Annotated in this window: 49 protein-coding genes and 2 pseudogenes (1 of these 51 running past the window's edge); 20 read left to right on the top strand and 31 right to left on the bottom strand. The window is 43.2% G+C overall.

From position 1 onward, the window contains the following. The 6 genes from EYS00_RS17095 to EYS00_RS17075 form a co-directional block, all read right to left on the bottom strand. Positions 1 to 363: the 5' portion of an AAA family ATPase gene (locus EYS00_RS17095; protein WP_258313038.1), read on the bottom strand. The gene continues 276 nt to the left of window position 1, outside the view; 363 of the gene's 639 nt are visible here — the first part of the coding sequence; it begins with the start codon at positions 361 to 363; the stop codon falls past the left edge of the window. Positions 364 to 860: 497 nt separating this feature from the next. Then, entirely contained in the window at positions 861 to 1,685 is an 825-nt protein-coding gene (locus tag EYS00_RS20715) for an AAA family ATPase (RefSeq protein ID WP_207301728.1), read from the bottom strand. A 153-nt stretch (positions 1,686 to 1,838) separates the two neighbouring features. Beyond that, entirely contained in the window at positions 1,839 to 2,324 is a 486-nt protein-coding gene (locus tag EYS00_RS20710) for a reverse transcriptase domain-containing protein (RefSeq protein ID WP_207301727.1), read from the bottom strand. Between the two features lie 513 nt (positions 2,325 to 2,837). After that, entirely contained in the window at positions 2,838 to 3,431 is a 594-nt protein-coding gene (locus EYS00_RS17085; protein ID WP_130638786.1) for a histidine phosphatase family protein, read from the bottom strand. A 95-nt stretch (positions 3,432 to 3,526) separates the two neighbouring features. Then, positions 3,527 to 4,339, bottom strand: coding sequence for a DUF547 domain-containing protein (locus tag EYS00_RS17080; protein WP_130638784.1), 813 nt, complete (start codon positions 4,337 to 4,339; stop codon positions 3,527 to 3,529). A 2-nt stretch (positions 4,340 to 4,341) separates the two neighbouring features. Then, positions 4,342 to 5,670, bottom strand: coding sequence for a radical SAM protein (locus EYS00_RS17075; protein ID WP_130638782.1), 1,329 nt, complete (start codon positions 5,668 to 5,670; stop codon positions 4,342 to 4,344). Positions 5,671 to 5,719: 49 nt separating this feature from the next. Here EYS00_RS17075 and EYS00_RS17070 point away from each other — a divergent pair, with 49 nt between their 5' ends. Continuing rightward, positions 5,720 to 6,694 (top strand): hypothetical protein, encoded by a 975-nt coding sequence (locus EYS00_RS17070; protein WP_130638780.1) that lies wholly within the window; start codon positions 5,720 to 5,722, stop codon positions 6,692 to 6,694. A gap of 108 nt (positions 6,695 to 6,802) precedes the next feature. Then, positions 6,803 to 7,720, top strand: a complete 918-nt coding sequence (locus EYS00_RS17065; RefSeq protein ID WP_130638778.1) for an AEC family transporter — start codon at positions 6,803 to 6,805, stop codon at positions 7,718 to 7,720. On the opposite strand, the pseudogene EYS00_RS17060 reads toward EYS00_RS17065, so the two are convergent. The 5 genes and pseudogenes from EYS00_RS17060 to ahpC all read right to left on the bottom strand — a co-directional run. After that, positions 7,686 to 9,095 (bottom strand): annotated as a pseudogene (locus EYS00_RS17060) (PepSY-associated TM helix domain-containing protein); the annotation flags it as partial. The gene EYS00_RS17065 and the pseudogene EYS00_RS17060 sit on opposite strands and share 35 nt — an antisense overlap. A 24-nt stretch (positions 9,096 to 9,119) precedes the next feature. Further along, on the bottom strand, positions 9,120 to 9,659 hold the full coding sequence (locus tag EYS00_RS17055) for a hypothetical protein (protein WP_130638774.1): 540 nt from the start codon (positions 9,657 to 9,659) through the stop codon (positions 9,120 to 9,122). Between the two features lie 11 nt (positions 9,660 to 9,670). Next, the gene (locus tag EYS00_RS17050; RefSeq protein WP_130638772.1) at positions 9,671 to 11,794 is read right to left on the bottom strand and encodes a TonB-dependent siderophore receptor; all 2,124 of its coding nucleotides are present in this window, start codon (positions 11,792 to 11,794) and stop codon (positions 9,671 to 9,673) included. 168 nt (positions 11,795 to 11,962) lie between these two features. Continuing rightward, on the bottom strand, positions 11,963 to 13,531 hold the full coding sequence (ahpF, locus tag EYS00_RS17045) for an alkyl hydroperoxide reductase subunit F (RefSeq protein WP_130638770.1): 1,569 nt from the start codon (positions 13,529 to 13,531) through the stop codon (positions 11,963 to 11,965). Positions 13,532 to 13,660: 129 nt separating this feature from the next. Beyond that, entirely contained in the window at positions 13,661 to 14,224 is a 564-nt protein-coding gene (ahpC, locus tag EYS00_RS17040) for an alkyl hydroperoxide reductase subunit C (RefSeq protein ID WP_130638768.1), read from the bottom strand. A 303-nt stretch (positions 14,225 to 14,527) separates the two neighbouring features. Here ahpC and EYS00_RS21085 point away from each other — a divergent pair, with 303 nt between their 5' ends. The 3 genes from EYS00_RS21085 (at position 14,528) to EYS00_RS17030 (ending at position 18,669) form a co-directional block, all read left to right on the top strand. Next, on the top strand, positions 14,528 to 15,073 hold the full coding sequence (locus EYS00_RS21085; RefSeq protein ID WP_242618810.1) for a DUF2252 family protein: 546 nt from the start codon (positions 14,528 to 14,530) through the stop codon (positions 15,071 to 15,073). A 29-nt stretch (positions 15,074 to 15,102) separates the two neighbouring features. Continuing rightward, positions 15,103 to 15,864, top strand: a complete 762-nt coding sequence (locus tag EYS00_RS21080) for a DUF2252 family protein (RefSeq protein WP_242618809.1) — start codon at positions 15,103 to 15,105, stop codon at positions 15,862 to 15,864. Positions 15,865 to 16,107: 243 nt separating this feature from the next. Beyond that, positions 16,108 to 18,669, top strand: coding sequence for an ExeM/NucH family extracellular endonuclease (locus EYS00_RS17030; protein ID WP_130638766.1), 2,562 nt, complete (start codon positions 16,108 to 16,110; stop codon positions 18,667 to 18,669). 48 nt (positions 18,670 to 18,717) lie between these two features. Here EYS00_RS17030 and EYS00_RS21075 read toward each other — a convergent pair whose 3' ends face one another. Together EYS00_RS21075 and EYS00_RS17025 are read right to left on the bottom strand one after the other, a co-directional pair. Further along, on the bottom strand, positions 18,718 to 19,233 hold the full coding sequence (locus tag EYS00_RS21075) for a hypothetical protein (RefSeq protein WP_242618808.1): 516 nt from the start codon (positions 19,231 to 19,233) through the stop codon (positions 18,718 to 18,720). 22 nt (positions 19,234 to 19,255) lie between these two features. Continuing rightward, positions 19,256 to 20,380 carry a response regulator gene (locus EYS00_RS17025; protein ID WP_242618807.1) on the bottom strand — a complete coding sequence of 375 codons (1,125 nt, stop codon included), beginning with the start codon at positions 20,378 to 20,380 and terminating at the stop codon, positions 19,256 to 19,258. Positions 20,381 to 20,611: 231 nt separating this feature from the next. Between EYS00_RS17025 and EYS00_RS17020 the strand changes: the two genes are divergently transcribed. The 7 genes from EYS00_RS17020 to EYS00_RS16990 all read left to right on the top strand — a co-directional run bounded on the left by EYS00_RS17020 (position 20,612) and on the right by EYS00_RS16990 (position 29,503). Continuing rightward, entirely contained in the window at positions 20,612 to 21,406 is a 795-nt protein-coding gene (locus tag EYS00_RS17020; protein ID WP_130638764.1) for a hypothetical protein, read from the top strand. 213 nt (positions 21,407 to 21,619) lie between these two features. Further along, a complete protein-coding gene (locus EYS00_RS17015) occupies positions 21,620 to 22,858 on the top strand; it encodes a methyl-accepting chemotaxis protein (protein WP_130638762.1) in 1,239 nt (412 codons plus the stop codon). 349 nt (positions 22,859 to 23,207) lie between these two features. After that, positions 23,208 to 25,331, top strand: a complete 2,124-nt coding sequence (locus EYS00_RS17010) for a TonB-dependent siderophore receptor (RefSeq protein ID WP_130638760.1) — start codon at positions 23,208 to 23,210, stop codon at positions 25,329 to 25,331. 2 nt (positions 25,332 to 25,333) lie between these two features. Further along, positions 25,334 to 25,807, top strand: a complete 474-nt coding sequence (locus tag EYS00_RS17005) for a redoxin domain-containing protein (protein WP_130638758.1) — start codon at positions 25,334 to 25,336, stop codon at positions 25,805 to 25,807. A gap of 129 nt (positions 25,808 to 25,936) precedes the next feature. Further along, complete coding sequence (locus EYS00_RS17000) at positions 25,937 to 27,466, top strand: DUF3369 domain-containing protein (RefSeq protein ID WP_130638756.1); 1,530 nt, start codon at positions 25,937 to 25,939, stop codon at positions 27,464 to 27,466. Further along, positions 27,463 to 28,812, top strand: coding sequence for a GAF domain-containing sensor histidine kinase (locus EYS00_RS16995; protein WP_130638754.1), 1,350 nt, complete (start codon positions 27,463 to 27,465; stop codon positions 28,810 to 28,812). Before EYS00_RS17000 ends, EYS00_RS16995 begins: the two co-directional genes overlap by 4 nt. A gap of 172 nt (positions 28,813 to 28,984) precedes the next feature. Then, the gene (locus EYS00_RS16990; protein ID WP_130638752.1) at positions 28,985 to 29,503 is read left to right on the top strand and encodes a 2TM domain-containing protein; all 519 of its coding nucleotides are present in this window, start codon (positions 28,985 to 28,987) and stop codon (positions 29,501 to 29,503) included. A gap of 75 nt (positions 29,504 to 29,578) precedes the next feature. Here EYS00_RS16990 and rpsO read toward each other — a convergent pair whose 3' ends face one another. Further along, the gene (rpsO, locus tag EYS00_RS16985) at positions 29,579 to 29,848 is read right to left on the bottom strand and encodes a 30S ribosomal protein S15 (protein WP_130638750.1); all 270 of its coding nucleotides are present in this window, start codon (positions 29,846 to 29,848) and stop codon (positions 29,579 to 29,581) included. A 100-nt stretch (positions 29,849 to 29,948) separates the two neighbouring features. Next, complete coding sequence (locus tag EYS00_RS16980) at positions 29,949 to 30,536, bottom strand: LysE family translocator (RefSeq protein WP_242618806.1); 588 nt, start codon at positions 30,534 to 30,536, stop codon at positions 29,949 to 29,951. A gap of 101 nt (positions 30,537 to 30,637) precedes the next feature. Here EYS00_RS16980 and EYS00_RS16975 point away from each other — a divergent pair, with 101 nt between their 5' ends. The 3 genes from EYS00_RS16975 (at position 30,638) to EYS00_RS16965 (ending at position 32,389) form a co-directional block, all read left to right on the top strand. Further along, on the top strand, positions 30,638 to 31,087 hold the full coding sequence (locus EYS00_RS16975; protein WP_130638748.1) for an Lrp/AsnC family transcriptional regulator: 450 nt from the start codon (positions 30,638 to 30,640) through the stop codon (positions 31,085 to 31,087). 97 nt (positions 31,088 to 31,184) lie between these two features. Further along, the gene (locus EYS00_RS16970) at positions 31,185 to 31,466 is read left to right on the top strand and encodes a hypothetical protein (RefSeq protein WP_130638746.1); all 282 of its coding nucleotides are present in this window, start codon (positions 31,185 to 31,187) and stop codon (positions 31,464 to 31,466) included. A 155-nt stretch (positions 31,467 to 31,621) separates the two neighbouring features. Further along, positions 31,622 to 32,389: an ABC transporter substrate-binding protein gene (locus EYS00_RS16965; protein ID WP_130638744.1), complete on the top strand. Its 768-nt coding sequence runs from the start codon at positions 31,622 to 31,624 to the stop codon at positions 32,387 to 32,389. Here EYS00_RS16965 and EYS00_RS16960 read toward each other — a convergent pair. The 16 genes and pseudogenes from EYS00_RS16960 to EYS00_RS16885 form a co-directional block, all read right to left on the bottom strand. Next, positions 32,386 to 33,570, bottom strand: coding sequence for a substrate-binding domain-containing protein (locus EYS00_RS16960; RefSeq protein WP_130638742.1), 1,185 nt, complete (start codon positions 33,568 to 33,570; stop codon positions 32,386 to 32,388). The two genes, EYS00_RS16965 and EYS00_RS16960, sit on opposite strands and share 4 nt — an antisense overlap. Positions 33,571 to 33,658: 88 nt before the next feature. Then, positions 33,659 to 34,108 (bottom strand): GNAT family N-acetyltransferase, encoded by a 450-nt coding sequence (locus EYS00_RS16955; RefSeq protein WP_130638740.1) that lies wholly within the window; start codon positions 34,106 to 34,108, stop codon positions 33,659 to 33,661. A 100-nt stretch (positions 34,109 to 34,208) separates the two neighbouring features. Next, complete coding sequence (gene truB, locus EYS00_RS16950; RefSeq protein ID WP_130638738.1) at positions 34,209 to 35,183, bottom strand: tRNA pseudouridine(55) synthase TruB; 975 nt, start codon at positions 35,181 to 35,183, stop codon at positions 34,209 to 34,211. Then, positions 35,184 to 35,588, bottom strand: coding sequence for a 30S ribosome-binding factor RbfA (rbfA, locus tag EYS00_RS16945; RefSeq protein ID WP_130638736.1), 405 nt, complete (start codon positions 35,586 to 35,588; stop codon positions 35,184 to 35,186). It abuts the gene before it with no gap. 295 nt (positions 35,589 to 35,883) lie between these two features. After that, a complete protein-coding gene (gene infB / locus EYS00_RS16940) occupies positions 35,884 to 38,487 on the bottom strand; it encodes a translation initiation factor IF-2 (RefSeq protein WP_130638734.1) in 2,604 nt (867 codons plus the stop codon). Between the two features lie 24 nt (positions 38,488 to 38,511). Next, on the bottom strand, positions 38,512 to 40,005 hold the full coding sequence (nusA, locus tag EYS00_RS16935; RefSeq protein ID WP_130638732.1) for a transcription termination factor NusA: 1,494 nt from the start codon (positions 40,003 to 40,005) through the stop codon (positions 38,512 to 38,514). 45 nt (positions 40,006 to 40,050) lie between these two features. Further along, positions 40,051 to 40,509 carry a ribosome maturation factor RimP gene (gene rimP / locus EYS00_RS16930; protein WP_130638730.1) on the bottom strand — a complete coding sequence of 153 codons (459 nt, stop codon included), beginning with the start codon at positions 40,507 to 40,509 and terminating at the stop codon, positions 40,051 to 40,053. A gap of 366 nt (positions 40,510 to 40,875) precedes the next feature. Beyond that, on the bottom strand, positions 40,876 to 41,622 hold the full coding sequence (locus tag EYS00_RS16925; protein ID WP_130638728.1) for a FadR/GntR family transcriptional regulator: 747 nt from the start codon (positions 41,620 to 41,622) through the stop codon (positions 40,876 to 40,878). 599 nt (positions 41,623 to 42,221) lie between these two features. Next, positions 42,222 to 42,960 (bottom strand): annotated as a pseudogene (locus EYS00_RS16920) (FadR/GntR family transcriptional regulator). A 374-nt stretch (positions 42,961 to 43,334) separates the two neighbouring features. Next, a complete protein-coding gene (gene eda / locus EYS00_RS16915; RefSeq protein ID WP_130638726.1) occupies positions 43,335 to 43,955 on the bottom strand; it encodes a bifunctional 4-hydroxy-2-oxoglutarate aldolase/2-dehydro-3-deoxy-phosphogluconate aldolase in 621 nt (206 codons plus the stop codon). Positions 43,956 to 44,049: 94 nt separating this feature from the next. Further along, positions 44,050 to 44,982 (bottom strand): sugar kinase, encoded by a 933-nt coding sequence (locus EYS00_RS16910; protein WP_130638724.1) that lies wholly within the window; start codon positions 44,980 to 44,982, stop codon positions 44,050 to 44,052. A gap of 62 nt (positions 44,983 to 45,044) precedes the next feature. Further along, the gene (locus tag EYS00_RS16905; protein ID WP_130638722.1) at positions 45,045 to 46,346 is read right to left on the bottom strand and encodes an MFS transporter; all 1,302 of its coding nucleotides are present in this window, start codon (positions 46,344 to 46,346) and stop codon (positions 45,045 to 45,047) included. A 2-nt stretch (positions 46,347 to 46,348) separates the two neighbouring features. After that, positions 46,349 to 46,693, bottom strand: a complete 345-nt coding sequence (locus EYS00_RS16900) for a cupin domain-containing protein (RefSeq protein WP_130638720.1) — start codon at positions 46,691 to 46,693, stop codon at positions 46,349 to 46,351. 11 nt (positions 46,694 to 46,704) lie between these two features. After that, positions 46,705 to 48,879 carry a heparinase II/III family protein gene (locus EYS00_RS16895; protein ID WP_242618816.1) on the bottom strand — a complete coding sequence of 725 codons (2,175 nt, stop codon included), beginning with the start codon at positions 48,877 to 48,879 and terminating at the stop codon, positions 46,705 to 46,707. Between the two features lie 51 nt (positions 48,880 to 48,930). Next, entirely contained in the window at positions 48,931 to 51,180 is a 2,250-nt protein-coding gene (locus tag EYS00_RS16890) for a polysaccharide lyase 6 family protein (RefSeq protein ID WP_130638718.1), read from the bottom strand. Between the two features lie 161 nt (positions 51,181 to 51,341). Further along, positions 51,342 to 52,220, bottom strand: a complete 879-nt coding sequence (locus EYS00_RS16885) for an NAD(P)-dependent oxidoreductase (RefSeq protein WP_130638716.1) — start codon at positions 52,218 to 52,220, stop codon at positions 51,342 to 51,344. A gap of 760 nt (positions 52,221 to 52,980) precedes the next feature. Between EYS00_RS16885 and EYS00_RS21230 the strand changes: the two genes are divergently transcribed. The 5 genes from EYS00_RS21230 to EYS00_RS16865 all read left to right on the top strand — a co-directional run. Further along, on the top strand, positions 52,981 to 53,778 hold the full coding sequence (locus EYS00_RS21230) for a sigma-54 dependent transcriptional regulator (protein ID WP_307723757.1): 798 nt from the start codon (positions 52,981 to 52,983) through the stop codon (positions 53,776 to 53,778). Further along, positions 53,705 to 54,355 carry a sigma 54-interacting transcriptional regulator gene (locus EYS00_RS21225; RefSeq protein ID WP_307723755.1) on the top strand — a complete coding sequence of 217 codons (651 nt, stop codon included), beginning with the start codon at positions 53,705 to 53,707 and terminating at the stop codon, positions 54,353 to 54,355. The genes EYS00_RS21230 and EYS00_RS21225 overlap by 74 nt, the downstream gene beginning before the upstream one ends. Further along, positions 54,342 to 55,616, top strand: coding sequence for a PAS domain-containing sensor histidine kinase (locus tag EYS00_RS16875; protein WP_130638714.1), 1,275 nt, complete (start codon positions 54,342 to 54,344; stop codon positions 55,614 to 55,616). Before EYS00_RS21225 ends, EYS00_RS16875 begins: the two co-directional genes overlap by 14 nt. A gap of 224 nt (positions 55,617 to 55,840) precedes the next feature. Continuing rightward, on the top strand, positions 55,841 to 57,064 hold the full coding sequence (locus EYS00_RS16870) for an efflux RND transporter periplasmic adaptor subunit (RefSeq protein WP_242618805.1): 1,224 nt from the start codon (positions 55,841 to 55,843) through the stop codon (positions 57,062 to 57,064). Between the two features lie 24 nt (positions 57,065 to 57,088). Next, on the top strand, positions 57,089 to 57,671 hold a 583-nt coding region (locus tag EYS00_RS16865), incomplete at its 3' end, for an ABC transporter ATP-binding protein (protein WP_130638712.1).

Raw genomic sequence — 57,671 nt, 5'->3', positions numbered from 1 at the left:
ATGAATATTCCCATTTTCATCGGATACAAAATAGCGTACGCATGATTTATCAACTGTAGATAATACTTGAGGGCTATGTGTTGTAACTATAAATTGAATGTTCGGGAATGTGTTTACGAGTGCTCCAACAATATCTTGTTGCCATTTAGGATGTAAATGAAGCTCAATTTCATCAATTAATACTATACCTTGGCCATGTAAAGGATTTTCCAAGTTTGGGTTAAGCACCACTAGCTTTCTGGCAATATCGGCTATCATAGAAATGAAAACATGCTGACCTTGTGACGACTGAAATATATTAATAGTACGTCCATCTACAGTTACCTTTAACTCAGCTCTACCTGTCTGACGATTTTTTTCAATAAAAACATCTGTAAACCCTGGAACTGTAGATATGATTGCTTCTTTTACAAAATGAAGATTTTTTATGTGAATTCTACGGCTATCGTAATCAACTTTTTAGCTCTTCATATTCTTCCTTGGAATTTATATACAACTCATGAATTTCACTAATTTCATTATCTGCTCCTGCTGAAATTAATTTCTCTAGTCGTTTTTTAGATTTTTGCAAGTTAATATATAAATCTTCACCAGAGCGATTATGCAGAGCTAAAAACCATTCAGAAAAGTCATCAAAGTTCCCAGTACCATCAATTGATTTATGTCATAAGCGTCGTACTTAGAGCTTTTGTTAACAGGAGTTATTTTTTCCAAATCAAATGTTTTATTAGATTTTATATTTGTTCTGTTTACCGAATAACTAACAATCAGAGGTAGGTCAATTTCACTTTTTTCATTTATTCGACTAAAATTATCCAGTATTCTGTAGAGACTTCCCAGCTCTTCAAAACGCATCTAATTCACTTTTTTTTAGCTTCTTTTGCTCCTTTCGCGGTTTTGAATAAAGATATTGAATAATGACTACTTTCGTTAACACTAGCTCGTAGCGTAACTTCAGCAAAACTGACTGAATCGATATTTACGTCGTAATCAGTAACACGAAGTCCAATGCCACCCTTCTTTAGGATATTGGCACTAAGCCAACTTAAAGATTTGGTTATACCGTCAACAATTGTTGTTTTACCAGCTCCGTTGTCACCAATAATGACAGTTAAATGTTTATCTAGCTTTACCTTTAATGTTTTGAACCTTCTAAAATCTGATAACGTTAATCTAGAAATATGAATTCTAGTATTTTTCTTATTTAGCAAGTTCCTACATCCTATTAGATATTCGGAAGCTATTTTGTGGTTTTTATCTATGGTACAAACCATTTCACCATCTGAGTTTTTATCGAAAACGCCATTTTCATAAATATCGTAAAGCTTGAAGCCAGATGAAATAGAACCTGCCTTGAACTTCCCATCAAGAAAAGCTATTTCACTCTTAAGCTGAATTTCTCTATTCATTTGTAGCCTCAAAATTTTTAACATTACTTCTTGTGAATATTTCTTTATGAGTGATTCATAAAATCTTGATTCGATATGACGCGCGTGAGCCAAAAGACCTTGCAGGTGCATTGTTTCATGACTATTTAATTGCCCTAGAGAAAACTGATGTATTTTATGCTTTAAATACCTTTTATTTTTTCGACCTAGTGATATTTTTCCATCATTTGTAATAGTAACCCCGGTTACATGACGATTATGAGCCTTAGATGAGAAAACGGTTTTGCTCTTATTCAATCTTAAATCACCGTTAAAGCAAATGGCTAATTTTTTTCTACATGTTCTGGTAATTGAAATAGAATGTCTTTTGAATTTGTAGAAAATGTGAGATCATCAGCATAACGTGTATACGTTATTCCTAAATTTTGACATTGTTCGTTTAACATCTGGTCAAAAACCAACATGCAAAAATTGGAAAATATTAGGAGAGCTAGGAGCCCCAACACTTAATACTAATCTATCCTCTAGACTCCAAAAAAGGAGCTTTTCTATCCATATTTTATTCTGTTCAGATAACAGTTCTCTACCAGATAATTTCCATGCTCGCCAAAAAATATCAGGTGTAATGCTATTGAAGAAGTTTTCAAGATCCAATTTTAATAAGAAAGCCTGATTTTTATGTGCAATAGCATTATCTTTGATACTTAAGCCTTTTCGGTAGGCCATAGCACACTTATGAACTGGAAGTTCAGTGGTTGTTATAAAAGCTCTCTGACATTCTTTCAACTCTTTTGATGGTTGAGCTATTTTTCTAAAGCCATGATTTCGCTTGGGAATATAGTAGATCTTATACCTATAAGGAGCGATGAATAGAATATCTTCTATTACATATTTTGGCTTCCCCAAGGCTGTTGCAATTTGACTAATTATACTCATAGTTTCCTGTTGAAAAAGCTCAAGGTGTTGTTAACCACCTTGAGCTTAACTCTTTACTATAGAGTGCGAGGAGTACGCATCCTAAAGGAGGAACGAGTTTAGGATGCGTACTCCTCGCATTTAAACCCGTTCAATAAATTTGAGTCTGGCTAATCACCCGACTAGACGAATAACGTCTTACACTAAAGAGCACGCAAATACTACTCCAGTAGCCAACAAACAACAACATCACTTTTCGTTGAGTGTTCCAACGTGCTCAGCAACGAACGAAGTCGGATTTTTATTTTCAAAATTAGACCAATACTTAGAAACGAAGCCTCAAGTAACTATTAAAAAGTCTCTCAAACAAACTTTGAAGCAATTAAGAATTAAGATATATTTACAATGCTGACGTATAATGGCTATGTGATTTCTAGCGAAATACTCTACCTAAGCAACAGACGTGATCACTAACTGCAATCACATTTTGCCTGCTATCCTAAACTTAATATACCATCATGCTAATAAAGCATATCAATCATCTAGTTCAGCCTCTGCCGTCTGAATAAAACGCTGCTCCATATGAGAGTACTTTACTCGACACCAACTACCATTTTGTAGGGTTGGAATTTGCAGTTCACTGCTATTTTTATTTATCCAATACAAAAAGTGCTTGATCACATCCCCATGGGCAATCACTAACACCCTATCATAACTATCAGATACGGCTTTCTGTGCTAAACATCGGGAAAATCGTTTTGCACTGTCGAGGGCTGTTTCACCGTTGGGTGGGGCGACGGTGGATAAAGGTAACTTGGAAACTTCAAAGCCCTTGAGGTCAGCCAATTCACTTTTGACTCTCCCCTGCCAATCCCCGAAGCTCCGTTCTGCGAGGTCGTTTTCAATCGATAACGTGCTTTTTAACTGAGCATTGCAAATATCTGCAGTCTGCCTAGCTCTGCCAAGGGGAGAAACGTAAATGTGTTTAATGTTTTCAGGCAGTAATGTTTGGCCCAATTGTAATGCTTGGCGTTCACCTTCAGGCGTCAGCGGACTGTCTAATCGCCCTTGATAAATACCTTGTGTGTTCCATTGAGTTTGCCCGTGCCGAGCAATATAAAAATCCATGAAATTCAGTGCTTATTCGAAAAAAACGTAGACTACCATCAGGTTCACACAAGGTCTAAACCTGATGGTGATGAATTACGTTTTTGATACATGAATTAATCGCCAGGCTGCGCGTTTATACGCCAATCATAGTCAATAAAACGCACTTTGTAGTTATCTGGAATAGGCACAGATAAGTACCGATTAATGTACTGAGGTAAGTCCTTCGCTCTGCCAGAAGACACAAAATCTTCTGTGTAAAAGTCTAATATTTCCGATACGTAAACCCGCTGCTTGCTGTCATCAACATAGAAGTGCTTCTCTTTTGCAAAGAACTCATGGGTCACACTGTCTAACGCCATTTCCAAACTATCTTCATAAAAGGGAACTTGAGGTAAGCGAGGACAATCCTTCACCATGCAATTCAATGCGAAATGGGAACGGGGCTCGTCGAGCGGCCGAATAACGTCGTTCTCATAATCATACAAGTTGGTCTCTTCTCCACCGATGATCACATCGCGAAATTTGAAAAATTTCGCCCGAGAGAAAAAGCTGGTGAACCCATCGGGAATGCCTTCGTCAATTACCCCGTACATAGCCAACGCATTGTATGTGTTGATATGGTAAGCCAACACTGCCTGAGGAGTCTCAAATAACGCTGGTGTGTTACTCGGGCTTGTTGTTTCGATAAAACTCACTACATTTTTAAGCGGCTGCAGGTCGTTAGATAGTGCTTTGAAATTAGTTCTACCTTCGCTATCCACATAATTTTCGAGCACATATGCCCAGTCTTTCAGCGCACTTTCATACGCTTTACTAGCATTCATTGTTTCATTCTCTTGGGCCAGTACTCCGCTACTTGATCCAATCAATGAAACGAATATCAAAAACAGTGAAATTGTGTGAGTTTTCATAATACGCAGTGACATTGTTACTCCTCATGCTCTGCTACTTTTCGTGTAATTGGCGATTGTGGATGGTTTTCTACTTGTCTTATGGGAATGACGTTGTCCCGTTTGTATCGCGCCCCTAAAGGTTCATATTGTTTCACCTTTCCACAACCATCGGTGTAAGTGATGGGCTTTAAGATGTAGTCATCGCGATGAGCATTGTGTTGACACATAGACACTGGCCCGTCTGAGGTCATCACCATGAAGGAGCACGCATCCACCCGCTCATGGTCCAATGCCTCTGCATCCATAAAATTTTGAATAAAGAAAGAGAGTTTGTGTGCCTTGCCTCGACTGGCGAATAAGCTTTTCCTCATCTCGTAAAGCTTAACGACAGCCGCTTTTACTAATCGAGCAATCCACACGGGCTTCAGCAGTAACGCTTTTGAATACGCCCACATTATTTTTGCCACGCCATCTTGTCGCGTTATCTGGATATGTTTGAAGTCTTCGATAAAATTCGCGAAAAAATCTTCGTCATCTACGACAGAAAACACTTGGTTATCAGCGACTAGCGTTGGCATATAACTATGACAGTCACTATGACCAATGCGTACTTTCTCCCAGGGCAGTTCTTTATCAATAGCATTCTCTACCGCGGCTTTTACCGTTAAAGGATCAACAATGTTTGACCGTGCCCCCCACTCGCCTCTGCCCGTTTCGGCCTGAAGCTGGAACGACACGAAGCTCACTGCATCAGCATTTTTGACAAAAAACTTCACCAACATTCTCATTTCATGAAAGTTGTCTGTGTGCACTGTGGTATTGAAGATCACCATTAACCCGAGCCCTTTGGCTCGTTCAATATACTCTTCACGCAACGCATTTAATGATGCTTCGTTACTAAAGCCTTTACGCTCTTGAGTGGTATCAACATGAAAGGCGACGTCATTAAGACCAACTTCGGCAAGCTTTGTGAGTAAGTCACGCGAGGCAGCAATACCATTAGTAAACAACGCGGTGTGCAATCCCAGCTTATTCGCATAGGCCACTATTTCAATCAATTCACTGTGTTTTCTGAGCGTAGGATCGCCACCGGTAATTTGTACGCTAGTACCTGGCCCATAGTGTTCGAGCACCAGGTCCAATCGATTGAATACTTCTTCAATGGGGATATCTCTAACAGCCTGAGAATGCTCAGATAAATAGCACAAGGTACAGTCGAGATTGCATTTTTGCGTGATCTCAATGGCAACACAGCCTATGGTATGGGTTCGCCCCAATAGCTGGGTTGCGGTAAAGTTATCACCCATTCGCGCTCTGGTTTTAGCGAGCTGTTGGCTTCTTGATGATGTAGGATCGCACCCCATTGCTAGAACCCTTGGTTGTTGTAATCTGTAACTAGAAAGACCTTTTAAAATGAAAAATGCTTTCAACTATGGTGTAATTTTTATTGTATCAGCGCTTTGTTTTGGGCCTCACGGATTAGCTCAGTCGCCCGATACGGATTCATATTTTGAATACGTAAAAGCAAGAGTGTTTTCAGACCCTTACGACACCCTGCCTCAATATGAAGTTTCTCGCACGTTATTCGATATCGACGGCGAGAATGTGCTGTTAAAGCATGCCATTAGAACCTTATCCAGCAATGAAGATTTCATTACGCTAGATACGGAGCATAAGCTGTTACAGGCCAACGGAATCTGCTTTTCTGGTACATGGCAAATGAATCAAGATAGTCCCTATACGGGACTTTACAGCGCGAACCTAGAAATCCCCGTTATCGTTCGGGCGTCAGTGAGTTTGAGTGGAACCAAACAAAACGATAAGAGAGCCTTTGGTGTTGCTATTAAGCTTTTTCCCATTAATAACACTGCACAAACTCAGAACGTATTCTTGATGCATTCACTGGGCGGGACGAAAACCGACCATGTACTTAGCCTGCCAATGACAAATGAACCTGCGATGGGATCAATTCCTCCACTAGGAAAAATATTAACCGCATTGCGCCTTGAACGGGATCTTGAAAAAGCAGACGAGCAATTCAGCGGAGCAAACGCAAATGCGCGTTTTAGGCCAGTGTCACACTTAGCTGGAGTAGATGTAGATGACAAGGATATAGTAGCTCCTCACTGGCTTCGCCTTGTCATAGCTCCAGATACCACGCTAGTTGATAAGTTGGATTTTAGAGATGAGTTAAACCTAAACCACTACACTAACACACGTTTTAGCTGGTTTATTCAAGCCGCTGATAACAATGCGCAGGGGATAGAGAAAGCAGTGTGGCAAAACATAGGCTGGCTCACCGTGAATGATTCAACTATATCATCAACCTGTGATAAGCAATTGCACTTTGCGCACCCTTCGATACAAAGCACGGTTGTTGGCGAGTGAAATGCAAAGGTTTTAATGAAAATCAAATAATTACTTCATTTTAGGCGATGGACACTGGATAATACTAGAACACATTTTAGTCTCACAGAAACGGACTTTCGGCCCTCAATGACATTACTCCAATCGTTTTACTTTGCCTGTATCTCTGTTAGCCCAGTGTTGGCCATTTTATTGCTGGGAATGTGGCTTAAAAAAGCAAACGTGGTGAATAGCGAATTTATTCGCGGGGGTAATCAGATAGTTTTTAATATTGCGCTTCCCTGTTTACTGTTCATCAATGTTGCAACCAATCCACTGCAAAAGAACCTTGATACGACACTAGTGATATACGCAGCCATTGCGACACTGCTTAGTGTTTTGTTTTTGGTAGTGATTGCTCGATTTACTGCACCTAAAAGCCAGCGAGGTGTATTTGTGCAATGCAGCTTCAGGGGCAATATGGCTATTATTGGTTTGGCATTGGCGGTGAGTTATCTAGGGGAAGAAATTATTCCGGTGGTTGCCACCTACTTGGCGTTTATCACCATTTTGTACAACGTGTTGTCGATTATGGTATTGACCACATTTAATCGAAGTATGTTAGTTACCATTCTGAAAAACCCGCTAATACTGGGCATTGTAGCAGGGTTGATTGTATCGTTACTGGGGATATCATTGCCCAAATTTGTCACACAGCCGCTAAACTATCTCTCTCAACTCACCCTTCCATTAGCGCTTTTGTGTATCGGTGCCAGCCTCGATTGGCACAGCGCCAAGTCTAATACGCGAGTAACTGCTATTGCGTCTGTATTGAAACTGGCGATTATTCCTACGGTAGTCGTGAGCGGCGGTTGGTATCTAGGGTTAGGAAAAGAGGCTCTCATTGTGCTCTTTCTGATGAGCGGTGCACCAACTGCAGCAGCAGCGTTTGTAATGAGTAAGCAACTGACGGATCACGGCGATTTGGCGTCTGAAATAATCACATTTTCGACACTACTCTCGCCGCTTACTATTACGATTGGTTTAATGATTCTTGGTGAGGTTTGATTGACCTACCCCGGTAAAAACTCCACATCACATATGCCAACATAGGTATATTGAGTTGTAGCGCTGCCATTGAAAATGCACTAGCGCCGTGCACAAAGGTATAGCTTACCAATAGCGATAGCACACAAATACCTGACGAGACCAACCAGAAACGTTTGTCGCACTTATCGATAAATACCGACAATAAGCTATTCAGTAACACAAGCGCCCAGAATACAGAGACTAAACCTGTGTCGGTTGCTAATGAAACCAATGCAGTAAGCGCCAACGCGCCAATACTACCCCACACTATGCCTTGCCAAACACGTGTTAGCACCGGCGGATTCGCTTTTTTCTGCAGCCAGATCTCAGTACCTGAAATACAAAGTACAGTAAGCATAACTCCAAGAATAAAATACAAGATTTTGCTTGATAATCCGGCAAAGTCACCAAAGTGCAGTCGATACATGGCATAAACTAATTGCTTGCCCCAATGTCCATCCTCATATCCACCAGTTCCGATGAAATTACCTGCAGAATCAAAGCGATAATTTTCTGAATAGATCATTTTACCCGGTGCTTTTGCATAAATTTCAATGAACTGGTCGTCACTATAGGCTTCGTGAACCGTAAGGAATATTGGCTCGTGATTCGGCGCAATATCAGCCATCTGAGCAAACGCTCTACTCAACTGGGGTTGCTGATAGGGTTGGCCCATCACAGGGTCTGGTGTAAATATTTCAGCAACAACAGCGTCTCGATCGCCACCGTAGTAAAGCGAAGAAACAAGCACGATTAAGAGACCGGCTAAGCCGAAATAGGCACCGGTTACGCCAATAATCAAATGAAATGGTGCCGCCCATAGACCGAATCGATTATGTAAATCTATGGTGTATTGTTGGCCATTGCCACCCCTGCGAAGGCGAAATGCATCTTTACTGATGCGTTTGTGCGCCACCATCCCGGTGACCACTAGCGTACAAATAATTGCGCCCATGGCACTAACAAGAATCATTCCCCAAGCGTGCGGTAAGTTTAGATACAGATGCAGGTCTACCATCATTTTTGTAAATGGCGAGCGCTCGACCTCTAATAAATTACCATTCGAATCAGCAAAATAGGCTTTATCATCATTTTCAACCACAAACCTTGGAATGCCAGAGGTAGGGAATACCACAAAGAGATGATCTGTTTGCTCCGGATGTTTTTGTAAAAAAGCATTCATGGCTTTATCAACCATTTCTGGCGCAATGCTTTTCATTTCAGGGATATGTGGTTGCTCCCAACGCTCGAACTCTTGATGAAAGACTGCAACAGTCCCCGAAAAACACACTAGAAAAAGTATTACACTGAGAAATATTCCAACCCAGCTATGAGCGTTGAGTGCATTTTGTTTTTTATTTTATTCATTAATTCATCCTCACAGTGGCACGTACATGAGAACTGCCGAGCTAAGCGCCGCCAATATGAAATAGGCAATAAGGGCTTTTACTTTGTTGCTCACGGCAAAGTAGTGATAGATAAGTAAGCCCCACAAGATTGGCATTAAGACGATGACTGAGGCTAACTTGCCTGCGGTTTCGCTAGGAAAGCGCAAACAAATTGCTAAAGATGTCACTAAGCTGGTCACTAGTAGTAGCACGAGCACAACCAAGTAATGACCGATATGAACCCAAGCGGTTTTCAATGAGACGTTCAACGATTTTGGGGATGGGGTATGTTTAGGTGTAGCTAATACGGTTTGGTTTGCGCTAATAAATGGCCAGACTAAAAGTGCCGGAATACATAGCGCGTATACAAGGCCGTGCTCCCAACCCTGACTGAAAGACCAGCCAATACAAGATGCTAATAAAACGCCACTGCCTAAATAAAAAAAGGCCAGCGCACGAGTGCGCCAGCTTCTATAGATTAAGGCAATAGCAGCAAGAGACAGCGCTCCAGCAACAATTGTACTTAACATGATTTCATCCTTTAAAATCGATAAGACAAGCTGGCGTTAACCGTTCTTCTTACGCCTGGGAAGCAGTCTCCACGGAATAGACATGACGTCAGGTATTCTTTGTCAGCAAGGTTTCGAACGTTTAGCTGAAGATCTAACTGTGGTGACACTTCATAACCCAACATCAAATCACCAAGGGTATAACTCGGCGTTTCATAGCGAATAGTGCCGTTTTCCGATACCGTGCTTCCCACGTAACGTACACCAGCACCAACGCGGAAACCCTCAAGCATTTCTGGCGTCCAATTTAGCCATAGCGATGCATTGCTATCAGGCTGTGATGATAGGGCAAAGCCATTGGGATCTTCTGCATCCATTAGTGAAGCCGCAAACTGCGCACTCACATTACCAAGTTCAACGCGTCCCTCTAGCTCCAAACCGGTAATCGTTGCTACGCCCTGTTGTTGAGACGCTTCCGCTGGCAGGCTATTGGGGTTAGGTAGATTAGATACTTCGATGTCGTAATAAGCGACGGTAACAAAACCGGGAACCGATGACATTTCGTATTTAATCCCCGTTTCGTACTGACGACCTTCCTCAGGTTTAAGTTGCTCACCACTGGCAGTTAAACCAACAACCGTCTCGAAGGATTCAGCATAGCTGGCGTACATTGAAAACCCATTGTCGAGACGATACAAAGCACCAGCAGAGTATGACGTTTGTGAGTCTTCTTGCACGCTAGTACCAGAATCGTTATCTACGCTGTCATGACGCAAACCAAGCGTGAAACGCCAGTTGCCCATACTGATTTGGTCAGAAAGATATAAACCGGTGTCTTTTACCGTTTGCTCAGGTGCATCGTAGTAAATAGCGTCAAACACTGATTGGTCAGGAGCACCCGTGTACACGGGGTTAGCCAAATCTAAGATATAGCTGAAATCCCCCTGTAGCGCACCACCGCCGTAATAATAGGAATTGTTAGCATCGGTATCGACGTTTTGATATTGAACACCAGCAAGTATTTCATGCTCTAGTTTTCCGGTAGTAAAAAACTTAACAATTCGAACGTCGAACGCATGCTGATTGAAGGTATTGTCAGCTTGATAGAACGAACGAGGCACATAGGTGTCGGTAGGTGCGACAGGCGCGCCAACAAACGCATTAAGATAACGAGTCCCCCCAGTGAAGGTAGTCCATGCTTGATGATAATCAGCTTCACCTTCTCGCCACAATGCCGTAAACGCGAGTGAGGTGGTGTCGTTAAAGGTGTGTTCACCAAGCAATGTTACTTGATTTGATTCGGTATCAAATTTATTGAACCCAGGCTCGCCTGCGTATACATCAAAGTCTGGCAGGTAACTTCCATCAGCGAGGGGAAGTAACGTTCCCTCTACTGGAATAAACTGTGAACCAGTGTCACTTTCAGTGTCTTGAAAAAGGCCGATAAGTGTCAGTGTAGTATTGTCACTTGGCATGAAGGAAACTGAAGGCATGAGTACCTTAGTGTTGTCCTCTACATAATCTACTTGAGTATCAGAATCACGGTAAATACCAACCACTCTACCCAGCCACTGTCCATCTTCAGTGAGTGCAGTATTAAGATCTACGTTCACTTGCGTACGGTCAAACGTGCCATAAGACAGCACCACTTCACTATCACGGTCAAGTTTTGGTGTTTTTGACACATAGTTCATGATACCGCCGGGCGAACCTTGCCCATACAGAACGGACGCTGGCCCTTTCAATAGTTCCACCTGCTCCATGGTATACACTTCAGCACGAGTAGAGTTGTAGCTACCAAATAGCTCTTGAATAGAGTCGCGATAGCGAGGAATACTCAAACCACGTGAAGATACCCAATCCCCGCGAGTTGCAAAGCCGAAGTTTTCACCGTTAACACCGGCCATGTAAGTAGCAGTCTGTGCAAGGTTGAGCGCACCTTTCAGCGTAAAGTCATCTGCAGTTTCAATAGAAATAGTACGTGCTAAATCTACGATAGGCGTGTTGGTTTTTGTTGCACCAAAGGGACTGCGTTGTCCAACAACTTCAACTTTTTCAATATCTTCGACTGATGAATCTGTAGCATCATTATCTTGTGCAAAGGCGACATGTGGTAATGCTGTAAGAATAGCTATAGAAAGTAGTGATCGTTTCATAATGGTAGTTTGTTTTGTATGTGTTTGAAGTAATGTGTGTTTCGGGCATTAATCTAACAGATAAAAACAAACACGCAAATGATATTTATTATCATTTGCAATAAATGAGTATAAAAAAAGCTGACTGCGTGAGCAAATCAGCTTTTTCTTAATTCAAAAGGTTAAGGGTTACTCACCTTCAACTTCATGTGCGAGTAAGTATTCAAAAGCTGCCAAAGACGCTTTTGCCCCCTCACCCATGGATATTACAATTTGTTTGTATGGCACTGTGGTGACATCACCGGCCGCGTAAATACCCGCTTCTGACGTTTGGCATTTGTCATCAATAACAATCTCACCATACTTGGTCATATCAACCACACCTTCCATGAACTGGCTATTTGGCACCAACCCAATCTGTACGAACACACCAGCTAACTCGAGTGTATGCACGTCGTTGGTCTCACGATCGGTATACTCAATGGCTGAAACCTTGCCGTCTGTAGCCACTATTTGGTTAGTTGCTGCATTCTTAACAATGGTAATGTTGTCGCGCTTCTCAGCTTGATTGATCAGCACTTGGTCAGCTTTTAGCGTTGGCATAAATTCAAACACGGTAACCGATTTCACGATACCCGCAAGATCCAGTGCTGCTTCAATACCAGAGTTACCACCACCAATTACTGCTACGTCTTTGCCTTTAAAGAACGGGCCGTCACAGTGTGGGCAGTATGCAACACCGTTACCTACATTCTCTTTTTCACCAGGTACGCCCAGTTCACGCCAGCGAGCACCAGTAGCAACAATGAGAGAACGAGTGCGAATCTGCTCACCTGAAGACAAGGTAATGGTCTTAACATTACCTTTTTCAATGTTTTCAACGCGAACGCTTTCTTTCAAGGTAATATCGTAATCATTCACGTGAGCCATCAAGTTACCCACTAACTCCGGGCCTGTGGTTTTCGGTACAGAAATAAGGTTTTCAATACCCATAGTATCTTTTACTTGTCCGCCAAAACGGTCAGCAACAACAGTCACTTTTAAGCCTTTACGTGCGCTGTAGATTGCAGATGCAACGCCAGCTGGACCACCACCAATAACAGTAACGTCTTGAAGTGGCATAGATACGCCTTTGTTTGCGTCTTTCAACGACGGGTCGCGCTCTAGTAACTTCTCAATCAGTGTACCCGCTTCAACTTTCCCGTTAGCGAATAGTTCACCGTTTAGGTACACGCTTGGTACGCCCTGGATATCACGCTCACTAATAAGGTTTGGATACAAACCACCGTCGATCATTTCCGCTTTAATGTGCGGGTTAATCAGTGCAAATTGATTCAGTGCTTGAACTACTTCTGGGCAGTTGTGGCAACTTAAGCTGATAAACACTTCGAAGTGAAGCGGCTCACGCACACCACTAACAATCGCTTTAACGCTGTCATCTAGCTTCAGTGCTGTACCCGATGCGTGAAGCATTGCCAAAATTAAGGAATTGAACTCGTGTCCCCCTGGGATCCCCGAGAAGCGAATACCTGTGTCTTCGTTATCAGCTTCTAACAAAAAGCTCACTGAACTGCGCAACTCACCTTGAGTGTCGCGTTCTTCTACGTTTAGTTTGTCGCTAACGCTAGCAATGTCTGACAAAAACTTCACGAGCTCCGCGCGCTTGCTGTGCTCACCGGTTTGTACGACAAAGGTTACGTTTTTCTGCATTGACTCGGTGTAACCTTTCAATGCTTGTAAAATTTCTTTAGTTAACACGGTTATTCTGCCTTTTTTAGACACGCCGATCCCAGCCAACTTTTCTCAGCTGACGAAAAACAAACGTGAGAATTAAATATTGAGGAGCGGAGAACCCGCTCCCCTAACTAAGATGGTCTGAGTAGACCCTTAGATTTTACCTACTAGGTCAAGAGAAGGAGCTAGTGTTTCTTCGCCTTCTTTCCACTTAGCAGGGCAAACTTCACCTGGGTGAGAAGCAACGTACTGAGCAGCTTTGATCTTACGAACTAGGTCGTCAGCGTCACGGCCAATGCCTTCAGACGTGATTTCCATTGCTTGTACAATACCATCTGGGTCTACGATGAAAGTTGCACGGTCAGCTAGACCCATGTTTTCACGCATACAATCGAAGTTACGAGTGATTTCACCTGTAGGGTCGCCAATCATAGCGAACTTGATTTTAGCGATTGTGTCAGACGCATCATGCCACGCTTTGTGAACGAAGTGAGTGTCAGTAGATACTGAGAATACTTCTACGCCACGTGATTGAAGCTCTTCATACTTGTCAGCAATGTCGCCAAGCTCAGTAGGACATACGAAAGTGAAATCCGCTGGGTAGAATACGAATACTGACCACTTACCTTTGATGTCTTCGCTGCTTACTTCGATGAATTCACCGTCTTTGAACGCTTGCGCTGTGAAAGGCTTAATAGCAGTGTTGATCAATGCCATGTTTAATCTCCATGTAGTGAGTTATGTCTGTGTTCATTCAAAAAATGTAAAAGAACACAGCAAGTACGAAAAATTCAACAACGTGGTTCTCATTTGTTGTTCAAACAACGTTGCGTTGAAACTGAGTACAGAATAGCGCCCTGTGAAAATAAAAACTAATTGGTATTTCTAAACAGTAGAATCTAATTAAACTATTAAAACGTTTATTACCTGTGGAAATATTGAACCAAAGTTCAATGGTTCAGTAATTATCTCGCCACTGTGGTGCTGATTCGGCTCGATCTGCTATGTTACAGATTAAACATGACAATATCAGTATCTCACGACATGACTGCACACCGATTAACCAATGAAATTCAAATGATTGACGGGCTTGGACCTTCTAATCGATTAAACAAGCATTTGAAGATGGCAAGAAGCCCCTTTGTCTTTTATCGAGGTACAGCTCAGTGTTTTTACTCAGATATGAAAGCGGGCGTAATTACATACCCTAAAGAGTTCGATAAGGTACCTTTCACGAACATTATTGGCGATTGTCATACGTCAAATTTTGGATTTTTGACCGAAGAAGGTTCACACGGAGACACTGTAATATTTGCCCCTAATGACTTTGACGATGCTTGTGTTGGTCATGCGCATTGGGACCTTATTAGGTATCTCACTTCTCTCAACTTAGTGTTCGATCACTGTAGTGGACTCGCTGAAGCGAGATATATTGTCGACGATGCACCAACCGACAAGCCAGTGATTCGTCAAACACAGGTCGAGTTAGCTCAACAATCTTTTTTGTCATCTTATCAAACGACATGTAACGTCATTATTGACTCTCCTTGTTCAATCAAGCAATAGATCAAGCTCCAGAAGGAAAGCTGGGTAAATTGTATAATAAAGCCGTGAGCCGAGCGGCTGGTGGAGATAAATTTACCGAAAAGAGTGCATTGGCAAAAGCGGTTTATATGGGTGCTGATGGGTTAGCGTTTAGGAAGCTCAAAGGTAAATTCATACCGCTAACAAACGATTTTTATCGTCAGCTGTTCGACGCATTCTCTCCTTATATGGATGATGATATTTTGGATATTGTTGAACGAGAAAATGCCGGAACTGGTTCGGTTAACATGCGCCGTTATTATTTCCTTGTGGGTCCCAAGCACCCTCACAATGAAGCATCGTTCGAAAGGTGTCATATTGTTGAGGTAAAACAGCAAAGGAGAGCTGCCCCACTTTACTTTTTCGATAACACTAATCCAATCAACCGATTGAACCCCGCGCATCTTACTGCTAGGTGCCAAAGGCATATGCAACGTAGCGCAGATTTATTGTTGGATGAAGTCTATTGGCAAGAGGCACACTGGCTTGTGCGTTCGCGACATCACGCAAGAGTGGGTATAGACCCCGAAGATATTGGCATGGGTAACAAAGCCATAAGCGGTGGGTTTGAATACTTTGCTAGCCTGTGCGGCAAAAGTTTAGCGTTAGCACATTGCAGAGGTGACAGACGCTCAACCAACTTCGCTCAAACCATCAGTAACGCACTTAACAATAACAAGCGCTCTCTTATTGAAGATGCAAACCACTACGCAGATATAGTCATCGACGACCATAAACACTTTGTAGATATACTCATGAATGGTGGTGACTGAATAGATATATTTAATAACGGAAGTTAAATACCATCAATTTAATCAGTCAAATGACAACTCAATGTCACAAATAACCTTACTCAAAAACCTTAAATTATTGTTTTAAATACACTTAACTCAAGTAAGACTGAATATTATCAAATCATTTCTATGTTGTTTTCATCACGATAGGCTGAGCCTGAACTAAAGGTTTAATTTAGAGCACGCTCTGAGTAACCAAAAATAACGAAAAGGGAAAATTCAGTGAAAACTTCATTATCTTTACTCTCTGCTGGGATACTAACGGCATTCAGTGCGAATGCATCTGATCTTATAATTAGCGGTGTTATTGACGGCCCGCTTTCAGGAGGAGTACCCAAAGCAGTAGAGTTATATGTAGTTAACGACATCGCCGATCTATCGATTTACGCACTCGGCACAGCGAATAATGGCGGAGGCTCTGACGGCGAAGAATTTGCATTTCCAGCGGTGAGTGCATCAGCTGGCTCATACATATACGTCGCATCAGAAACTGAAGGCTTTACTGCATTTTTTGGCGTAGCACCGGATTACGATTCCAACTCCATGCAGGTTAACGGTGACGATGCCATAGAGTTGTTTTCTAGTGGTACCGTAGTTGACACATTTGGCGATATTGACACGGACGGTTCAGGAACCGTTTGGGAATATACCGATGGTTGGGTCTATCGCAACAGTGGTGAAACTGCAAATTCGGGGAATTTTAACACCGAAAATTGGCAATTCAGTGGTATTGATGCGCTCGATGGCAGTGATAGTAATGCGACAGCTACTAGCCCATTTCCATTGGCGACTTTCAATACCGAAGGCGGTGGTGAAGTTGAGCCTCCAGTTGAAGTTCCAACTATTGAGCTGGGCATGTGTGGAGACACAACTACTCTTATCAGTACCATTCAAGGAAGTGATGATGCCTCGTTGGAAGTTGGTAATTCACATACTATTGAAGGAGTGATCACGGGCTATCGCTCTGACGGTTTCTTTATCCAAGAAGAAACCGTGGATGAAGATGGAGATGACGCAACCTCAGAGGGTATATTCGTTTCAGGTAGCAGTGACGTCGCTGTGGGCAATGTTCTGCGTTTGCACGGTGAAGTCTCTGAAAACTATGGAATGACAACGCTCTCCATGAATCAAAACGCAACGGCACTAGATTGCGGTGCCGGAGAGGATGTTACGCAGATAGCGCTTGAGCTTCCACTTACCTTGTCATTAGAAAGCATTGAAGGGATGGTAACATCCGTTACAGACGCCACCGTTACAAGTACTAATAACTTGTGGCGATACGGAGAAGTAGTAATAAGTGATGCTGTGAAACGCCAGCCAAGTGACGTTGCGGCACCACTCACCGACGCATACAATGCCGCAGTAACAGAGAGCGAAGCCAATCTAATTACCATAGAGGATTCTACAAGCTCAACCTACCCTGACACGCTGAGTTTTTTCCCAACATTCAGCTATGCCAATGCTATTCGTATTGGCGATACTGTATCGGCATCGGGCCCGTTAAATTACAGTTTTGGGACCTACCGTATCAACCCGACTACTGAAATGACTGTCACTAGTGGCCGTGAAGCCACTCCAAGCGTTCACCAAGGCAACTTAACCGTTGCTACCTTTAACGTGCTCAACTACTTCAATGGTATGTTAGACGGAGATGGTAACGTTACGTTTGACTACAGCAGTAACCGTGGTGCAGAAAACGAAACCGAATTTGCACTTCAACAGGCACGAATTGCATCTGCAATTGTTGCCATGAACGCCGACGTTATCGGCCTCATGGAAATCGAAAATGATGGCTTTGGTGAAAACAGCGCAATCAAAGCATTGGTAGATGTTGTTAATGCGGATTTAGCCGATACTGAGCAATATTACTACATCGCCTCACCTGACAGTTCGCAAATTGGTAGCGACGCAATTACTGTTGGCCTTATATACAGAGCTTCTGTAGTTACACCTCTAGATGATGCCATTGTTGTTCCAATGCCAGTTCAACAAATTGATGATGATAGGGTTGCGCAAATGCGCCCTTCCGTTATCCAGAGTTTTACCCATAATCTGTCGGGAGAGACCTTCGCGGTAGCAGTTAACCACTTCAAATCAAAAGGTGGAAGTTGTGCCGAAGACAATGCAGACACCTCTGATAGTGATGAAATCCAAGGTAGTTGCAACGCACTCCGTGTCTCGGCTGCAATTACACTCGGTGACGCCCTAACCGATGAAACGCTTCCTGCGCGCAAGCTGATCTTGGGTGACTTGAACGCCTACAGTGCAGAGGATCCTGTGGCGGTACTAACCGACTACACTGCGGAGAACCGGGGCTATACGATAAAAACAGCCGTAAACACAGGGATGGACGATGGCGCTGCGGTTGACGTTACATCTAACTATGGGTACGTCAACCTCGCAAAACAATTCGATCCTGAAGGATTTTCCTATTGGTTCTATGGCACTGAGCAAGTGGGAAGTCTTGACCATGTATTAGCCAATAGCGCGATGACTGCTGATGCAGTCGACGGAACCCATTGGAACATCAACTCTGCTGAGATCTATCAACTTCAATATGATCAAGCACTCACGCGGTACACGGATGAAGATGGATACGCATTCACTGACGTAGGCCCGTACAGAAGTTCTGACCACGATCCGTTTATCGCTACATTCAATCTATTCGCTCCTACCGGCGAAGGGTCGAATGACGCTGTTTCTACTGGTCAGTCTGGTGGTGCACTTGGTGGCTTGCTAGCCTTGCTATCGGCAGCAGTGTTATGGCGACGTAAACAAAGATAATGATGTCGCGAGAAAAGCCAGCGGATAAATCACGCTGGCTTTTTTTCACTAAAAAATAGGTCTTTCTGGTAGCTGGGCAGAAACACCCAAGGTTGCCAGATAAGTATCTCGTTTAAGTGCTTGTGAAGGAGGAAGCGGAGTCGCCATCAAAATATGAGCGGCGTTGTTAGCTACTTCGAATTGCTCGTCAGTGAGTTCTTCGTGTTTTTGTAACTGCACTAAAATTTTCAATAAGCTCAGGGCAATTTGCTTATCCTGAGGCGCGATAATCAATGCTTGATGAAGATTATTAAATGCTGGCAAGAATCGGCTCTCTTTATAATTTGCCGTCGCCATTTGCTTCAACTCTTTCGTTGTGAATTGAACTTCAACACGCTCCAATGACTCCTGTTTTAGGTACTCATTAACCATTTGAGAAGTAAAGTTATCACCAGCAATTTGTCTGCGTAACTTGTCTAAAATACCCACACAGTGTTCTCGCATACCAAGTTCATGGTATGCCTTCATTCTGTCGAGATTGTCTTCCATAGATATACCATTACCATCAGTCGACATTTCTTCCATGATTTTTTGCGCATCTTTTTTGTCATTTTTTTAAACACAACATGCGCACTTCAAGCACTTTGAGTTGCGAGTCGAACTGTTTCAATACACCTTTTTGTCCGCGTAATTCCTCAGCATCTGCTAGTGCCTTTCTCAGATATTTGTCACTTTCTTCCCCACCCAAACTTGTTGCTACGTCTATGGTAGAGCGGATGACATTGAGTTTGAGTTCTGGAGAATCATGTATCGAGTTTCGGGCAAATCTCGCCATATTTTGCACTGCAGACAATTGGCCTACTTTATCGTGATTTAGTCTGGCTAAGTCCCACAGTTTCTTATTGCGATTGATATTCCTTGGCGCTAGTTTGCTCGCCTGTTTCATTTGCTCATAGGCTTGGTCAAACATTTCTTTTTCGATGTAGTACTGGGCCAGCAAATCGTATGTCAGGAATCGCGTATCGTGTCTCGCTAGTAAACCTTCGACCAGTGCCCTAGCCTGCTCTAGTTCGTCTTGTCGAAGTAGCGATTTAGCTAGGCCTATATGCACCCATGCATAATCCATGTTTTCGAGTAAGGTTCGAAAGTAATGTTCAGCGCGTGGATAATCACGAAGGTTCAATAAACAATCGCCAATCAGGCGCTTTATTCGAGGGTGATAATCCACCAAATCCATATCACTCAACTGACGTTCTGCATAGTACATTGCCGTCGAATAATCGTGAATGTGCATGCAATGAAGCATTTTGTTTAGCTTCTGCCTTGATGAAAACAGATAATTCAGGCGTTTTTTCACTCTTTGCTTATCAAGTGGCTTGACCCAGAAATCATCGGGCTGTAGCTCAACAATACAATTTACCAGTTCAGGTGTAGTTTCAGCACTGAGAAAAATAACGGTAGACTTGTCATTTATGTGACCTAAATGCTTGAGTTCTTCAAACAAATGGAATCCATCTTTGTCATGGCTCACATTAAACGCCAAAAGCACCAAATCAAATCGTTGTTGCTCACACAACCGGATAGCATGGAAAGCGTTGAAAGTACTGCTAATGTTGTACATTCCGAGCTCGTGAAGCGCAGCGGTAACCACTTCATGAACTAGTCCCTGATTATCGATAATCAGTACGTTGAGTTCTTCTTTTGGTGTTGGTGGTGGAATATTTTCTATCATCTATCCGTTTACTACAGCAGGAATACACGAAACTGGCCTTGTTGTGTTTCGATACTATCACTTCTGGCCCGTGTAACGCTACACACCTTTGTTGCGCAAATTGTTCATCTGACTATTGGTATTTGCCCTCAATCAAGATAACATCACTGGTGCGCTAATAATGTTTGATATCCTTACGCTAATACCGTTTTCCGAAAAGCGTTCAAACCATAGAAAGATAGAAATAGAAATATGGCTAACAGTTCAAAAAATGACGAATTTCTGACAATTCGATTAGATGATGAAGATCGTCGTACCTACCAACAGAAAAAAGACGCTTCAAAGCAGAGTGCATCACCATCATCAGCTGCCTCGACACCAGAGAGTAAAAGCGGGAACGGACTGTGGATTTCTTTGGTGGCTCTGATAGCCCTGTTGGCATGTGGTGGTTGTTACTATCTGTTTACTCTACTTGAGGCACAAAAACTAGCCGCGCAAAACGCAGAGTCAAGAATTGCTTTTCTCGAACAAAAGCTTTCAGCAACAGGCGAGGAAATCGGTGAGTCAACCGTTGCATTGCAGGTAAAAGTGACAGAACTGACCAACAAAACCAATGAACTGTGGGAACAGATGGATAAGCTCTGGGCATCAGCGTGGCGCAGAAATCAGCAAGAGATCACTGCTCTAGGTGAACGCGTGGGTAAAGTAGAAACTGCGTCACAGCGTGGGCTCTCAGATACAAATGCCAATGTCTCAGGTAACACGAGCAACATCGCCGTCATTCAGGGACAACTTACCGGTCTGGCAGACGAATTACTCACGTTAAATATTCAATTAGAGCAAGCTATCAGCGATAAACAATCTGCTCAAAATGAAACACGTAGTCTTGCCGACAAATTATCAGTGTTAGAGCAGAGAAATAATGCTCTATCTGGTCGCATCAATGCCTTAGAAAACGAGATCCGAGAAATGGCAACGCAAATGGTGTCTCAAGGTGGGGCTCCGGGTGGCGCACCAGCGCCAACGCCAGTGACAACTGGACCTTAAACCAATTCCTGGCGCTTCCGCAGCGAGGCGCCTTTGCTCAATGACTTCCTTCTGATCTTGATCAAAAAGCTTGCCAGTAACCTCTATATACTCCTCTCTTAACCCATTACTATTTAAGTCAATCTTGGTGCACAACACGTAAAGATTGGTCTAGAATCTCCTAAAAGTGCCGATAAAAGCACGGTGCAGATAACAAACAATGAGACATACACGATGGATTCAGGATTTTGGAAACTCTACTCTGTTGTCGAGAAAACACTTTTCTTCACACTAGGTCGAAAAATTCTAGGTAACCTTACGTTCTTACTGGCTTTTCAAGTGGCTGGATTTCTCATTTTGCTTCAAATTGAAGGCAACACCTCTGGTGATACTACGGCACTATTTAGTTGGGCAAAGTGGCTATTTGTATTAAACCTTGCGGCATTTGCTTTTACCCTATTTTATTTGAATTACCTCTTTGTACGTCCGATAAGAGCCATATTAAGTGGATTGAAAAAAATCAATGCCAAAGAAGCCGACCTAACGACTACCCTACCCGCCTTTACCTTTGATGAATTTCGCCAGCTATCAGAAACGTATAACGCATTTACCTACAAATTATCTGACTTAATCAACACAGTAAATCAGCGGGCCGAGCACGCCCATGACGCTGCAAGTATTGTTACCACAGAGGTAGGCCAAGCGAATACAAACGCTAACTCTCAGAAAGCCTTGAGTAAGCAAATTTTCGCTTCTAGCAATCATATCAATAGTAATATCAACCACATCGTTAACTCTTCAGAAAATATTGCATCGAGTAACAAAGAGAATATCGCCAAAGCTCAATCAGCAAGTGAGCAACTGAATACTATTGCCGAACAGATCAATAAAATTGGTGGGCTACTCGGACAATTCACTCATACCGTAGAAGGTTTACAAAGGAATGCTGGCAACATTCGGGATATTCTCAAAATGGTGGAAGAGTTTGCTGACCAAACCAACCTTTTAGCGTTAAACGCGGCGATTGAAGCTGCACGGGCTGGCGAAGCAGGACGAGGTTTCGCGGTGGTTGCGGATGAAGTGCGCTCACTATCCACAAAAGTTGGTGGTGCTACGCAACAAATCACATCGTTCATTAACGATATGGATACTTTAGTCAATGAGACTCGTGAAGAATCAGTACAACTTGTATCTCAGTCAGAAGATGCTCACTCCACAATCAATAACACCAGTGAGAGTTTCACCGTTATGCTCGGAGAACTGAAAGAAAATATCTTAGAGTTTGATGCTATCAGCGGGGCGATTAGTGAGCTTAATGCCCAATACACACAAACTCATAAAATAGTGGAGGATATCGCTAGCTTGAGTGATGAGGTTCAACACCAAATGCATCAAATCAGCCAAGAAGCCGAAGCGACGCAAAATCAAACAGCGCAAACCCAACAGCAACTCTCAACGATTAAGACGCATTAATCGATAATTTAATACTGTTTATTAGGTCATTATTTCTCATCAAGTCACTGGAAAGGCAAAAAACTGTAATTCGACTTTGCGATCTATTTTCCTCCTCCTGTTTCGTAACAAATTTGCGAGATGACCTCGATTAGCTGCTGGCTGTGGCAGTTAATCCCCTTTATTTACTTCTTTAAACAAACGTTGATCTCAATCAACTCAAAACGTAAAGATGGCGCAATTGATAATCATTCGCATTGAATAAGTGTAGGCAATGTTATATTGTTGCACCATTCAATAACCTCGGAATTGCTGCTAACGCTAAGTAGCGTCCTACATTCTTTTCCCTATATAGGTCCCACCTTTACCCATGAAGAAAACACTAATCGCAAATACAATTGCAGGATTACTTGTTACTGCACCAACGTTTGCACAACAAACTGCGTCAACATTGGAATCCGAAGCCAATCTTGAAACCATTTCAGTGATAGGCGTTCGTGAGCGGCTTTACGAAGCAGGTATGCTGAAAGACACGGTACAAAAAACAGAAGTAATATCTGACTCCTTAATGGAGAAGATACAAGCGTCAGCGCTAACAGATGCAATCTCTTTGTCACCAGGTGTAAGGGTGAACAATGAGTGTTCTATGTGTGGTGTTAAACGGGTAATGTTGAACGGATTACGTGGAGAACACACCACCATTTTAGTTGACGGAATTCCCGTATATACCATGATGTCTGGATTCTACGGATTAGATGCCGCCTCCTCTGCCGGTATAGAAAGTATCGAAATTGCCCGCGGTGCTGGGGCTTCTTTGATCGCCCCAGAAGCCATTGGTGGCACAATTAATCTCGTGACTAAAAAAGCCATAGAAAACAGCGTAACCGTCGATTTATCTGCTGGCGAAAATGGTTATCAAAAAGGGAGTGTTGTAGCAACAGGCCTTGCAAACGACGACAATACCCGTATTACTTTCTCCGCGCAATATGACAATCGAGACCAGTTTGATGGTGACGACAACGGTGTAAGCGAGAGTCCGGAACTGAATAATACTGTAGCTACACTCTTTGTCTCTCACGACTTTAGTAAGCAAGATAGTGTTCATTTTCGAGCAAATCTAGCTAACTCAGAGATATTTGGAGGCCCTACTGATACGGATATAAGTGCAGCTTTTACTGAATTTAATGCTGAACCAGACTTTGAATCGGATTCACTATTTGAGAATGATGATGTTCGAAATCAATACATTGGTAGAGGTTGGGAAACCACAGAGTGGATTGAGTCTGAAAGAAAAGAAGTCTACGTTAATTGGCTACACGCCTTTAATGAAAAACTAAATATGACACTGACGGTATCGCACAACGATCATACACAAGCCTCTTTTTATGAAGGGTTTGTGTACGACGCGGACAACAAGATGGAATATTTAGATGCTCGATTTAACTGGGACTTATCTCAAGATCACTTACTTACATTTGGTATAGACAGCCGCATAGAGTCGCTTGATTCACAAACCAATAGCGACAGCGCACAATACGTCTCTGATAGCTTCGATTACGATACATTGGGCTTTTACATTCAAGACAGCTGGTATGCCAGTCAAGATTTAGAAGTTAATGTTGCCCTTCGCGTAGACAAAGTTGAAGCCGATTTTACCGACCCGGCAAAACCAGGAACTGAAATCGATGAAACCGTTTTTTCTCCTCGTGTTGATATTAGGTATGACCACAGTGACCAATGGACTTCGAGACTTTCAGCGGGCCGAGGATATCGTGCACCATTATCTTTCTTTGAATCTGATCACGGAATCCTTGATGCTGGAGTAGGCTTTGAAATAAACGTTGAAGAGTTAGAACGTTCATTCTCTACAAACTACGCACTGAGTTACATGGGTGAGGCACTCAACGTTACTGCGTCCCTCGCCTACACTAATGTGGAAAACCTAGCTGCTCTATCAGAAACGGAAGACGGCGTACCTGCTCTAGAACAACTCAGTGAAGATGCGGACGTATTTGTTAGTGATATTGTACTTAGCTATCACATCAGCGATGACATCACGCTTGGTGTAACCGCTGAAAATTATGTTTACAGTGACGAATTCAAACAGTCATATGGTGTTGTACCAGTGGAACAGCGAGCCATATTGTCGTTAGATTGGGAAATCAATGGCTGGGATGTCTTTGCAGCGGCAACTTGGGTCGGTGGACGTGACTTGAGTGAATATGGTACTCCTGGCACTCCGTCATTCGATGCGGCTGGTGAATTTTTGATGTCAACGCAAGCTCCCGTCTATTGGACAGTCAGTGCCAAAATAACAAAAGCTGTCACAGATTCGATTAGTGTATACGCTGGCGCTAACAATTTATTTGACTACACCCAAGTTGAGGATATGCAAACACCTTTGTTTTACGAAGATGGTGGTTATGATGTGGCATATATATATGGACCTCTGCGTGGCCGAGAGGCATATGCTGGCGTTACTGTGAAATTCTAAAAATGTTTAAAAAACTTACGCCGCTTTATTTTGCGTTGAGTTTAATCTTGGTGAGCTCCCCTTCATGGGGAGCATCGCTGTACTCAATCAAGCTAGACTCATTAACACAATTAGACACTATTGCTCTTGAAGATTATCAAAATAAAATTCTTGTACTAACCATATTTGAGCCTGAATGCCCTTGGTGTATGAAACAGTTCAAAGCGTTAGAAGCCCTCTATACAAACTGTGATTCTAAGCTACAGCCCATCGGCATTGGCCTTGGTTCTATAAAAGGTTTAAAAGCGATTGTTTATCGAACTAAAATTACATTCCCAGCGGGACAAGCGTCCACTGAGTTTATTGCACTAGTTGGCCAACCTCAAGCAACGCCGTTTAGCATTATTGTCGATGAATCAGGCCAGCTTATCACTTCGTTTCAAGGTTACATCCCCCTTGAAAAACTGGAGTACGCTTTTCAAGATATTTGTGCATAAATCACAGTCAGATCAGCTGTGAGAGTTGTTATACCTTAGCATAAAACTGCGCAGTTTTAACGACACACTCTTGCGCTGCCACTGTTTCAAACTATCTTTAAAAAATGAGATAAAGATCAGTTTGAGTTTATGGCACTGTTTAAAAAGTCGAATCAGATCACTGAAACCAACCAACTTCCGCCTTGGAAAATCGCCATCATCGATGACGAGCCCGCGGTTCATGAAGTTACCAAGCTATCACTTAGAAACTTTACCTTCGAAAATAGAGGACTTGTCTTTCTATCCGCCTACAGTGCAGAAGAAGGAAGGTCATTATTCCTCAATACGCCAGACATTGCGCTTGCGTTTGTAGACGTAGTGATGGAATCAGACCACGCGGGTCTTGAGCTTATAGAACATATTCGTGACGAATTACAGAATCATACAACACGCTTGGTCCTGCGAACAGGACAGCCCGGTCAGGCACCCGAAGAAGAGGTGATTCGCGGTTACGATATCAACGACTACAAAGCGAAAACTGAGCTATCATCAGCCAAACTTAAATCATGTGTATACACGGCTATCCGCTCCTACAGGGATATACGAACCATAGAACTCGGTAAGCGAGGTATGGAAGATGTACTGCAGTCCTCTTCTTCGGTATTACAGAGCCAAACTCTTGTCCAGTTCGGTACGGCAGTTTTAAAACAGACACTCACTTTGTTGAATCTTGATCACTCTATTTTGTATTTAACCACACAACATACGGATCTTTACGGCGACTCCAAACTTACCGTACTTGCTGCAAGCGGAGACCTAGCACAACTTAGCGAGCCGGGTATTTCATGCGATATACCAAAAGAGATCGAATCTGAAATTAACCAAGTTTTCAAAAGTAAGTCCAATTATCAATCAGAGGACTTGTTTATCGGGTATTACCCCTCAGGAACAGCCTCCTGTAATATCCTTTACGTCAAACTCACTCACCCTTTAAACGAGGTACAAAAAACAGTTCTTGAGATGTTTGCTTCGAATGTCGCGCTAGTTTTTCAGAATCTCACGCAAAAGGAAGATATCCAGCAAACGCAAAAAGAACTCATCATGGTGTTAAGCGATGCCATAGAGCTCAGGAGTAAGGAGACTGGCGGTCACGTTAAGCGAGTGATACTGATGACCGAATTTCTATCGAAGAAACTCGGTATGAGCGACGAATTCATCGATACCATACGTTACTCTTCGGCACTTCACGATGTAGGAAAAATCAGTATTCCAGAGAGCATTCTGCACAAACCAGGAAAGCTTAATGATGAAGAGTGGGAAATTATGAAAACCCACGCGCAGAAGGGCTATGAGCTGTTAGCTGATTCCGATCGTATTGTGGCGAAAATGGGGGCCGTTATTGCGAAGACCCATCACGAGCGTTGGGACGGTAAAGGTTACCCCGAAGGCTTATCTGGTGAAGCTATTCCCATTGAAGGTCGAATTATGGCCATCGTCGATGTTATCGATGCCCTTTTGTCTAAGAGATGCTACAAACCAGCCTGGACACCGGAAAAGGTTATTGACTACCTCAAAGAAAACGCTGGTGTTCAGTTCGACCCACAAATCACTGAAATTGCCATCAAATATTTTGATACTTTTTTGGAGATCCGCGCATTGCAACCGGATGAAGACGAATGAATCTCGACTTAGAGAATATCTTACTAAAAGTAAGTCAGAGCGCAGATATAGATGGTGGTGAGCTTGACAGAGCGTCAAGGCTAATTATTGATTCAGTATGTGAAGGATTAGCAATCACAAGAGCGGGTATTTGGCTTTTGGGTCAAAATGCAGAAATTATCAGCTGCCAACTTCTGATTGATAAAGGGAACGACTTAGACAGTGAGAGCTTAATACTAAAACGCAGTGACTTTCCTCAATACTTCGCAGCTCTGGACAAAGAGAGAAGTATTCCCGCTCACGACGCAATTACTGACTCTGCCACGGCTGAGTTTGGAGAGGTTTATCTTACACCACTCGGTATTACGTCAATGCTAGACGTGCCGATACGGCACAGAGGTAAAATGATAGGCATTATTTGCTGTGAACATCAGGGGCCGCAAAGAGAGTGGCACGATGATGAAATTGTATTTTCATCGTCACTTGCAGACTTGTACGGAAGAGCCGTCAGCGCAAAAGAACGTGCAGACTACGAGGCTCAACTTGTGGAAATAAACCACAGCTTAGAGCAAATGGTAGCAGAACGCACAAAAGCACTGGAAGCAACGAGAGACAAACTTATCGAGTCGGAGAAGATGGCTGCGTTGGGTAATTTAGTGGCTGGCGTTGCCCATGAGGTTAACACTCCACTGGGCATTGCGCTTACTTCGGTAAGTCACTGCAATGAGGAGTTAAAACAAACCTTTCGTTCTTTTGAAAGCGAAACCTTGTCCGAGAGCCAATTCAGAGCCTTTGTAGATTCTTGTTCAGAAGGGTTGAATCTGGCAGAACAGAGTTTGATGAGAGCCGGTAAACTTGTACAAGATTTCAAGAGAACCGCTGCCGATCAAGTCTCTTTGGAAGAAGAGGAGATAAATCTTAGCGAATACATTGAGCAAGTAATAAACCCTCTCAAGCCTATGCTTCGCAAAGAACAAGTAAAACTAAACCTTGAACTGACATCTAATATAGTTATAACTACTTGCCCGGGAACCATAGCCCAATTGCTTACAAACTTACTTTCAAACGCACTACGTCATGCTTTTATTGGCAATAACCCGGCAGTTACCAATACGATTGTTGTAGCCTGTGATAAGACTAAAAAGGGAGTATTTATTCGCGTAACAGATAACGGTGTAGGCATTCCCACTGAACTTCACAAAAAAATATTCGAACCCTTCTATACCACGGCTAGAGAACAAGGTGGTACTGGGCTGGGACTTCCAATTCTATATAACCTAGTCACTCAAAAGCTCAACGGCGAGATAGATTTAACCTCGTCACCCAATAAAGGGACAGACATCACTGTTTGGATTCTACTCTACTAACTCTTAAGTAGTGTAATGCACCATATCGTGTGATATTTGGCCAAATTGTAGTGACACTAACACTCCGCCGATGACAAATTTAACTATAAGCTATTGAATTATATTACTATAGTTACTATGGCAAGGAGTTTGCTGCAGTTTATTAAATATCGACATTGTTAGGACCATCAGGATGAATGAAGAACAAGCCCGAAAACATATTGAAGAGTTAAAAGGTTACTACGCACATTTGGCTGCTTTTGTCGGTGTAAACCTGTTTTTGTTTATGATCAACATGGTAACTAGTCCATCGGCAATATGGTTCATCTACCCGTTGTTTGGATGGGGAATAGGTCTAATCATTCACACAGTCACAGTGTACGGTAGCGGCCATGATTGGGAGCAACGTAAGCTACAGGAGCTCACAGGCCTGAACGATACACGTGAAGAGCTAGAACGCCTCTCAGAGCGCACAGACAGCTTAATTACTATTCTTTCTAGCGTAGACTGGGAAAAGATCGACCCTGAATTGGTTCAAACACAAAAGAACCTGAAAAAAGCGCAAGCTGACATCGAAGCCTTAAAGAAAGGTGAAAGTGCTGAAAACCAGGCAAAAGTGAAAGAAGAGATTGAAAAATTAGAGGCGTTTGTCACCAGTTCGAAGTTTGACTACTACGAAATGGCAGCCGACGAGGGAAAAAATAATCACTAGAACATGTCGTTCTTTGTATTGTTTACACACATAAAAAAAGCGCCGGTTGGCGCTTTTTTTATGCTTGGCTTTGTCTTATCGACGTAGGCCAAGACGCTTGATTAGGTCGAAGTAACGCTCAGCGTTTTTGCCTTTCAAGTAATCAAGAAGCTTACGACGCTGGCTAACCATGCGAAGTAGACCACGACGTGAGTGGTGATCTTTCTTGTGATCAGCAAAGTGACCTTGAAGCTTGTTGATGTTGTGCGTTAGCAAAGCTACTTGCACTTCTGGTGAACCAGTATCACCCTCTTTAACTGCGTATTCAGCGATGATATTTGCAGTTTCTGCTTTAGTTAGTGACATAACATTCTCCTAAGTTTGGTCCGGCCGATCACTAATTCAGCCAGACAGAATGAAGCGCGTATTATAATGACCCAGCGGCGTTAAGCAAGCGCTAATACATCTATATCAATGCGGGAATTACAGACCCCACTAACAGCGCTGCCATCGCATAATTAAAACACCTCATTTTGACTTCAGTGCTTAATACACTGCTGAGTTTTTGACCTAACACCGTCCATGCACTAATTGACGGCAGGTTGATCATGCCAAAGACGATAGCCACCATTAGAACCGATAAGAAATTACGATCCGGTGCGTAAAGACTTATGGATGTCAGCGCCATGGTCCAAGCTTTTGGATTTACCCACTGAAACATCACAGCTTGTATGAAAGTCATGGGTTTACTTCCGGCACTTCCGTCTAGCTGTCTAAACTTTGTGGTAGCAATCTTGTATGCAAGATAGAACAGATAAAATGCGCTTACCCACTTAAGGATCTCGTAAGCCATGGGAAAACTGTCGAATATCTGAATAACACCAATACCGACAAGTAACACCATTAGGGTAAACCCTATAGCAACACCAAACATATGGGGTAATGTGAGCCTAACCCCATAATTCGCCCCCGATGCCATCAACATTAAGTTGTTAGGCCCTGGCGTTATGGATGAAACAAACGCGAAAACCGCCAAACTGAAAATGAGCTCCACAAAACGCCTCCTCTTAATTAACGAACAAAATAATTGTATCGCGCTTTCATTCGAATTAAGTTGCGTTTATTGTTTAACTTTACTGATATTCGCAACTTACTATGAAAATCGACCGATATAACGAACAAATATTGCACCACATAAAGCAAGATGGACGAATACCTAATAATCAGCTCGCCGAGTTGGTTGGACTCTCTCCCTCTGCATGTCTTCGCAGAGTACAAGAGCTAGAAAATGAGGGGGTGATCAAACACTACAGAGCTGTTATCGATCGCACAAAGCTGGGCATTAATTTTGTTGCTTATGTCACTGTGGGATTAAAAACACACACCAAAGATGCTCAACTCGCTTTCGAAAAAGCAATGACACAAGCTCAGGAGGTGCTCGAATGTCACAATGTAACGGGGGCATATGAGTATTTATTAAGAGTTGAAACCACCGATCTCGTGAGTTACAAAACCTTTCACACCTATGTACTGGGAGACCTTCCTCAAGTATCAACAATCTCAACCCATGTGGTAATGGATTCGTGTAAAGATGAGAGAAATTAACAATAAAAATAAAAAGTTGCACATCTCCACAACATACTCTAATGTCTAAGATGCAAGCAAAACTTATACTTTTGTCTAATTACTACAGGGATTTATTATGAAGAAGCTATTATTGGTTCCACTGGCCTGTATGTTGTTTGCGTGCTCGAGCACCGACGAAGAATACGCAGATACTATTTTACTCAACCAAGAAGTTGGAACTTTACACAATAGCGAGAGTGGGACTCTTATTAGTGTACATAGAAGTGAGCAGTCGTGCGAAGCTTCGGCAATAATCGCCAATTTGCGCTCTACGGATAAATTTAGAAGAGACAACGACCAATACGGAAAAGGAACTACCTTTGGTTTTGAGCGGCCACTACGAGCTTCATGCCAGTAGTCACCGAGTAATAGCCCTCTAACAGTAGAGGGCTATCTGCATCCTATCAAACGCTCAATCTAACATTCATTTCATTGAGTTTAAGTCGTCAGCTAATTACAATTTCGGCTACACTATAACGCAGTATTAGTAGTAATAGCTGTTAGTCAATAGCCATGTTTAATCGCTTGCTTTTTATTGTCGCTGTGGGTTTCTGCGCCAACACATCCCATGCAACCCAGTCACTAGTGCCTCTAATATATGATGAGAACGGCTGTAGTCGTCCACTTGTAGTGTCAAAAAGTTATAACTATGCATGTATGAATGCGTTTCAGGACGACCTTTTCGCAGCGGTGAATTGTCAAATCGACTATGTAGAGCCAATTCTTCCCGCCAGAAAACTATTAATGCTAGCAGAAGGTAAAATTGACCTGATATCAGGTCTCTCCGAAACGCCAGAGAGACAAATTAACTACCGATTTAGTGATCCCATTTTTCAAGAAGAGTTCAGCGTGCTCGGTCATCCTTCTACCGCTGATCAACCTGTTTATGATCTCTGCGACACAGCAATGCAGTCGTTTAACTTAGTCGCAAACTTAGAACTTTTTATTTCCGATGAAGTGAGTGAAATGTACGACACAAAAACCTGTTATCAATCTTTGCAACCGTTTCCGTATTCTGGCGAACAACTGCTGAGTATGATCAAAGCCAAACGTGCTGACATAGTGCTCATGCAAACCTCTATTTTTGAAAAAATAGCAAAAGAAAAAGGCGAACAGTGGGCGCAGGATATTGTAAAGCACCCTTCCATAATTATAGGTGCACAAAACCATATTGCGTTTAGCAAGCAGTCTACACCAGCAAATTTGGTTGAAGCCGTTGACGAGATGCTTGACGAACAGTGGGTCTCTCGGTTTGAGCAGTGTATTGCTCCTGACCGTTAATTCTCGTCTTTAGAGACTAACAACCCTACATCAAAATCATAGTGAGACAACGCCTCATTCGCTGTTTTGGTGTACTGCTTAATATCTGCAGATTGCCAGTAGTCGGTATCAAAGATATTGGTCAACTGAGCCACATTGTCTTTTGACGCAATATATTTTTCGACAACAATCACCCTGTCCCAAGGACTAGTATCCAACGTATTACCTTGTTCGTGATCATATATCATTGCTAACGCCCACAAGCCGTGAAGATGGTTACCTCCTACGCTCATCGCAATATTGCCTTTCGCTATTTGATCAAAAATAGACGGATGCCAACCTTGACCTATCACTAACGGCGCTGGTACTTCAGAACCGGCACTATAGGCTTCTACCGCCTCTACTGCACCAAGCGCCAGATCGATGTTACCCGTCCATATAAGATCGATGGCGCTGGATGCACCGAATTGAGTTTGTGACATTGACCTATTGTGACGACTGAGCAAAGCGAGTGTTTTTTGATAAGACGATTCTCTATTCCATTTTGAATGAATCAGTTGAATCAAATTGAGGGTAGGAATTTCATCTGACGCAGTCTTTACCGCCGCAGTCACCTTTTGTGCTGATTTGAGATACTGAACGCCTGCGATCCCAATTAACGAATAAGGAGGAGTTAAGCCAAAGTTTGGTGCCGATTTTACCACTTCGGACAGCATGTTGTAGGTCGCTCTGAAGTTTGAGGAGGTAATCTCTGCTTCCCAATATGTGTACTTCTGTTGAGGAAGGCCCGTCTCTTGTAGTTCTGTAATGGGGTTAGAGATATTTATCGAGCGTATTTCATGCTTTTCCAGTAAATCTAGCATCTCCGAGGGGGATGTCCTTCTTGCTACCCAAACAACCCAGTCGGGTTTGGTGTTATTCGCCAAGTACTCTGAAAGCTCAGGGACAAAGTTCATCCCTTCGATACTCTTTGGCCGCAACACTGACAATTCAATATCTAATTGTTCAGCTACTGGCACCATGGGTTCATAAACGCTGCTCCAGTATAGGCTTTCGTCGGGTACAACAACGAGAACGTCGGCTGCCGTGCTCACCGAGGCGTAACAGGTACTTAGGATAAATAAGCAATAATTGAAGAAAAAGGTAAAGTAGGCAAGGCGTGAATTATTATTGTTGGATTTGCACATGTACTTGTCACTCATTACAACAGCTGATCAACATCTCAGTATTTACGTATAACAAACAGTTGACCACAAAACAAAGACGCTTCTTTAAATATCTGAAATTAAGTTACTTACGTTTCATATCAAGATGTGGAATACCATCCTCTAAGTACACTGCTGAAGTCGGTTGAAAACCAAAGTTTTGATAAAACCGAATGAGATATTCCTGCGCACCAATTTCAATGGAGCATTGTGGCCAAATCTGCTCACAGTGTTTTATCGCTTCTTCAACTAACGTCTTCCCCGCCCCATTGCCGCGATAGGTTTCGCTGGTCGCAATACGACCAATACTCACAGAATCATAGCTCAAGCCAGCGGGGAGCAGTCTGGCGCATGCTACCAGTCTGTCATCAACGAACCCCATTAAATGTTGTGTATCTGGGTGGCGGTCTTTCTCATCGAGTTCGGGGTAAGCACAGTTTTGCTCCACCACAAAAACATCAACGCGAAGTTTAAGTAAGTCAAATAATTGATTGGTCGAAAGTTTGTTAAATGGAAGGGATAACCATTGAATCATAGGTGGTAAAACGACAGTTAAAGCAAGTATACCTTAACTATACGTCATCGAATCATTAAACAAAATGGTGCAAGTACTAAGAAGACTTGCACTCACAGGTTTATTGACTGTATACCACTCGGCGCTTCGGGTTTACAAAAAGTTGGCCTTTAGGAACGCCTTGGTCTTTTGGATCGAGAACTCCCTCACCTACACCCAGAAATTCTCCATGGACATCAGTTCCGTGATACACCCTATACGCTTGGCCTTGATTCAGCTCAACACCATTGGTACCCGAAACACTCTGCCCGTTATCAAATCGCGCTCGCTCTTTATCGTTAATCGTAATAAAGGGTAAACGACTAACAGCGGTATCCATGGGGATAAGTAAAGCATCCAGCGTATCAAACTCACCCTCTGGTAAGTTCTCTTGTAGCTCGATTAACCGGTCAAGAGATACCATTTTATCCGTGGGGTAATCAGCCACTTCAGTACGATGCAAGCGAGTAACATAAGCGCCGCACTGTAGGTTCTGTCCAATGTCATCAACCAAAGAACGAATGTAAGTTCCTTTACTGCACTTAACTCGCATATCAACAAAAGGCAGTTCGATACGAGTTACCTCAAGCTCAAAGATTTCGATATCACGGGGCTCTCGCTCAATCGTTATGCCTTGCCTAGCATAGTGATAAAGAGGCTTACCCTGATGCTTGAGTGCAGAAAACATGGATGGAATTTGCTTGCTCTTCCCTAAAAACGCGAGACATGCTTTTTTAACCGTATCTTCATCTACCGTTACCGGTTTCTCTTCAACGATTTCGCCATCGGCGTCAGAGGTAGTTGTACGCTGCCCCAGCTTTGCCGTGACTTCATAGGTTTTCTCAGCGTCCAATAAAAACTGAGAGAACTTTGTGGCCTCACCCAGGCACAGTGGCAACATACCACTGGCGAGTGGATCTAGCGCGCCTGTATGACCTGCTTTTGCAGCTTTATATAACCAACGCACTTTTTGAAGTAGTTGGTTAGATGACCCGCCAAGAGGCTTGTCTAGCAATACTATGCCGTTAATATCACGGCCTTTACGACGTCTTGCCATTTACTCCTGCTCTTCAGAATCAGTGCTAGTACCGCGCTTTTGTTCATCTTCTGCCAAAGTCTGAGACACTAGATTAGAAATTCGCATACCCTCTACGATAGATTTATCTTCAAAGAAATGAAGATGAGGGACAGAACGCATTCTTAAGCGCTTTGACAAAATATTGCGAATAAAGCCTTTAAACTCCGCAAGTTGTTTAATGAGTACCTTACTTTCTTCTTCAGTACTGTTGTAAATAGTCACAAAGATTTTTGCATGGGCTAAATCACGAGACACGTCCACATCAGACACGGTAATCAACGGTAAATCACCCACACGGTGCTTATATTCATTTTGCAGGATACTCGCAATTTCTTTATGAATTTGCTGCGCTACCCTGTCGGTACGTGAAAACTCACGAGCCATAACTCTCTCCTAATTTTCCATCGAAGCATTACATGCATAAATGTCTTATAGGGAATTGATGAAGGTGAATTGACGTAAAGACGCTGTAAATACTTCCTTGTAAGCTCAGTGCTTTACTTTCGATTCACCTTCACCATCTCACCTCAAAGCGGCGTGTAACACTATGATGCTTCCACCGTAATTAAAGTGACTCGCACTCAAGTTTAGCCCATCTACAATGATGGTAGACGGCGGACAAAAAGCCAAAAACGGGGGCTTTGCCCCCGTTTTAAATTATTTAGTAGAAGGTTGGCGATTAAATTTCGCGTTTCACTTCTACAATTTCGAAGACCTCGATTTGGTCTCCTACTTTAACGTCGTTGTAGTTCTTAACGCCGATACCACATTCCATACCGTTACGAACATCTTGTACGTCGTCTTTAAAGCGACGAAGTGATTCTAGTTCACCTTCGTAAATTACCACATTGTCACGTAGTACACGGATTGGGTTGCTACGCTTAACCACACCTTCGGTAACCATACAGCCCGCAATCGCACCAAGTTTAGGCGACTTAAATACGTCACGAACTTCTGCAAGACCAATGATTTCTTGTTTGAACTCAGGGGCAAGCATACCGCTCATTGCCGCTTTAACTTCGTCAATAAGGTCGTAGATAACACTGTAGTAACGCAAATCAATTTCTTCAGCTTCTAGTACACGACGTGCAGTTGCATCGGCACGAACGTTAAAGCCGAGCACAATGGCACCTGATGCAGCCGCTAGGGTTGCGTCGGTTTCAGTGATACCACCTACACCACTACCAACGATGTTAACTTTAACTTCGCTTGTAGATAGCTTAACCAGTGAGTCAGAAATTGCTTCAACAGAACCTTGAACATCCGCTTTTAGTACGATGTTCAGTTCGCTCACATCGCCAGATTCCATGTTAGCAAACATGTTTTCAAGCTTAGCTTTTTGCTGGCGAGCAAGTTTAAGTTCACGTTTTTTCTGATGACGCTTAGCGGCAACTTCACGGGCTTTACGCTCGTCTTTAACCACTGCTGCATCTTCACCCGCAACTGGAACACCTGACAAGCCAAGTACTTCTACTGGAGTTGATGGACCAGCGTTTTTCATTTCTTTGCCGTTTTCGTCGCGCATTGCACGAACACGGCCGTATTCTTCGCCACAAAGAAGGATATCACCTGCCTTAAGCTGACCTTCCTGAACAAGAACTGATGCTACAGGACCACGGCCTTTGTCTAGACGTGATTCAATAACAATACCGCGACCCGGACCATCTTCAATGGCTTGAAGGTCAAGAAGCTCGGCTTGCAGGTTAATAGCTTCTAAAAGCTCATCAACACCCATACCGGTTTTCGCAGAAACATTACAGAACTGGTGCTCACCGCCCCACTCTTCTGAAATAACTTCTAACTGAGAAAGCTCAGTTTTTACACGGTCTGGATCAGCGGTTTCTTTATCCATCTTGTTCACTGCAACAATAAGAGGCACTTCTGCAGCACGAGCATGCTGAACCGCTTCTTTTGTTTGTGGCATTACGCCGTCATCAGCAGCGACAACCAAAATAACGATATCAGTAGCTGTTGCACCTCGAGCTCGCATAGCGGTAAACGCCGCGTGTCCTGGTGTATCAAGGAAAGTGATATCGCCGTTATCAGTGTGAACTTTGTACGCACCGATATGCTGGGTAATACCACCCGCTTCACCATCGGCTACTTTTGCACGACGAATGTAGTCCAGTAGTGACGTTTTACCATGGTCAACGTGACCCATAATGGTTACTACCGGCGCACGAGGTGATTTATCACCGTCGGTACCATCTGCCAACAACTCTTCTTCGAGGGCGTTGTCGTTAACTAGCTCGTACTTGTGTCCCATTTCTTCGATAACAAGTACCGCAGTGTCTTGGTCAAGCACTTGGTTGATGGTCGCCATTTCGCCCATCTTCATCATTGTCTTGATGACTTCGTTTGACTTAACTGCCATACGGTTAGCCAATTCACCAACAGTGATAGTTTCGCTTAACTTAACGATACGCTCTACTGGCTGAGCCGGCTTGTTAAAGCCTTGCTTCAAATGCTCACCCGCATTTTTCTTTGACTTGCGGCGACGACGTGAAGAGCGTTCAACTTGCATATCTTCTTCGTCTTCCGCTTCTTGCGCGTAGCGGTTAGAGTGCAAGTGTACTTCTTCAGCTTCAGCTTTCTTACGGCGCTCTTCTTCTTCCTTCCAGCGACGCTCATTTTCTTCAGCAAGTTTACGGGCTTCATCAGCCGCTTTCTTAGCCTCTTCTTCTAGCTTCTTCTGCGCTTCTTCTTCCTGCGCTTTGCGAAGACGCTCTTCTTCCTGACGCGCAGCTTCAGCTTCCGCTTTTTCTTCTTCCGTCAGTTCAGGCTCATCTTGCTTGCGTGCTTCAGCCGCTTTCTTCGCCTCTTCAGCTCTGCGAGCACGCTCTTCTTCAGCGGCTTTACGAGCCTCTTCAGCTTTACGCGCTTTTTCCTCAGCGGCTTTCTTCGCCTCTGCAGCAGCTTTTTCTTCTGCTTCGCGCTTCAGGCGTTCTTCTTCCTGACGCTTCGCTTCTTCTTCAGCTAGGCGCTGCTGCTCTTCAACATCAGTGCGCTTAACATAAGTACGCTTTTTACGTACTTCAACTTTGACTTCTTTAGACTTACCAACACTCAGTGTGCTAGTGGTCTTGCGTTGAAGTGTCATACGCTTTGGCTCAGCGGCACTGCCGTGCTGCTTGCTTAGGTGATCCAAAAGCTGCTTTTTCTCGTCTTCGGTAACCTGATCGCCGGCACTCTTTGTAATACCCGCGTCTTTGAACTGGCTTACCAGTCGGTCAACGTTTGTACCAATGTCACTGGCGAGCTTTTCAATAGATACTTCTGCCATTACGTGTAAATCCCCCTGTTGACCTTATTCTTCACTAAACCAAACGATATTACGTGCTGCCATAATTAGCGCACCAGCTGATTCTTCGTTTAGTTCTTCGATATCACTGATATCATCGGTGCCCTGCTCGGCTAATTCTTCAAGGTCAGTAATGCCGCGGCTGGCCAACACATAGGCCACGTGCTTACTCATACCTTCTAAGCCAAGCAATGCTTCAGTAGGCTCAGCGCCTTCCAGTGTCTCTTCATCTGCCAATGCACGCGTAGTTAAGAACGCACGGGCACGATTTCGTAGTTCCTCAACGGTTTCTTCGTCCAAACCATCAATTTCTAGTAATTCATTCACTGGTACGTACGCTATTTCTTCTAGCGTGCTGAACCCTTCATCAACAAGAACAGAAGCGAAGTCTTCATCAATGTCTAAGCCTTCAGTGAAGATACCAAGAACCTTGGCGTTTTCTTCTTCGTGTTTCTTGTTAAGATCTTCTACAGTCATTACATTTAGCTCCCAGCTTGTTAGCTGGCTTGCCAAACGCACGTTTTGACCGCTACGGCCAATCGCCTGAGCCAAGTTGTCTGACTCAACTGCAACATCCATTGTATGACTATCTTCATCGACAACAATCGATGCAACCTCTGCTGGTGCCATTGCGTTGATAACGAATTGTGCTGGGTTCTCATCCCACAACACAATGTCGACACGCTCACCACCAAGCTCACCAGATACGGCTTGTACACGTGAACCACGCATACCAACGCAAGCACCTACTGGGTCAAGGCGTTTATCATTAGTTTTAACCGCAATCTTTGCGCGAGAACCTGGGTCGCGCGCTGCTGATTTGATTTCCAGCGTCTCTTCAGCAATTTCTGGTACTTCCAAACGGAATAGCTCAACCAGCATGTCTGGGTGCGTACGACTAATAAACAATTGTGCACCACGTGCTTCAGGACGAATCACGTAAAGAAGACCACGTACACGGTCGCCCGGACGGAAAGTTTCGCGAGGAAGCATGTCATCTCGATAAATTACGCCTTCAGCGTTATTACCAAGGTCGATAATGATGTTGTCGCGGTTAACTTTTTTAACCGTTCCCGTCACTAGCTCGCCAACTTTGTCTTCGTATTCTGCGATCATTTGCGCACGCTCAGCTTCACGTACTTTCTGTACAATGACTTGCTTAGCAGTTTGCGTAGTAATACGGTCAAACTTGATCGACTCGATTTGCTCTTCAACGAAATCGCCAACTTCGATTTCCGGCTCGTCGATTTGCGCTGCAGAAAGTGTCATTTCTGCAAATGGATTTTCTTGTTCCTGATCGTCAGGAATAACCTGCCAACGACGGAATGTATCAAAATCACCTGACGTTCTGTCGATACTTACGCGTACTTCAATTTCGCCTTCGTTTTTCTTTTTCGTTGCGCTAGCAATTGCAAACTCCAACGCTTCAAAGATCTTTTCTCTAGGCACTTGTTTTTCATTTGAAACGGCTTCCGCCACTAACAAAATTTCTTTATTCATTTTCGCCTCACATAAGCTTTCCACAATGAAAGCTGTGCTGTTCCATTAGTCGAACGTGGGAACAACGTTACCTTTTTCGATATTCGCCACAGCTAACTGGAACTGCTGGCCATCCACTTCAATATTGACGTTTCCGTCTTCACAGGCCAAAACCTTGCCTTTGAAATTACGTCGGTTATCCATTGGCATCGTTAAACGTACCTGAACAACTTCGCCCACAGCGTCTTGATAATGCTTTTCTTTGAAAAGCGGTCTATCCATACCTGGCGATGACACTTCCAAGTTGTATTCGGTGCTAATTGGATCTTCCACATCCAATATTGCGCTGACCTGATAACTCACATCGGCACAATTGTCGACGGTGATGCCATTTTCATGATCAATAAAAACGCGAAGAATAGAATGCTTCCCCGCACGCACAAACTCGATACCAACAAGTTCAAAACCAAGTGCTTCAACACCAGGTTCCAACATTTCTGTTAGTTTTGTCTCAAGTTTTGCCAATGCAAACCTCCAAATACAAAAAAAGGGCCTAAAGCCCACCTGCCATCACCCGAATTGACCGTGCCAAAACCTCGGGCTAAAAACAACAAAAAGCCCCGGACTAGCGGGGCTTTTTGCGTTAATCTGAACCCAAACTGCACGCAATGTGCAGTTGCAAACATCTGGGTAAAACCACCGATAGGTGAACGTCTGCAAACAGGGACGTTACTTTCCTTATTACTTGAGGGAGCCCGCCACCATTTCGTAGTGGCACGCATTATAATCGCAGCGGCTCAATTACGCAACCAAGATGTTTACATACCGAGCAGAAATTCGAATTAATTTGATTAATCAATCCTAGTGAATTTGGGAACTGTGATGACAGCTTTATTTTAACAAATTGGCTTTGTGCAAATGATTTAATGAGTAACGCCCGCGATTTTCTTCGGATTTTCGTCTTACCTCGTCCATGGCTGTTTTTTCGCTCATATCAAAAAGTGCATTAATTAACCGGTTAAAATGATTATGCATCGCTTTTCTCGCGTCTTCTGGATTCTTTTCAACAAGAGCGTCTACGATTGCTTGGTGTTCTTCTAGCATATGCGAATGCTCGGTATCACACACCGACTTGTGTGCATTCGAGATGATAGGTTGCTGCTCACGAATAGACCATAGATAACCAACTGTTTTTGCTATCGCTGCGTTCTTCGTAGCCCTGGCAATAGTCATATGAAATCGTTTATCAATCTCCTCATCATCGCCCCCCTGTGACATAGCCTCCATAAGGCCGTGCAACTCAATTAATTCTTTGGCATTAATTGACATAGCAGCAAGTGCAGCTGATTCACCTTCAATCAGCGCCCTTGCCTGCGTCAATTCAAAAGCACTTATTGGTATTTCTTCCTGACGCTCATCTCGTAGTTGATTAATGAAAATACCCGCTCCAGTTCTTACCTCTACAATTCCTTTAACTTCAAGGGCAATAATTGCTTCACGTACTGTGGGTCGGCTTACATCATATTTTTCAGCTAATTCTCGTTCTGAAGGTAGTCGACTACCCGCAATGAATAATCCGTCTCTAGCAGACTGTTCTAATTCGTCCACAATTTTCCAGAAGGCACGTTTGCGCGACATTCTCATCCTCCAAATACCAGCGCTGAGCATGTATTTTTTATTGTCATTTTCAGCAGAATTATTACCTTTGATTTACAAGAGGATAATATTGGTAATCAGCAAATTCAATATTGGTAAGCATTTATTTTAACTTTTGGTTAATTAAAAGTTACAATGCAGACATGAAAATTGGTTATTATGTAGAGTTTTAAGTAGATCAGGTCATTGGGTAAACCTTTGTAATTTCGTGACAATTAGAATTTAGAGAGAGTGCGGATTTCTTTTAGGAATAGTGAGCAAGGAGCGATGACTCCAGATCAAATAAAATTCCAATTTTGGTAAGCAACGGAGGAAAAAATAGAGAACGGAGAAGGCTTAAAGTAGAATTATTCAGAGCTTTAGCTTGATATTAAGCAAAAAAATATGATCAACGCTGACGTGAGCACATAGTGATTGAACTCAGTTGGTCAACCAATATTAAAATAAAAACGTGGTAAAGTAATGCCTTGCTAGGTGATGAATATACTGAGGATATCGGAATTTAAAAAGCTAATCAGTGAGCTGTAGTTTGAGGATACTACAACTCACTGTTATCACCGTTTAACTTAACAGTATTACTGCTACTTCACTAAGTGATTTATAGAGTACAAATCTCTAGTTTGGCTGGTTTTCTTTCTCACTTCTTCCAATGCTTTTGCTTCGCTAACTGCAAATAAAGCATTGATCAATCTATTAAAGTGAGCGTGCATCGCCGTTCTTGCGCCCTGCGCATCGCCTTTGAGTAGCGCTTGGAAAATGGCTCTGTGTTCTTCTAATCGATCACTGTCTGATTGGCTGCATACACTGGCATAGGCAGACTTAATCTGAGATTGCGAGTCTCTTAGACTCCAAAACTTTTTAACTGCCAACAACACTGCGTTGTTCTTTGTCGCTTTAGAGATGATTAGATGAAACTCACGGTTCGGCTTTTTCAGCATCAACGCCTGCTTCCATTGCGTCTAATGTCTTTTGTAATGCATCTAATTCTTCAGAAGTAATTGACATTGCAGCTAAAGCAGCAGCCTCACCTTCTACTAACGCGCGGGCTTGCGTAAGCTCAAAAGCACTTATTTTTTCATCAGCATCAACGTGTTGGTCAGTTGGGCGCTCAAGAACATATACACCTGAACTCGTTTTCACTTCTACCAGTTGCATTACTTCAAGCGCAATAATTGCTTCGCGTATGGTCGGGCGGCTTACGTCAAAAGTTTCAGCTAATTCTCTTTCAGGAGGCAATCGACTACCCGGTGGGTACAATCCAGAGCTAATCAGCGACTCAATTTTCTCTGCGATTTGCCAAAACATTCGGCGGCTTTTCATTTTCTCACCCTTTTCTACTTATTGCATATCATTCAATCGAGCCATGCGAAGCGCATGATAAACGTGTGTATAGCGACGCTTCATTAAATGATCTGATGTTTACTATATTCTTATTTGTGACCAATATATAGGAAATTGGTCACATTTCAATGTGTACGGTACTAACCAATAAGGAAAATAACAAAAAAACGAGAAACTATAACCCAATAAACAACATTCAACATTATGTTTATAAAAGAGATTTCTAATATTTCGCTGATAAAAGCTAGTTTAGAAATTTAACAATTTACAGGAGATGGACGGATAGGCAGAGATAAGATGAGAAGGTAGATAAATTGAGTTTGCCCAACCATCACGATTGGGCAAGCAGAAAATCATTCGGCAATCGCAGCTTTGCAAGCTTGGGTAATCGCTTCCCAATTGCCTTCTTTAACCCACGTCTTATCACATACCCAGGTACCACCTACTGCGAAAACATTACTCAGTGATAAATACTCATGCTTATTTGCTTGTTTAACACCGCCAGTTGGACAGAATGATACGCTTTGAAATACTGATGATACTGCACTCAAAAAAGGCGCGCCTCCTGATAGCGATGCAGGGAAGAGCTTTTGTTCATTGAACCCATGTTCATATGCCATCAAGATATCGCCAGTGTTAGAGACACCGGGTAACGCAGGGACGCCAGACGCTTTAAGTGCACCCAAAAGTGTCGGTGATACAGCAGGTGTTACGATAAAATCTGAACCTGCTTCTATAGCATGGCCAAGAATTTGTTCATTAATCACAGTTCCAGCGCCAACAACCAATGAAGGCACTTCTGATTTTATTGCTGACAATGCTTCAAGGGAAGCGTCGGTGCGTAATACAACCTCTACCAGACTAAGGCCTGCTTCAGCCATGGCTTTTGCTATATTTACACCTTGTTCAGGCGAATCTGCTTGGATAATGGGTAGTAGTGTCTGACCTGACATTAGGTCTGAAAAGCTTTTCATTGCGATTTCTCTTCATAATTAATAAGTTTTTCGGTGCAGTTCCCTCCGCACCTCATAAGATAGAACTGTGCGTAGCGCACAACGAAATGATGAGTTAGCCTGCGATATCAGCCATAGCCTCACTAAATGCAACTTTTGGTGCAATGGCGCCTGGGTGTTGAATAACCGTGCCCGCCGCATGAGCAGCTAATCTGACCGTTTCGTCAATAGACATGCCTGATAACCGGCTTCCCAAATAAGCGCCATTGAACGCATCTCCAGCGGACGTAGTATCAACTACGTTTTTCACTGGCGTAATAGTATGTGACTCAACACTACTATTTAAAGAAGTGATCACCGATGCAGGGCCGTTCTTAACCACAACCTCGTTGATACTGAATCGATTGCAGAACTCGATAACTCCCTGAGCATCACTCACGCCGTAAAGCACTTCTAAATCTTCAACGCCAGGCATAGCCAAATCACAATAATGGAACGCCTTTTCAAAAGTCTCTTTGGCCTCAGATTCATCTTTCCATAATCGTGGGCGATAATTGGGATCAAATACGACAACCACCCCTTTAGCCTTTAATGTTTCAAGTCGAGCCCAGAAAACATCTCGTGATTCAGGTTCAATAACGGCTAACGAAATACCAGAGACAAAGAACATGTCTCCTTTGCCCAGCGCAGCTAATACTTCATCACTCAGAAAATCTACAACTTTTCGTGCTGCTGCGTCGCTGCGCCAGTAGGTGAAGCTTCTCTCGCCTTCATCATCGGTTTCAATAAGGTACATTCCCGGAGATTTAGTAGGGTGTACAAATACCAAGTCCGTGTTTAAGCCTTCATCTTCAAATTGAGCGACCATGGCTGAGCTTAATGTGTCTTTTCCCACTGCCGTCACCATCGACGTATCGATTGCGTTAAAGCAACGTTTTAGATAAACCGCCGAGTTATATACATCACCAGCAAATGATTGATGCATGATGCCAGGTGTAGACGCCCTGAGCTCCACCATACATTCGCCTAAAAAGTAAATTTTATTCATTTAAATACAGACTTTTACAGTTAAAAAAGCGGAAACTCTGAGAGTCTTCCGCTTTTTGTTGATTACTCGATCTTTTTAAGCGGTTCTACTTTAGGAATAAGGAACCACACAGCAGCCATCGCGATAATTGCTAACGACGCACCAATAACAAACGCAGGCGTGTAATTTCCATCAGCAGTAAGGATTGGTACTAGGGACGTAAGGCCTACAGCACCTAGTTTCGCCGCCATCCCTGAAAAACCAGCCAATGTGCCGACCGCTTTTTTACCTAGTAAATCGCTAGGAAGGGTTTGAACATTACCAATCGCAGTTTGGAAACCAAACAAGATAACCGCCATAATCAGCACTGCAACTACTGGTGCTCCAGGATTTGCCATAGCAAGTAGCGCTGGCAACATAATTAAACAACCAAGCGTGATTATAAACTTACGCGTCTTGTCTGTTGACCATCCTGCTTTAAGTCTATTTTGGGCAAGTAACCCACCAAACCAGGCACCAAACATAGCACCAACATAAGGAACCCAACCGTAGATACCAATAGACTTAACATCCATCGCATACACTTCGTTGAGATAGATAGGGATCCAGAAAACGAACAACCACCAAATTGGATCGATTGCAGCAGAGGCAATAATGACACCCCAGCTTTGCTTTCTTGATAAAAGTTCACCAGTAGAAGGGCAATATTCCTCTTCCGTTGTATCAGCAGCACTTTCTGACTCACTGCGTTGTCCAGTAAGAATATATTCTTTTTCTTCTTCAGTGATCCAAGGGTGTGAACCCGGTGGCGCTTTCACCAAAATGAGCCAAGGGATAAGCCATAATAGCCCTACTGCACCCACAACAACGAATACCATCTTCCAGCTAAAATAAACTGTCATGAAGGCAATCAGAGGAATAGCAACAATGCCACCAATGGCCGCGCCAGAGTTAAAAATACCTTGTGCCAGTGCGCGTTCCTTGATTGGAAACCATTCAGCATTACCTTTGGTAGCGCCAGGCCAGTTACCAGCTTCGGCTATACCGAGGATAGCGCGGAAAATACTGAACGTAAGTAGTCCTTGTGCAAATGCGTGGGCTACAGTTGCTAGTGACCACACGCCGATAGACAGAACAAAACCGATGCGAGTGCCTACCCAGTCGAAGATTTTACCAAAAATCGCTTGACCAAATGCATATGCAAACACGAATACTATAGAGATGTTAGCGTAGATTTGCTTTCGCTCTAGCGCTGATTCATCGGGGAATAAGTCTTCCACAATATCGGGCCACAACACACTTAGCGCCTGGCGGTCAATATAGTTGATGATGGTAGCCAACGCGATCAACGCGATAACCCACCAACGCAATCCATTTAGTTTCATAATTATTCCTCTAGGAAATCTTCACGTGGAGGGCTGAAAGTATCAATTAGGATCCCACCCGTCGGGCAGATTGCGCCGTGGTCAACAAAAGGAGGAATCAAGCAGCTATCGCCTGGCTTCATGATCTTTGTTTCTTCGCCAACGGTGAAGTGAAACTCACCTTCAACAACGTAGGTCACTTGAGAGTGGCGATGACTATGGGTATAACCTTGGGCGCCTACATCAAAGAAAACCTTAACAGCCATAAGTTCTTCATTGTAGCCGAGCATTTGACGTTTGAGGCCACCACCAAGATCTTCAATTTCTGTTTCATTACCAAATAAAAAAGCGTCACTTTGCTTTTGCATTTTATTCACCCCTAGTGGTTGTTGAGTTGAAAAACGCCAAGATGGCCGTTTAACAAATAGGTTTTATTTTGGAAACTGATTTGCGTTTGCTCTGATACTTCAGAGGCATGATTAATCGCAACTAAATATTCGTTTGATGCTAAGGTAACGTGCACAACGGTAACGGAACCCTGATCGGTAACAGATAAAGACTCGAGACTGCTTGTGGCTTCAAGTGTGTATTCTTTGCTTGGGTTATACTCACCGTGAGGTTCCAACAGCGAAACAAACCGATGAGTTTTCTTGCCAGAAACTCGTCTTACGAATCCATTTTCATTACGTAAATTAAAATTAGGGTCATTGGCACCGATTTGAGTAAACAAAAAGGACTCATCACCATCAACTAAGCTGGTTTGACTGTAAAATCGACCGTTATCACTGAGCCAAGTAACACGTGCCAAACCTGATTCAGGTGTTCCTGTCGCACGCAACCACAAATGTTGATAACCGTTGTCCTCACCTAGCGCAGGAAGTTGGTCGGTATTCGCTGAGAGTTGGAAATTGGAATCGATGAGATGACCTTGATAATGCAATGGCAGGTCGTATTGATGTTCGTCATCACTTGTCACCTCAAACAAATCAAGTGTAATCGTGCGTTCCATTTCAGGAAGGTTAACTAGAGCAAGAGTACGCTCTAAGGTTACTCCCTCGTATGCCGTGCTGATTTCACCGCTAGACACTACACCGTGCCCGCTGCTTTCAAAAAAGTTGAGTGTAGGCGCATTAGCGTTACCAACACTTACTCTTGCATCAAAGTGGCTTGTTTCATCAACAACGACAGTATTGTGTGACACCGTTTGTTTTGCATAAGTATTGTTTTCAGGCAAGTAACGACCGCCGTATTTTGCCTCAACATTGAGGAATCGCGCCGCGCCATAATCAGAAATGATTTCGCTGCCATTGTCGTAGAACTGCCACGTCAGTTTGTCGAAATGTCCATGTCCCAAACCTTGAGCTGCTGGTTTGAATAACACTGCTTGGTCTCCGGCAACCTGACTACGCATCACCACCAGTGCCCCCTCATCACCGTCTTTTCCATCGCCGAACGCCACTGAATCGAAGGTATAAGGCGTTGCTTTTCCTGCATCTAGTGCGTTCGCAACTCGTAGTCCATCACCAGACAAAATGATTTGATTTTGTTGTTCTGCGATATCCAGGAAACCAGTATCCTTGGTTAGACCATAAGCAATGGTTACACCATGGACCAACTCAATGGTGTCAATTCCCTTAGTTTTAATAGCATCGTTAATAGGAAAGAAAAGCCCGTTATAACTCAATTGAATCGTGGTATCTATGGCCTTCAACAATACCCCATCACGGTGTTCGAAAATCCCACGCTCTGGCTCGTTGTTTTCAATTGCCTTAGCAAAAGTAACAAACGGAAAGAGTGCATAGCGCTGGTAATAAGGACCTTCATTGTAGTAGCCCTGAGGGGAGAAAAGTTCGTCCAACTGACGAATAAACCCACCCTTACCTGACTTTTCCAGATCATACAACGCTATCTCTACCCACTCAGGTTCGTCGAGAACGTAACCTGCCATCCCCACACCGGCAGTTGCCCACGTACCGTGGTTGTGAACTTTGTTAAAGGTAGAAGGTTGGCCTGAAGATAAAAACGTTGCTACAGGTTTAAGTAGCTGGGTTTCGATGACGTTTTGTTCTTCTTCTGACAATGCATTAATTACAAGGTCGTATGCTTGGATGGTATAGACCAACCAAACCGCCTCATTTAAGCTTTGCCAAAAGAACTTACCAGGATTTTGCGAGTTAACTCTTCGTTCAGGGTGTAAGGGTAATGTTGGATATAAATCAGCGTAAACCAACAACATGTCTTTGACAAAATCAGCGTATTTGTCATCTTGACTGAGCTGATACACCATTCCAGCATTAAACATAAGCTGGTAATTTTTCTTATGTCGCTCGTGGGTATAACCACCGCCACCATCTTTTGGAACGGGAACGGTAATAGGTAATGCAATTTGTTGATCAACCGTATTTTTGAGCGTTTGGTACGCTTGTGCAAACCGCCCTTCGGTGCCGACTGCTTCACGCATCAACTCAACGTCTGATTGAGTGATGACAAGATTCGGATGAGTTGCTCGTACGGGCAAAGCACATCCCAAGGTTACTGCAGCAACCAGTGTCACCGAGATGAATTTTGATTTTAGACTAGAGAAAAACACTCAGCTTTTACCTCACTACTGCATCACAGTGTTGTTTTCCAACACCGCGGTATGTGGACCTTCAACACGCAACTCAGTAATTTGAGGCGCACCGGAACCATTGAATACATTATTGCTAACAACAGTTTTAGGCTCGCCAACCGTGTGCTCAACCGACACCGGAGCCGAATTCACCACCGTGTTGTTATCTATTTCAGTCACCTGAACACCGTGCAGATAAACGCTGGATTCTGATTTATTTCTGCGGCCTAGTCCCACATTATTAAGTGAATTGCCCGTCATCATAAGGTGTGGGCCAAATGTGCTCTCGTCTGTACCACCGCGATATAGCTTGGCGACGGCGCCTTGTACGTTACTGAAGCTGTTATTGAGTAAATACAAGTATTCGGCGTTGTATATTCCGAGGTCTTCAATCTCTGAATCGAGACGAACAATGTCACCAGTTACATCAGAGAAGGTGTTGTTTTCAAGACGAATTTCATCAGCAAAAGCACCTTTACCTGTCATAAAGAAATGAAACGAATGGTTGATGTCAAGGTCCACAACACTGGTGTTGGTCATGACAAAGCGATAGTTCTCAATCATGCCAAATTTTTGTGTGCGTACCACACTGTTACCATGGGCATCTGGACTCGCTTCACCCGATAGTACTAGACCGTCCAGCTTGAGTGCACCACCATCATGGATTTCGAACAAAGCAGTGCGCTCGTAGGTAATACGGGCCATGCCTGGGTTTTGCGCCTTTATGGATAATACCTTGTGTATTTTGACGAGCTTAGACAAGTCATACTGACCGTCTTCTAACACTAGGATGTCGCCGTGTTGAGCCTTGTTGACGGCCGCCATAAAGGCTTCTGGAGAATTTTCTACAAGTAGCGTGTTACCAGACTCAAATGGGATAATTGCGGGCGTTTTAGGATACCATGTTACACCAGTATCAGCTTTTGCAATGACCTCAAGTGCACCCGCGCCTCTCCCCCCAGTACCAGAGAAAGCTAACAAACCATTGCTTTGACGTTCGGCAGATAACTGGGTTTGTGTTACGCCGTATGACACGTCTTCTAACACTGAGATATTAGAAACGTTGTCGCTAAATTTGATTCCACTCACATCATCGAATGCTGTGAAAGGTTGTTTTCCGGTTTCATTGAAGAATACGTTATTGCGCATCACGCTACTAATAGGTACTGCACTGCGCTCTGCATCACTACCCGCAGCGAGCTGGATATGCTCTACGTTTGCAAAAGTGTTGTTTTCAATCGTTGCATTTTCGACTTGGTGATAACGGTTGATGGGCGAATTGGGTACACCATTCATTACCGTGAAACCGCTGCCGAATCTAAAACCAGTGAGCCCTTCTAAATAGTTATTTCTGATCACTTGGTCTTTGTTGATTACCCGAATACCACCGGTGTGAGCAACACCGTTGCCGAGGAACACATTATTTTCAATAATATTTCCATTGCCGTGACGCATGGTCAAGGTGCCTTGAGCTTCAAGAAAAACATTACCTCTCAGCTCGTTTTTACCTGATTTGATAGAGATAATCTCTACTTCACCATTGGTCATTTCAAAATAGTTATTTTCTACAACGGTAAACGAATCGGTAAGAGAGTAATGACTGGTACCAATGCGCAGTGTTTCGCCGCCATTAGAGCCAAAAGTAGGCCTGTAGCCAAAATAGTTGTGGTCGAGTCTGTGATGATTTTCTTGACTGCGCTCGTCGTTGAGTCGAACGGCTACGGTAACACCTTTATTGCGCTTTCCAACAAGGTGACTATGGTCAAATCGGTTGTGTTTGCCGTACAGGGCAACCCAGTAGTCTGATTCTTGCCTGTCAGGGTTGTTGTAATTGTCTATGACAACTTCGCTTACACGAGAGTGACTGGCGAGTTCATGCTTATTTTTTCGAAACTCAATAACTGCGCTACTAGGTGTGTATCCTTCTTTGAAGACTAAACCTGAAACAAAAAGATATTCACCGGCGAGTCTAAGGTTGGATTCCCCTGAGAGTATTACTTTTCCCTTTGTTTCTGCAGTAAGGGTGATTGGATTGTCTTCCGTTCCTTTGCCAGAAAGGAGTATTTCAAAATTACTCCACGTACCGTTTTTTAAAACGACATTATCACCGGCTTTGAGGCTTGAAGCTATGTCGTAGAACGCCTGCTTACTTTCAACAAAATAATCTTTTGCATGCAATTCAAACGCTTGGAACCCGAAAAATACCAAGCTTAATTTCGTTAGGTATACACCAAGTAAACGCATAGTAAACTCTTTTGAATGCCACACCAGAGACGCCCTAGCACTGAGTTTTACCTTTGGGCTAACTCTCGTTATTGAAATCTTGTGTTAGTGCAGATACTGGGTGATGCGCTAGGTTATTTGGCCCTAGCGCATACCACGCCTGTCATCTAACGGGGCTGTAATTACTTTTCTAGCTTTACAAAGTAATCAAAGATTTCTGGAACGTTTCCGTTACCTAAACCAGCATCAAAAGCTGCTTGTAAGTTCGCAGAAGAACCTTCGGCGATCTTAGACTCTGTTCCCAAATCACTTACCATTTGTAGGAAGTAACCAAGGTCTTTGTTCGCGTTAGCGATAGAGAAGCCCAAATCACTCACATTATCTACCGCGTAGTTCTTACAGAAGTGCATGAACGGAGAGTTAGACGGCCCTGTAGACATGATGTCGAATAGTTGTTGACCATCAACACCTGCAAGCTTAGCAACGGCAAACGCTTGAGACATTGCACAGACAGTCGTCATACCCATGAAGTTATTGATGAGCTTAGTCGTGTGACCTGCACCTAGTGCGCCAAGGTGGAATACATTTTCGCCCTGCTCTTCAAGCACTGGCTTAACCTTGTTAAAGGTTTCAATGTCGCCGGAGGCCATGATATTGAGTAGTCCATCTTTCGCGTGAGCAGGAGTACGCCCAAGCGGAGCGTCGATCATACCAACGCCTTTTGCAGCTAGGTCAGCGCCAATTTTGCGGGTAGACGCTGGAATAGAAGTACCGAAGTCGATAAGCACCGATCCTTCTTTAATTCCTGCCATGATACCTTCATCACCATAAACAACTTTTTCAACAATTGCTGAGGTGGTAAGACATAGCATGACGATGTCTGCGCCAGCAGCTAGCTCTTTTGCAGAAGAAGCTGCTTTTGCACCACGCTCTACACATGCTGCAACGGCATCTTTATTAAGGTCCATAACAATGACGTCAAAATCTCTCTTCTGAAGATTCTCAACCATGTTACCGCCCATTAGACCAAGACCGATAAAACCGATTACAGGTTTAGACATGAATAACTCCTAATTTTTCATTGCGCATTTGCCGTAACTAATTACAGCTTTTCGCTGATGGCTGACCAAAGGTAAAATTAGCCAAAAAAGCGTTGTGATAAATATGCGATACCCTTAGGGCACGGTAGTCTCTGTATACAAATAAAAGTAAAGCTATCAATTTTGGTAAGACCACTACTTTTATTTACATCACATCTAAATATACTGCTGTCAATACAAAAACTTCGCCTAAGCATAGCGCTTAATACTCGTTCAAGGCTTCTCTAAGTGATAACACTACGAACCAAAAAGCCTGCCCAAACAGTATTATTATGTTGCCAATTTGTCAACCAATAATAACGAATAACCTATCAAACAATCTACCTTAACGGGCAACCAACCTGTCGTACAATTTTCACCCAAAAGAATGAAAATAAATAATAAGCATAAAAAACAAAAGCTTACAAGATTACAAAAAGCAATAGACTAGTGTTAACCGTCAGCTAAGTTAATCGGCGCAATGTTAAACAATCGTTAAATCATTATTGTTTGGTAAGATAGAATTGGAAATATTGGTAATACAAGAGCAAGTATAAAGCACTAGCTAGTTTCACTTAAAAGTGTATATGCACCTTATCGGTGGCAATTTACATTGGAAAACAACCAAAGTAAGGGATGTACCGCAACAGTAGACTTCGAGCGTAAAAAACTACGTCTTTTAATTAATACTTTTCCCTTTTACTATGTTCTCTTTAGCGCTAAGAGACGATTCTAACTCCCAATGCAAAAGACTGTATTGATCATTGAAGATAGGCCTGATGTACGAATTGGTGCAACCTACTTACTCGAAGATAATAATTACTCAGTTGTTGAGGCTGAAAGCCCAGAGCTAGCCAAGGTACTTTTAAAGAAACACAATATCGACGTTATTCTTCTCGATATGAATTATTCCCTCGACACCACATCGGGTGAAGAAGGGTTGGCATTCTTACGTTGGCTCAGCGACAACGACATCGATATTCCAATTATTGCCATGACTGCGTGGGCCAATGTGGATATTGCCGTAAAAGCAATGCAACTTGGTGCGGGTGACTTCATTGAAAAGCCCTGGAAAAACCAACGTCTGTTGCAGGTAATTTCACAACAGCTCACACTCACCGGACTTAAAAAGCAAAATCGTAATCTCAAACAACAACTCGATACATCAAAGAATACTCAGTCGTTGTATCAATGGCGCTCTAAGTGCATGCTGACCCTGTTTGAACAGGTAAGAAGTGTTGCTCCTACCGACGTCGCCATTCTACTCACCGGCGACAATGGTACGGGTAAGAGCGAGTTCGCCAACATCATTCATCAACAAGGCTCAAATGCTGAAGCACCTTTAATATCAGTAAATATGGGCGCAATTTCTGAGAACCTGTTTGAAAGCGAGATGTTTGGTCATACAAAAGGAGCTTTCACCGACGCGAAAAAAAGTCGTGTAGGAAGATTTGAAATGGCTCGGGGTGGGACACGTTTTTTTAGACGAAATAGCCAATGTTCCCCTTTCCCAGCAAGCAAAGCTGCTTCGTGTTCTTGAAACTGGCGAATATGAAGTGTTGGGCTCGAGCCAAACACAGCATGCCCAAGTAAGATTTATCTGTGCGACTAACGCTGATCTAAAAACACTGATCGAAAACGACCAGTTTCGAGAAGATCTATATTACCGAATAAATACTATTGAGTTTCGTATCCCGCCGCTCACTGAGCGCAAAGAAGATATCGTGCCCCTCGCTGAACACTTCATCGATCGCTTAAGTCAAAAATACGGTAAACCGAACATATCTCTTTCAGAGTGTGCCCACTCTCCCCTTAACCAATACCACTGGCCGGGAAATATCCGCGAGTTAAGTCATTTGATGGAACGAGCAGTACTGCTCTGTGTTGGGACGCAAATTAAAGGTAGTGATTTACCCCTAACACCGTCTGAATCGCTTGCTTCAACGAATCTCGGGGATACCAAAAAATTACCGCAAATCACAATAGAAGAAGCAGAGAAGCGGCTTATAAGACAAGCGCTCGACGCTACCGAGCAAAATATACCCAAAGCAGCCAAGCTTCTGGGCCTTGGAAAGTCATCTTTATACCGACGATTAGAAAAGTATGGCGATCTTTAATAGTAAGAGCATTGGATCATACATTGTCTCTATCATGGGTGTGTTTTCATTAGCACTGCTAACGCTGTGTTATCTATTGTTGGCGCAACTCGATTGGGAGAGCTGGAACATTGCTATATGCTTAGTGATTATTACTCTATTTTTGTCTGCTTTTTCATGGCACTTCAGAAACAAAATTGTTGCCTCATTTGACCGAGCCTTGCTTCATATTGAAGCAGTAAAGATGGAAGACTATAACCAATTTTCAAAATCGGATTTTGATACTGGTGTTACTGCCCTACTACACAACGAACTTGCTTCGCTGAGCAAACAACTGCAATTACATAAGTCGCAATACGACCAACACGCCCTTTTGCTGTATCAATTAATCGATCAGTTAGATACGCCAATGTTGGTATTTAACCAGAGACAGTTGCTCACCTACGCCAACAGCGCATTTAGCCTTTTGTACGATGATCCATGGCAAGTGTACAGGCTGGCTTCACCGCGACTACTGGGGTTGGAAAAGCAAAACGGACAATGGAAGATTAATAAATCTGACCAAAATTGGCAGATCAATCAGAGTGAATTCATCGACGCAGGCGAGCGTCATTTACTGCTTGTATTTACCAATATAGATTCCGCCTTAAGGGCGAGTCAGCTTAATGCGTGGCAACAAATCATACGGGTACTTGGGCACGAAATTCGCAATTCTCTTACTCCAGTCTCGTCACTGGCAGAAAGCCTATCGAATAAGTGTAATGTAGCCCGAGATAAACAGGCATTGGAGGTAATTTCAGAGCGCTGTCGACACTTACAAGATTTTGTCGCCCGCTATTCGTCATTGTCGCAAAAACTCCAACTCGACATACAAGTAATACCTATCGACACTATCACGCACAAGTTAACAACCTTGTTCCCGCGAAACGTCATTCGCTTCAACACTGATGTTTCCTCTATCACTGCGGACCCCACTTTTATTGAACAGGTTTTTATTAACCTGATTAAGAATGCCTTTGAAGCCAACGCAACTCAGGTTGAAGTGAATTTTAAGGCTCAAAAAGGCACTGTTGCTATTGATATACTCGATGATGGTCACGGAATTAGTAACCCTGACAACTTGTTTGTTCCCCTCTACACGACAAAACCACAGGGGCAAGGTATAGGCCTGACGTTTTGTCGTAACATTATCGAGCAACATAATGGCTCGATATCCATCGCTAACCGAAAATCTCCTCACTCAGGCACCTGTATAACAGTCACTCTTCCAGCCATTCCTTGAAGTTGTATTAACTGAGACTACCGGTTCCGAAACCGGACTCATTGCAGTCCGATTCCGGACTTTTACGCTCCCCATAGGCACCTGTAAAATATAAGCTATTGTTTAAAAACAAATTATCTCATTGGCATAAGTCTTGATTACTCCTGTCTGTATACAGTGATTTTTTACGGTCTCGTACCACATGGAGAAACTATGGACGTAGTAAAAACCAAAAGAAGACGCTATTGCCCCAATTTTCGATGAAGTCGGCGGGTATGCTAATAGGCATCGCTATGGTTGTTTTACTCGGTTGGACGTTTGCATCAAATGACTCTTTTTCAGTTGCACGTCAAAACCTATTGATTGAAGAAGTACTTCAAGGGAATTTGGCACAGACGATTGAAGGCTACGGCACATTAAGTTCTGAACGACAACAGCTCATTACTAGCTACTCAGCAGCCACAGTGAAGGAGATCGTCTTAAAACCTGGCGCTCAGGTTGATAAAGACAGCGTTATTTTGCGTTTAGAGAACCCTGAACTTGAACAAGCGCTACAAAGTGCAGAACAAGACCTAAATCAAGCACAAGCAAATCTGCGACAACTTCGTCTTAATAATCAACGTGAGAGACTCAACGAGACAGCCAACCTCGCCGAACTCAATGCGCTTTATGAAAATGCGGCATTGAACAAAGCAGCGGAAGAAAAGCTCGTAGAGCAAGGTATCGTTTCTCAACTTTCCTATCAGCAGTCAGTGCTAGAAGAAAAGCAGCTAAAGCAACGTATAGAAATTTTGAAGCAGCGTATTAGCCACCTTGCACTCGTGCACGAGGAGTCGGTCAATATTCAACAAGAACGTGTTAATCAACAACAAGGTCTGGTGGATATTGCACAAAGCAGATTGGACAAACTCACGGTAAGAGCTGGTATCGACGGTGTACTTCAGCGTCTGTCGGTCGAACTAGGTCAAAGCCTAAGTGCGGGACAAGAGATTGCACTTATAGGTAGTGTGTCTGAATTAATTGCGCTGATAAGGATCCCACAGAATCAGGCCCAACTTGTTCGCATAGGCGTTCCAGCAATTATTGATACTCGTCGAGACGAAATTCACGGAGAAGTCAGACGAATTGACCCCATTGTAGAAAACAACACGGTTGAAGTAGAGATAGCCTTGCACGGAGAACTGCCAGCAAGTGCCAGACCACAACTTAGCGTCGATGGCACCATAATCGCAGATACGCTAGAAAACATTACCTATATCAAGCGCCCAGCAGGCTCGCAATCAAACACCTCTGCCACGCTCTATCTACTAGAAGAAAATAGCAATCAAGCGACTAGGCATACTCTGCAATTTGGTGTGCAGACTGGCCAATTTATTCAAATTTTGTCTGGCGCCAGCGCTGGACAACAGTTCGTCATTTCAGATTTATCCAACATGTCTGAAGCAAGCGACACGCTTGTTATTAACTAACGACAAAATAAGTAAGGAAAAGCCATGAGCGATATAAAAATTCAAATGAAAGGGATCTCTAAAGTTTTTGAAACTGATGAGTTGGAGACCCATGCACTTAAAAACGTAGATATCACTATAAAGTCTGGTGACTATGTGTCGATTTCTGGCCCTTCAGGGTGTGGTAAATCTACGCTGCTATCTTTGCTGGGTTTGCTAGATATGCCAACCACTGGTGAATATGAAATAGAAGGGCTAGACGTGAGCGCTTTATCTCTCGATCAAGCCGCAGAAATCAGGAATAGCAAAATCGGTTTTATCTTTCAGTCATTTAACTTGATTGACGAATTAAGTGTGTTTGACAATGTTGCCCTTCCTCTACGCTACAATACTAAAGTGCCTAGCGATCAAGAAATTCGAGACCGCGTCAGTCATTGTCTAGAACTTGTCGGCATGAGCCATCGTACAAGTCACAAACCAAATCAACTATCAGGCGGTCAGCAACAACGCATTGCTATTGCTCGTGCTTTGGTGGGTAATCCCGCTATTTTGTTGGTGGACGAACCTACGGGCAACCTTGATTCAAAAAGTGGTGATCAAGTCATGGACGTTCTACAAAACTCAATGA

Origin of the sequence: Alteromonas sp. KUL49, from assembly GCF_006538345.1 — a bacterium.
Lineage (GTDB): Bacteria > Pseudomonadota > Gammaproteobacteria > Enterobacterales > Alteromonadaceae > Alteromonas.
This window is presented reverse-complemented; position numbering and strand designations above follow the sequence as displayed.

What these genes read in the sequence shown, in the direction of transcription:
- EYS00_RS20710 (WP_207301727.1), bottom strand. Translation starts at nt 2,324, where the DNA reads ATGAGTATAATTAGTCAAATTGCAACAGCCTTGGGGAAGCCAAAATAT.
- EYS00_RS17085 (WP_130638786.1), bottom strand. Translation starts at nt 3,431, where the DNA reads ATGGATTTTTATATTGCTCGGCACGGGCAAACTCAATGGAACACACAA.
- EYS00_RS17080 (WP_130638784.1), bottom strand. Translation starts at nt 4,339, where the DNA reads ATGTCACTGCGTATTATGAAAACTCACACAATTTCACTGTTTTTGATA.
- EYS00_RS17075 (WP_130638782.1), bottom strand. Translation starts at nt 5,670, where the DNA reads ATGGGGTGCGATCCTACATCATCAAGAAGCCAACAGCTCGCTAAAACC.
- EYS00_RS17070 (WP_130638780.1), top strand. Translation starts at nt 5,720, where the DNA reads ATGAAAAATGCTTTCAACTATGGTGTAATTTTTATTGTATCAGCGCTT.
- EYS00_RS17065 (WP_130638778.1), top strand. Translation starts at nt 6,803, where the DNA reads ATGACATTACTCCAATCGTTTTACTTTGCCTGTATCTCTGTTAGCCCA.
- EYS00_RS17055 (WP_130638774.1), bottom strand. Translation starts at nt 9,659, where the DNA reads ATGTTAAGTACAATTGTTGCTGGAGCGCTGTCTCTTGCTGCTATTGCC.
- EYS00_RS17050 (WP_130638772.1), bottom strand. Translation starts at nt 11,794, where the DNA reads ATGAAACGATCACTACTTTCTATAGCTATTCTTACAGCATTACCACAT.
- ahpC (WP_130638768.1), bottom strand. Translation starts at nt 14,224, where the DNA reads ATGGCATTGATCAACACTGCTATTAAGCCTTTCACAGCGCAAGCGTTC.
- EYS00_RS21085 (WP_242618810.1), top strand. Translation starts at nt 14,528, where the DNA reads ATGACAATATCAGTATCTCACGACATGACTGCACACCGATTAACCAAT.
- EYS00_RS21075 (WP_242618808.1), bottom strand. Translation starts at nt 19,233, where the DNA reads ATGGAAGAAATGTCGACTGATGGTAATGGTATATCTATGGAAGACAAT.
- EYS00_RS17025 (WP_242618807.1), bottom strand. Translation starts at nt 20,380, where the DNA reads ATGATAGAAAATATTCCACCACCAACACCAAAAGAAGAACTCAACGTA.
- EYS00_RS17020 (WP_130638764.1), top strand. Translation starts at nt 20,612, where the DNA reads ATGGCTAACAGTTCAAAAAATGACGAATTTCTGACAATTCGATTAGAT.
- EYS00_RS17015 (WP_130638762.1), top strand. Translation starts at nt 21,620, where the DNA reads ATGGATTCAGGATTTTGGAAACTCTACTCTGTTGTCGAGAAAACACTT.
- EYS00_RS17010 (WP_130638760.1), top strand. Translation starts at nt 23,208, where the DNA reads ATGAAGAAAACACTAATCGCAAATACAATTGCAGGATTACTTGTTACT.
- EYS00_RS17005 (WP_130638758.1), top strand. Translation starts at nt 25,334, where the DNA reads ATGTTTAAAAAACTTACGCCGCTTTATTTTGCGTTGAGTTTAATCTTG.
- EYS00_RS17000 (WP_130638756.1), top strand. Translation starts at nt 25,937, where the DNA reads ATGGCACTGTTTAAAAAGTCGAATCAGATCACTGAAACCAACCAACTT.
- EYS00_RS16995 (WP_130638754.1), top strand. Translation starts at nt 27,463, where the DNA reads ATGAATCTCGACTTAGAGAATATCTTACTAAAAGTAAGTCAGAGCGCA.
- EYS00_RS16990 (WP_130638752.1), top strand. Translation starts at nt 28,985, where the DNA reads ATGAATGAAGAACAAGCCCGAAAACATATTGAAGAGTTAAAAGGTTAC.
- rpsO (WP_130638750.1), bottom strand. Translation starts at nt 29,848, where the DNA reads ATGTCACTAACTAAAGCAGAAACTGCAAATATCATCGCTGAATACGCA.
- EYS00_RS16975 (WP_130638748.1), top strand. Translation starts at nt 30,638, where the DNA reads ATGAAAATCGACCGATATAACGAACAAATATTGCACCACATAAAGCAA.
- EYS00_RS16970 (WP_130638746.1), top strand. Translation starts at nt 31,185, where the DNA reads ATGAAGAAGCTATTATTGGTTCCACTGGCCTGTATGTTGTTTGCGTGC.
- EYS00_RS16965 (WP_130638744.1), top strand. Translation starts at nt 31,622, where the DNA reads ATGTTTAATCGCTTGCTTTTTATTGTCGCTGTGGGTTTCTGCGCCAAC.
- EYS00_RS16960 (WP_130638742.1), bottom strand. Translation starts at nt 33,570, where the DNA reads ATGAGTGACAAGTACATGTGCAAATCCAACAATAATAATTCACGCCTT.
- EYS00_RS16955 (WP_130638740.1), bottom strand. Translation starts at nt 34,108, where the DNA reads ATGATTCAATGGTTATCCCTTCCATTTAACAAACTTTCGACCAATCAA.
- truB (WP_130638738.1), bottom strand. Translation starts at nt 35,183, where the DNA reads ATGGCAAGACGTCGTAAAGGCCGTGATATTAACGGCATAGTATTGCTA.
- rbfA (WP_130638736.1), bottom strand. Translation starts at nt 35,588, where the DNA reads ATGGCTCGTGAGTTTTCACGTACCGACAGGGTAGCGCAGCAAATTCAT.
- infB (WP_130638734.1), bottom strand. Translation starts at nt 38,487, where the DNA reads ATGGCAGAAGTATCTATTGAAAAGCTCGCCAGTGACATTGGTACAAAC.
- nusA (WP_130638732.1), bottom strand. Translation starts at nt 40,005, where the DNA reads ATGAATAAAGAAATTTTGTTAGTGGCGGAAGCCGTTTCAAATGAAAAA.
- EYS00_RS16925 (WP_130638728.1), bottom strand. Translation starts at nt 41,622, where the DNA reads ATGTCGCGCAAACGTGCCTTCTGGAAAATTGTGGACGAATTAGAACAG.
- eda (WP_130638726.1), bottom strand. Translation starts at nt 43,955, where the DNA reads ATGAAAAGCTTTTCAGACCTAATGTCAGGTCAGACACTACTACCCATT.
- EYS00_RS16910 (WP_130638724.1), bottom strand. Translation starts at nt 44,982, where the DNA reads ATGAATAAAATTTACTTTTTAGGCGAATGTATGGTGGAGCTCAGGGCG.
- EYS00_RS16905 (WP_130638722.1), bottom strand. Translation starts at nt 46,346, where the DNA reads ATGAAACTAAATGGATTGCGTTGGTGGGTTATCGCGTTGATCGCGTTG.
- EYS00_RS16900 (WP_130638720.1), bottom strand. Translation starts at nt 46,693, where the DNA reads ATGCAAAAGCAAAGTGACGCTTTTTTATTTGGTAATGAAACAGAAATT.
- EYS00_RS16890 (WP_130638718.1), bottom strand. Translation starts at nt 51,180, where the DNA reads ATGCGTTTACTTGGTGTATACCTAACGAAATTAAGCTTGGTATTTTTC.
- EYS00_RS16885 (WP_130638716.1), bottom strand. Translation starts at nt 52,220, where the DNA reads ATGTCTAAACCTGTAATCGGTTTTATCGGTCTTGGTCTAATGGGCGGT.
- EYS00_RS21230 (WP_307723757.1), top strand. Translation starts at nt 52,981, where the DNA reads ATGCAAAAGACTGTATTGATCATTGAAGATAGGCCTGATGTACGAATT.
- EYS00_RS16875 (WP_130638714.1), top strand. Translation starts at nt 54,342, where the DNA reads ATGGCGATCTTTAATAGTAAGAGCATTGGATCATACATTGTCTCTATC.